The sequence below is a fragment of the Spirosoma liriopis genome (genome assembly GCF_023196085.1).
Lineage (GTDB): Bacteria > Bacteroidota > Bacteroidia > Cytophagales > Spirosomataceae > Spirosoma > Spirosoma oryzicola.
The window spans coordinates 519,044-576,714 of record NZ_JALPRF010000003.1 but is presented as its reverse complement, the minus strand read 5'-3'; the positions used below and the strand labels follow the sequence as shown (position 1 = coordinate 576,714).

49 protein-coding genes and 1 pseudogene (1 of these 50 cut by a window edge) are annotated in these 57,671 nt (G+C 50.6%); 24 read left to right on the top strand and 26 right to left on the bottom strand.

The window, feature by feature from the left end:
* The 9 genes from M0L20_RS19265 to M0L20_RS19225 form a co-directional block, all read left to right on the top strand.
* Positions 1-299, top strand: the 3' portion of a protein-coding gene (locus M0L20_RS19265) for a Fur family transcriptional regulator (RefSeq protein WP_232558228.1). The gene continues 211 nt to the left of window position 1, outside the view; 299 of the gene's 510 nt are visible here — the last part of the coding sequence; its start codon lies beyond the left edge, outside the window; the stop codon is at positions 297-299.
* Between the two features lie 136 nt (positions 300-435).
* The gene (locus M0L20_RS19260) at positions 436-1,725 is read left to right on the top strand and encodes an adenylosuccinate synthase (RefSeq protein ID WP_232558227.1); all 1,290 of its coding nucleotides are present in this window, start codon (positions 436-438) and stop codon (positions 1,723-1,725) included.
* A 103-nt stretch (positions 1,726-1,828) separates the two neighbouring features.
* A complete protein-coding gene (locus M0L20_RS19255; RefSeq protein WP_248478615.1) occupies positions 1,829-3,073 on the top strand; it encodes a sulfite oxidase in 1,245 nt (414 codons plus the stop codon).
* Positions 3,074-3,091: 18 nt separating this feature from the next.
* Complete coding sequence (locus M0L20_RS19250; RefSeq protein ID WP_232558225.1) at positions 3,092-3,520, top strand: hypothetical protein; 429 nt, start codon at positions 3,092-3,094, stop codon at positions 3,518-3,520.
* An 8-nt stretch (positions 3,521-3,528) separates the two neighbouring features.
* A complete protein-coding gene (locus tag M0L20_RS19245) occupies positions 3,529-4,275 on the top strand; it encodes a hypothetical protein (RefSeq protein WP_248478614.1) in 747 nt (248 codons plus the stop codon).
* A gap of 210 nt (positions 4,276-4,485) precedes the next feature.
* Positions 4,486-5,529 carry a hypothetical protein gene (locus M0L20_RS19240; protein WP_248478613.1) on the top strand — a complete coding sequence of 348 codons (1,044 nt, stop codon included), beginning with the start codon at positions 4,486-4,488 and terminating at the stop codon, positions 5,527-5,529.
* Between the two features lie 50 nt (positions 5,530-5,579).
* A complete protein-coding gene (locus M0L20_RS19235) occupies positions 5,580-6,962 on the top strand; it encodes an AAA family ATPase (RefSeq protein WP_248478612.1) in 1,383 nt (460 codons plus the stop codon).
* Positions 6,963-7,152: 190 nt separating this feature from the next.
* Positions 7,153-8,706, top strand: a complete 1,554-nt coding sequence (gene treF / locus M0L20_RS19230) for an alpha,alpha-trehalase TreF (RefSeq protein ID WP_248478611.1) — start codon at positions 7,153-7,155, stop codon at positions 8,704-8,706.
* Between the two features lie 148 nt (positions 8,707-8,854).
* A complete protein-coding gene (locus tag M0L20_RS19225) occupies positions 8,855-9,772 on the top strand; it encodes a PhzF family phenazine biosynthesis protein (protein ID WP_248478610.1) in 918 nt (305 codons plus the stop codon).
* Positions 9,773-9,798: 26 nt separating this feature from the next.
* Here M0L20_RS19225 and chrA read toward each other — a convergent pair whose 3' ends face one another.
* Both chrA and M0L20_RS19215 read right to left on the bottom strand, forming a co-directional pair.
* A complete protein-coding gene (chrA, locus tag M0L20_RS19220) occupies positions 9,799-11,001 on the bottom strand; it encodes a chromate efflux transporter (RefSeq protein ID WP_248479153.1) in 1,203 nt (400 codons plus the stop codon).
* Between the two features lie 155 nt (positions 11,002-11,156).
* Positions 11,157-12,116: an isopenicillin N synthase family dioxygenase gene (locus tag M0L20_RS19215; RefSeq protein WP_232558219.1), complete on the bottom strand. Its 960-nt coding sequence runs from the start codon at positions 12,114-12,116 to the stop codon at positions 11,157-11,159.
* A 204-nt stretch (positions 12,117-12,320) separates the two neighbouring features.
* Between M0L20_RS19215 and M0L20_RS19210 the strand changes: the two genes are divergently transcribed.
* A complete protein-coding gene (locus M0L20_RS19210; RefSeq protein ID WP_248478609.1) occupies positions 12,321-13,889 on the top strand; it encodes a PAS domain-containing sensor histidine kinase in 1,569 nt (522 codons plus the stop codon).
* 48 nt (positions 13,890-13,937) lie between these two features.
* Here M0L20_RS19210 and M0L20_RS19205 read toward each other — a convergent pair whose 3' ends face one another.
* From M0L20_RS19205 to M0L20_RS19190, 4 genes are all read right to left on the bottom strand, one after another.
* Positions 13,938-14,627: a superoxide dismutase gene (locus tag M0L20_RS19205; RefSeq protein ID WP_232558217.1), complete on the bottom strand. Its 690-nt coding sequence runs from the start codon at positions 14,625-14,627 to the stop codon at positions 13,938-13,940.
* Positions 14,628-14,864: 237 nt separating this feature from the next.
* Positions 14,865-15,476 carry a recombination mediator RecR gene (recR, locus tag M0L20_RS19200; RefSeq protein WP_232558216.1) on the bottom strand — a complete coding sequence of 204 codons (612 nt, stop codon included), beginning with the start codon at positions 15,474-15,476 and terminating at the stop codon, positions 14,865-14,867.
* A 61-nt stretch (positions 15,477-15,537) separates the two neighbouring features.
* Complete coding sequence (locus tag M0L20_RS19195) at positions 15,538-15,816, bottom strand: ATP-dependent Clp protease adaptor ClpS (protein ID WP_232558215.1); 279 nt, start codon at positions 15,814-15,816, stop codon at positions 15,538-15,540.
* A 296-nt stretch (positions 15,817-16,112) separates the two neighbouring features.
* Positions 16,113-16,511 (bottom strand): hypothetical protein, encoded by a 399-nt coding sequence (locus M0L20_RS19190; RefSeq protein WP_248478607.1) that lies wholly within the window; start codon positions 16,509-16,511, stop codon positions 16,113-16,115.
* A 517-nt stretch (positions 16,512-17,028) separates the two neighbouring features.
* Here M0L20_RS19190 and M0L20_RS19185 point away from each other — a divergent pair.
* A complete protein-coding gene (locus M0L20_RS19185) occupies positions 17,029-17,418 on the top strand; it encodes a VOC family protein (RefSeq protein WP_248478605.1) in 390 nt (129 codons plus the stop codon).
* A gap of 59 nt (positions 17,419-17,477) precedes the next feature.
* Here M0L20_RS19185 and M0L20_RS19180 read toward each other — a convergent pair whose 3' ends face one another.
* From M0L20_RS19180 to M0L20_RS19170, 3 genes are all read right to left on the bottom strand, one after another.
* The gene (locus M0L20_RS19180; protein ID WP_435531840.1) at positions 17,478-18,689 is read right to left on the bottom strand and encodes an FG-GAP-like repeat-containing protein; all 1,212 of its coding nucleotides are present in this window, start codon (positions 18,687-18,689) and stop codon (positions 17,478-17,480) included.
* 106 nt (positions 18,690-18,795) lie between these two features.
* Positions 18,796-21,666: a PVC-type heme-binding CxxCH protein gene (locus M0L20_RS19175; RefSeq protein WP_248478601.1), complete on the bottom strand. Its 2,871-nt coding sequence runs from the start codon at positions 21,664-21,666 to the stop codon at positions 18,796-18,798.
* Between the two features lie 68 nt (positions 21,667-21,734).
* Positions 21,735-22,421: a 3-keto-disaccharide hydrolase gene (locus M0L20_RS19170; protein WP_248478599.1), complete on the bottom strand. Its 687-nt coding sequence runs from the start codon at positions 22,419-22,421 to the stop codon at positions 21,735-21,737.
* Between the two features lie 625 nt (positions 22,422-23,046).
* On the opposite strand from M0L20_RS19170, the gene M0L20_RS19165 reads away from it, so the two are divergent.
* Entirely contained in the window at positions 23,047-24,801 is a 1,755-nt protein-coding gene (locus tag M0L20_RS19165) for a T9SS type A sorting domain-containing protein (RefSeq protein WP_248478597.1), read from the top strand.
* Positions 24,802-24,965: 164 nt separating this feature from the next.
* On the opposite strand, the gene M0L20_RS19160 is transcribed toward M0L20_RS19165, so the two are convergent.
* The 5 genes from M0L20_RS19160 to M0L20_RS19140 form a co-directional block, all read right to left on the bottom strand.
* Positions 24,966-26,669: a hypothetical protein gene (locus M0L20_RS19160; RefSeq protein WP_248478596.1), complete on the bottom strand. Its 1,704-nt coding sequence runs from the start codon at positions 26,667-26,669 to the stop codon at positions 24,966-24,968.
* A 13-nt stretch (positions 26,670-26,682) separates the two neighbouring features.
* On the bottom strand, positions 26,683-28,029 hold the full coding sequence (locus M0L20_RS19155; RefSeq protein WP_248478595.1) for a DoxX family protein: 1,347 nt from the start codon (positions 28,027-28,029) through the stop codon (positions 26,683-26,685).
* 41 nt (positions 28,030-28,070) lie between these two features.
* Complete coding sequence (locus tag M0L20_RS19150) at positions 28,071-29,414, bottom strand: RagB/SusD family nutrient uptake outer membrane protein (RefSeq protein WP_248478594.1); 1,344 nt, start codon at positions 29,412-29,414, stop codon at positions 28,071-28,073.
* Between the two features lie 70 nt (positions 29,415-29,484).
* Positions 29,485-32,484 (bottom strand): SusC/RagA family TonB-linked outer membrane protein, encoded by a 3,000-nt coding sequence (locus M0L20_RS19145; RefSeq protein ID WP_248478593.1) that lies wholly within the window; start codon positions 32,482-32,484, stop codon positions 29,485-29,487.
* 600 nt (positions 32,485-33,084) lie between these two features.
* The gene (locus tag M0L20_RS19140) at positions 33,085-33,417 is read right to left on the bottom strand and encodes a hypothetical protein (RefSeq protein WP_248478592.1); all 333 of its coding nucleotides are present in this window, start codon (positions 33,415-33,417) and stop codon (positions 33,085-33,087) included.
* A gap of 573 nt (positions 33,418-33,990) precedes the next feature.
* Between M0L20_RS19140 and M0L20_RS19135 the strand changes: the two genes are divergently transcribed.
* The 3 genes from M0L20_RS19135 (at position 33,991) to M0L20_RS19125 (ending at position 35,507) form a co-directional block, all read left to right on the top strand.
* Complete coding sequence (locus M0L20_RS19135) at positions 33,991-34,248, top strand: hypothetical protein (RefSeq protein WP_232558203.1); 258 nt, start codon at positions 33,991-33,993, stop codon at positions 34,246-34,248.
* Between the two features lie 345 nt (positions 34,249-34,593).
* A complete protein-coding gene (locus M0L20_RS19130) occupies positions 34,594-34,995 on the top strand; it encodes a response regulator (protein ID WP_232558202.1) in 402 nt (133 codons plus the stop codon).
* A gap of 92 nt (positions 34,996-35,087) precedes the next feature.
* Positions 35,088-35,507 (top strand): response regulator, encoded by a 420-nt coding sequence (locus M0L20_RS19125; RefSeq protein ID WP_232558201.1) that lies wholly within the window; start codon positions 35,088-35,090, stop codon positions 35,505-35,507.
* A 33-nt stretch (positions 35,508-35,540) separates the two neighbouring features.
* On the opposite strand, the gene M0L20_RS19120 is transcribed toward M0L20_RS19125, so the two are convergent.
* From M0L20_RS19120 to M0L20_RS19110, 3 genes are all read right to left on the bottom strand, one after another.
* Positions 35,541-35,894 (bottom strand): LytR/AlgR family response regulator transcription factor, encoded by a 354-nt coding sequence (locus M0L20_RS19120; protein WP_232558200.1) that lies wholly within the window; start codon positions 35,892-35,894, stop codon positions 35,541-35,543.
* A gap of 211 nt (positions 35,895-36,105) precedes the next feature.
* Positions 36,106-36,348, bottom strand: coding sequence for a hypothetical protein (locus M0L20_RS19115; RefSeq protein WP_232558199.1), 243 nt, complete (start codon positions 36,346-36,348; stop codon positions 36,106-36,108).
* Positions 36,349-36,403: 55 nt separating this feature from the next.
* Entirely contained in the window at positions 36,404-36,592 is a 189-nt protein-coding gene (locus M0L20_RS19110) for a hypothetical protein (RefSeq protein WP_232558198.1), read from the bottom strand.
* A gap of 114 nt (positions 36,593-36,706) precedes the next feature.
* Here M0L20_RS19110 and M0L20_RS19105 point away from each other — a divergent pair, with 114 nt between their 5' ends.
* From M0L20_RS19105 to M0L20_RS19090, 4 genes are all read left to right on the top strand, one after another.
* A complete protein-coding gene (locus M0L20_RS19105; protein WP_248478591.1) occupies positions 36,707-38,170 on the top strand; it encodes a sodium:solute symporter in 1,464 nt (487 codons plus the stop codon).
* Positions 38,171-38,196: 26 nt separating this feature from the next.
* On the top strand, positions 38,197-40,077 hold the full coding sequence (locus M0L20_RS19100) for a TlpA disulfide reductase family protein (RefSeq protein ID WP_248478590.1): 1,881 nt from the start codon (positions 38,197-38,199) through the stop codon (positions 40,075-40,077).
* A 204-nt stretch (positions 40,078-40,281) separates the two neighbouring features.
* Entirely contained in the window at positions 40,282-41,007 is a 726-nt protein-coding gene (locus tag M0L20_RS19095) for a GIY-YIG nuclease family protein (RefSeq protein WP_248478588.1), read from the top strand.
* A gap of 24 nt (positions 41,008-41,031) precedes the next feature.
* Positions 41,032-41,532: a GNAT family N-acetyltransferase gene (locus M0L20_RS19090; RefSeq protein ID WP_248478587.1), complete on the top strand. Its 501-nt coding sequence runs from the start codon at positions 41,032-41,034 to the stop codon at positions 41,530-41,532.
* A 33-nt stretch (positions 41,533-41,565) separates the two neighbouring features.
* Here the strand turns inward: M0L20_RS19090 and M0L20_RS19085 are convergent, their stop codons facing one another.
* Both M0L20_RS19085 and M0L20_RS19080 read right to left on the bottom strand, forming a co-directional pair.
* A complete protein-coding gene (locus M0L20_RS19085) occupies positions 41,566-42,459 on the bottom strand; it encodes an SDR family oxidoreductase (RefSeq protein WP_248478586.1) in 894 nt (297 codons plus the stop codon).
* A 41-nt stretch (positions 42,460-42,500) separates the two neighbouring features.
* Entirely contained in the window at positions 42,501-43,340 is an 840-nt protein-coding gene (locus M0L20_RS19080) for a crotonase/enoyl-CoA hydratase family protein (protein WP_248478584.1), read from the bottom strand.
* A 368-nt stretch (positions 43,341-43,708) separates the two neighbouring features.
* Here M0L20_RS19080 and M0L20_RS19075 point away from each other — a divergent pair, with 368 nt between their 5' ends.
* Complete coding sequence (locus tag M0L20_RS19075) at positions 43,709-43,903, top strand: hypothetical protein (RefSeq protein ID WP_232558193.1); 195 nt, start codon at positions 43,709-43,711, stop codon at positions 43,901-43,903.
* Positions 43,904-44,075: 172 nt separating this feature from the next.
* Positions 44,076-44,648 (top strand): DUF4468 domain-containing protein, encoded by a 573-nt coding sequence (locus M0L20_RS19070; protein WP_248478582.1) that lies wholly within the window; start codon positions 44,076-44,078, stop codon positions 44,646-44,648.
* 86 nt (positions 44,649-44,734) lie between these two features.
* Here M0L20_RS19070 and M0L20_RS19065 read toward each other — a convergent pair whose 3' ends face one another.
* Positions 44,735-45,334: an NAD(P)H-dependent oxidoreductase gene (locus M0L20_RS19065; RefSeq protein ID WP_248478581.1), complete on the bottom strand. Its 600-nt coding sequence runs from the start codon at positions 45,332-45,334 to the stop codon at positions 44,735-44,737.
* 129 nt (positions 45,335-45,463) lie between these two features.
* On the opposite strand from M0L20_RS19065, the gene M0L20_RS19060 reads away from it, so the two are divergent.
* On the top strand, positions 45,464-45,778 hold the full coding sequence (locus tag M0L20_RS19060) for a hypothetical protein (protein ID WP_232558190.1): 315 nt from the start codon (positions 45,464-45,466) through the stop codon (positions 45,776-45,778).
* Here M0L20_RS19060 and M0L20_RS19055 read toward each other — a convergent pair.
* A complete protein-coding gene (locus tag M0L20_RS19055) occupies positions 45,775-46,893 on the bottom strand; it encodes a trans-sulfuration enzyme family protein (RefSeq protein WP_248479151.1) in 1,119 nt (372 codons plus the stop codon). The genes M0L20_RS19060 and M0L20_RS19055 overlap by 4 nt on opposite strands.
* A gap of 946 nt (positions 46,894-47,839) precedes the next feature.
* On the opposite strand from M0L20_RS19055, the gene M0L20_RS19050 reads away from it, so the two are divergent.
* Positions 47,840-50,284, top strand: a complete 2,445-nt coding sequence (locus tag M0L20_RS19050) for a TonB-dependent receptor (RefSeq protein ID WP_248478579.1) — start codon at positions 47,840-47,842, stop codon at positions 50,282-50,284.
* A 9-nt stretch (positions 50,285-50,293) separates the two neighbouring features.
* Here M0L20_RS19050 and M0L20_RS19045 read toward each other — a convergent pair whose 3' ends face one another.
* Positions 50,294-50,536, bottom strand: coding sequence for a hypothetical protein (locus tag M0L20_RS19045; RefSeq protein WP_248478577.1), 243 nt, complete (start codon positions 50,534-50,536; stop codon positions 50,294-50,296).
* Between the two features lie 175 nt (positions 50,537-50,711).
* Positions 50,712-51,752 carry a DNA polymerase IV gene (gene dinB, locus M0L20_RS19040; protein ID WP_248478575.1) on the bottom strand — a complete coding sequence of 347 codons (1,041 nt, stop codon included), beginning with the start codon at positions 51,750-51,752 and terminating at the stop codon, positions 50,712-50,714.
* A gap of 364 nt (positions 51,753-52,116) precedes the next feature.
* Between dinB and M0L20_RS19035 the strand changes: the two are divergent.
* Positions 52,117-52,695 (top strand): annotated as a pseudogene (locus M0L20_RS19035) (pirin family protein); the annotation flags it as partial.
* A gap of 122 nt (positions 52,696-52,817) precedes the next feature.
* Here the strand turns inward: M0L20_RS19035 and M0L20_RS19030 are convergent.
* The 3 genes from M0L20_RS19030 to holA all read right to left on the bottom strand — a co-directional run bounded on the left by M0L20_RS19030 (position 52,818) and on the right by holA (position 57,095).
* Positions 52,818-53,387 carry a hypothetical protein gene (locus M0L20_RS19030; RefSeq protein ID WP_248478573.1) on the bottom strand — a complete coding sequence of 190 codons (570 nt, stop codon included), beginning with the start codon at positions 53,385-53,387 and terminating at the stop codon, positions 52,818-52,820.
* Between the two features lie 46 nt (positions 53,388-53,433).
* Positions 53,434-55,836: a TonB-dependent receptor gene (locus M0L20_RS19025; protein WP_248478572.1), complete on the bottom strand. Its 2,403-nt coding sequence runs from the start codon at positions 55,834-55,836 to the stop codon at positions 53,434-53,436.
* Between the two features lie 224 nt (positions 55,837-56,060).
* Positions 56,061-57,095 carry a DNA polymerase III subunit delta gene (gene holA, locus M0L20_RS19020; protein ID WP_248479149.1) on the bottom strand — a complete coding sequence of 345 codons (1,035 nt, stop codon included), beginning with the start codon at positions 57,093-57,095 and terminating at the stop codon, positions 56,061-56,063.
* Between the last annotated feature and the right edge of the window lie 576 nt (positions 57,096-57,671).

Sequence of the window (57,671 nt, the reverse complement as noted above, 5' to 3'; positions counted from 1 at the left end):
ATGTACTGGTCGACTGCGATCTGGTTACCAAACATCAGTTTGGCCGTAACCTGGCCCAGTACGAGAAATCGTACGGTTACCGTCAGCACGACCACCTCATCTGTACGGATTGCCACAAGGTGATGGAGTTCTGTGACCCACGGGTTCAGAATATCCAGAACATGGTTGGCGACATGCTGAAATTCAACGTCATGCACCATTCGCTGATTTTCTACGGTGCCTGCGCCCGCGATTTCTGCGAAAACCGGCAGCATACGGCGAAAGATGCGCAGGGTATTCAGATACCGGTCGAGGAGTAAATCCAGGCCCCCTGCTTTTACTTACGTTCGTCCATGAACGTATTCTTCAGCGTTTGGTTGGTCAGTGGGTACGAGCCGACGGAAGAAAAACTCAGAGAAATTAGTCTAATCACAGCCGTTTCAGCGGCCAATCAGAATGGTAGATGTTTTATTAGGCCTCCAGTGGGGCGACGAAGGAAAAGGTAAAATTGTGGATGTGCTAGCACCACAGTATCAGGTTGTGGCCCGCTTTCAAGGCGGTCCCAATGCCGGTCACACGCTCGAATTCAACGGGTTCAAGCATGTTTTGCACCAGATTCCGTCTGGAATCTTCCGGGACGATATCCTGAATATCATCGGCAATGGTGTGGTGCTCGACCCGATTGTTTTCAAGAAAGAAATCGACGGGCTGGCTAAGTACAATCTGGCACTCACAAAGAACCTACAGATTTCGAAGAAAGCGTCGATCATTATCCCGACCCACCGGCTGCTGGACGCGGCCTACGAGCAGGCTAAAGGTGAGTCTAAAATTGGTTCGACGCTCCGGGGTATCGGTCCTACCTATCAGGATAAAGTAGCTCGTCAGGGACTTCGCGTTGGGGATATTCTGTCGCCAAATTTTGCGGACAAGTACGGAAAGCTGGTTGCTATTCATAAGGTCATTCTGGAACAGAACAACTTTGATTATGCGTCGGTGTTGCCGCAGGCGGAAACCGAATTCTTCGCAGCGGTCGAATTCATGAAGCAGTTTCAACTGACCGACAGCGAATACGAAGTCAATCAGGCCTTGCACGATGGCCGTAACGTGTTGGCCGAAGGTGCTCAAGGTTCGCTGCTCGATATTGATTTTGGCTCTTATCCGTTCGTGACCTCATCCAACACCATGACGGCTGGTGCCTGCACAGGTCTGGGCGTGGCACCCCGCCAGATCGGTGAAGTCTTTGGTATCTTTAAAGCATACTGCACACGGGTTGGCAGCGGCCCCTTCCCAACGGAGCTTTCCAACGAAACCGGTGAGCTAATCCGCCAGGAAGGGCGCGAATTCGGCGCGACGACTGGTCGTCCGCGTCGGTGCGGCTGGCTCGACCTGCCTGCTCTCAAATACGCGATCATGATCAATGGCGTTACGCAGCTGGTTATGATGAAAGTAGACGTGCTGAATATCTTCGACGAAATTCAGGTTTGCACGCATTACCAGCTTCCTGACGGCACCACGACGGAACAGCTTCCGTACGATCTCTGCGACACGGACGTGACTCCGATCTACAAATCGTTCAAGGGCTGGAAAACGGATCTGGCGAACATCCACGCGTTCGATGACATGCCCGCTGAACTGGCGGATTACGTCAATTACCTGGAAGAAACACTTGGTTTACCGATTAGTTTCATTTCGACCAGTCCCGACCGGGAGGCTATCATCTACCGTCAGGCGGTAGGTATTGCCTAAGCCCACTAATCGGCTCTGGTCTTCTAAAAGCCAGTCCTGCAACTACGCCAGGGCTGGCTTTTTTTGCGTATTTTTGAGAACTCAATCTGGCCCGTTTTTACCAATGGCATCACTAAACCCATCCGATAACCTTTTTGACCGCCGGGGTTTTCTCCAGAAAAGCGCCCTGGCAACGCTCACTACCCTGCTCGGTACCGACATCGTTTTTGCCGACAAACTGCCTCAGCATTATTTGCCAATGGCGTTTGAGGTTGATCCAATGGCGACGAAAAATAAAGGTCTGGTTGTGTTGAGCGACAAACCCTGGAACGTCGAAACGCCCGCGCACCTGCTGGATGATGCCATTACACCTGCCGATAAGCTGTTTATTCGCAATAATGGTCTGATGCCCGAAAAAGTAGACCCCGCTAGCTGGACGTTGACGATCAACGGCGAGTCGGTGAAGCAGGCAAAGACCTACAAACTCGACGACTTAAAGAAACACTTTAAGCACTACACGTACCAGCTGGTGCTCGAATGCGCTGGCAACGGACGCTCTGGTTATTTTCCTAAAACATCGGGCAACCAGTGGACGGATGGGGGCGTTGGCTGTGCCGAATGGACCGGGGTTCGGCTGAAAGATATTTTGGCCGATGTGGGCTTGAAAGACGATGCGGTCTACATTGGTTATTACGGCAAGGATGTACACATCAGTCTGGACCCGAAAAAAGAAGCCATATCGCGCGGAGTGCCGATGCGCAAAGCCCTCGAAGACGAAACGCTGGTTGCCTGGGCCATGAACGGGCAGGATATTCCGCTTGTCAACGGCGCTCCGCTGCGGCTGGTCGTCGGCGGCTGGCCCGCTTCGACCTCGGGCAAATGGCTGCACACGATTGCGGTCCGCAACAAAGTCCACGATGGGACAAAAATGACGGGCAAAAGCTACAAAGTGCCCATCAATCCCGTCGAACCCGGCGTCGATCCACCCGAAAGTCAGTTCAAAATTATTGAGTCCATGCCGGTGAAATCGCTCGTTACGTTTCCCCAAACGGGTGCTATGCTTACCAAAGGTCAGACGCTCAACTTACGCGGCCACGCCTGGGCAGGTGATCGTTCGGTTCGCGAGGTAGCAGTGTCGCATGATTTTGGGGCCACCTGGCAGAAAGCCGACCTAAAACCACCGAAGAATCGTCTGGCCTGGCAGCACTGGACCGCAACGATTAAATTTCCCCAACCGGGCTATTACGAACTATGGGCGCGGGCAACCGACGATGCGGGTGTATCACAACCCATGGTTATGCCCCAGTGGAATCCGGAGGGGTATTGCAACAACGCCTGCCACCGCATTGCCGTGAAAGTCGGTGCATAACGAAACAACATGAAACAAATGAAAAAATGGCCAGCATTGGCTTTTGCGTTGGCTGCGCTGATCACCGTAGCCGCGCAAACCAGATCGGGACTCATTGCCAAGAATGGTGCGCCAGAAACAGTCTATAGTACCTATGCACCAGCGGACTCGGTGAAAACCGATCCTGAAACCGGCCTAGCCGTTGACGAGCATCTTACGCTGGTGAAAGGTCAGTGTACAGCCTGCCATTCGAGTAAGCTCATTCTGCAAAGTCATTTTTCACGCGATAAATGGATCGAGCGAATCCGATGGATGCAGCGTACGCAGAAGTTATGGGATCTGGGCGAATCGGAACCGGCTATTCTGGCTTATCTGGTGAAACATTACGGACCAATTGACCAACCCTTCGATGGCCGACGCGAACCACTCAAGGCGACAAAGTGGCATAAATTAGAAACCGGACGTTAACAAGCCGCATGTCAGCAAAGAATTTATATAAGACGCTTTACCAAAACGACCAGCTATTCCGGTTGGCGGGAGAATCGTGGAGTTACAGCACGCAACCGCTTGTCGAAACAGCGAGTGCGCCCGACGTGACTCATTTAGTTAGTGAACCGACTGACGAGATAATCCCGGTGGTCACCGCCGATTTACTGGACGAACTGGATGCATTGGCCGCGTCACCACTTACGCACTCGGACGAAAAACGGCTGGTTGAACCTATTGTCGATATACCCGTCGTACAAGCGCCAGCCCCGGAACCCATTGCGTTAACCGCGACACCCGAACCGTTACCACAGCCGGTCCCACGCCCGACAACGCCATCGGTTGTTCCGCCGACACAGCAGCCCCGGCTACCCCAGCTTAACCACAAAGTGTTGCTGCTCGCCGATGAAGAACTGGACCCCAGTAACCTGCTTTTCCTCGAAAAAATCCTGAAAGCGGTTAATCTCAACATCGACGGTGTCGATCTGCTCAATCTGCACGGTGCGGGTGACCTTGACTTTGCCGAACTGGTTCAGGACAAAAAGATTCACCATTTTATTACGTTTGGCGTACCCTTCAGCCGTATCCACCTGGATATTGCGATGGACCGGTATCAGCCCATCCGTTTTTTCGGCATTACCTTTTTAATGGCCGATTCACTGCCGACCATCGAAGCCGACCAAAATTTAAAGAAACGGCTCTGGGGAGCGCTCCAACGCGTCTTTTTGCAACGGTAATTCGCTAACCGCCCATAAAGTCAGGGACAAAGCACTCCCTGACTATTTTTTTTGCTTTCCCGGTCATTCATCGCTGTGCCCTTTAAGCAGAATTGTGTTATTAGGGCACTTTTTGCGTATTTACAACCGTTTTCGTACCAGCAACCTGTCCCGATAACCCGCCATCGGGTTTGACTAATGACGTTTATTGAACGCCTTTGCTCTTTATTTGTGCGCACACCGGTCCCAGCCGTTTCCACTCCGGTTACCGTGGCACCCGCTATTTCGGATGTCTTTGTACCAACTAACAATCAACAGGCTTACCACGTTGCACCGACCGTACATGCTCTGGAAGATTCGCTGCCGTCCTGGCTTGCAGACGAAGAAGCCCTGCGCGACGAAGGTGTGTTATTTGGCTTAGCGGACGCCCAGACCGACGAGAAAATAGCTGAAATACGGGCGCATGTTGACAAGCAGGCTGCGCCAATCGAAAAAATGGTGGAGCAGTACACCCAAAAAGTAGAGGAACTGAATCAGGTAATCCATGAACGGGAAAGCCGGATTGCTAGCCTAAAAAGCCAGATCGAAGCCTTACAGGAACAGCTGCCGATTACCCATGATCTGCTCCGAACCAGCGTGAGCCTGTTGCTGGCAATCGGGATGAGCATCGGCAATTTTTACTTGGTGGATGAAACCCTGCGGCCTGCCTTTCCGAATCGCTGGATTGCCGTGGGCGTATTTCTGGCGGGTATGTTCAATTTATTCGGACGCACATCGTTTTTCTACGAGGAAGGCACTCGACTAAGTGGTCGGCGGCTTATCGAAGAGGTCGCCTTACCGATGGCAGCAGCTTTGTTTGTACTTGCTCAGGCTGTGCAAACGCAGTCGATCTGGCAGGCGGGTTCGTTGTTTGTCTTTATCTTTTTTCTGTTTCTGCTGACGGGAAAGTTACTCCTCAGTACGTTAACGCGGCTTCAGAACGGATTTCAGGCGATTCGACAGAATCGTCAGTTGCTTATTGACAAACAGCAGAACCTACCCGTTTGGGCAACCGACCGTGAGCGACTGGTTCGGGAAGTAGAAGCCATCCGCAACCAGCAGTGGCCGCTTGTTACGACCTTGAAACAGCTGGAAACGGATTTAGCCCGTTTGAACGCCAAACGCGATCAGCTTGTTAGCTTGTTTTTGAGTGAATACCAGATTGCTCGCAGCATCCGGGATCGGCTCCCGGAGCATCGACTCTCGGAGCAACAGCGAGAAGCACTATTTAACTGAGTGGAGGGTTCATAGCAGTACTACCAATCGTCCGCTGTAAACGATTTAGCATGGAACCAACAGAGAATCCCGATTTTCAGCACGGCTACAACAGCGGTATTGAAGGTGTCAACCGGGAAACATACGAAGGCTATTTATCAAGTCAGGTAAACAAGGACTGGCTTCAGGAACGCATTCAGGAGAAGCGCACCGAAATTACGGGAACCGACCAGCAGTTGACCCAAGCGACGGAAGCCCACCGCACGGCTTACGCAGAGCTGCAAACTCACGCCCTCCAGGTAGAGCGCCTGGACAAGCAGGTCAAACACCACGAAGCCGACCGGCAGGCATTGGAAACCGACCGCGACAACCTTCGCGAGCGTCGCACCAAAGCCGCCCCTGATTATTCCTTGCTGGCGGGGCTGTTGTTTCTGGTTGCCGGTATTTCGTTTCTAGCCGGTGATTTGATTATCTCCCACGAGATTGTAGCCTATGCCCTGAACATTCGCAACACGAATGAAGCCTGGGCGTTTGCCGTTGGCTTAGCGATGGTATCGATCTTGCTGAAACCGGCTTATGATCGGCTTATCGAGCAGCCTTACCAGGAAAATCCGGAGCAGAACCGGACCAAATACGAACGGTTTAAAATTGCGCTGGCTGTTTTTTCGGTACTGACGCTGGCCGTACTGGGCTGGTTCCGGTATGAAGCGTACCGCACCGATCAGTTGAAAGCGGCTATCAACAAATCGGTCCGCCAGCTTCAACTAAACACCGACCCGACGGCGGCTACACAAACACTCAGCCCATCGACGATCAACAAAATTGAAAAACAGTTGAGCGAGTCCAGCGAGTTAAATCTCGCGCTGGTCAACAGTCCCTGGGCCTTGTTGTCATTCGTACTGAGCGGTATCCTGTTCGCGCTGGCCGGAGCGGTCTGTCTGGGGATAGCGCTTCCCGTCCTGTCGGCCTTCTGGTTTCGATGGTTACAGGCGGATATCAAGCTTTGGAAATTACGTCGTCGTATCAAACGAATCGACGGAGTATTGGCTCCCCTTGAAGCACAACTGGCCGAACAACGCATTCAGCAGAATGTGCTACAGCACAATCTCGACCTGCTTCCCAATCTCAACGAGTTGAAAGAAAGACGGCAGTCGGCCACCGAAGACCTCAACGAGTTATACGCCGAACTGAAACTGGCACAGACCGACAGCCGGATCAGTAACTTCAACGATGGGTACGGTCAGGGAGAAGCCACGCGTACTGTGTTGAGTGACGACGAACAGCGGCAGTTGCGCAAGGAAATGCTGACGCTTCAAAACGGCAATCGCGCCCGGTCCGGCGAAACTCGCCCACCGGGCAACACGTCGGCTACGCCCGTTAACGGCACGAACGGGAAACCGCAGGGCTTACGACCCTATCAGAGTGTGCGCAAGTTTTTGTCCGATGATATGTAGTAGGCAGGAATTTCTTATCCGACTTATCTAAAAAAACGCGGAATGCGCGGTTGCTTCATAGACAGCCGCGCATTCCGCGTTTAGGGTTTATGCAGGAGGCTACGTGGCGCTGGTACTGCCGGTTGGAATCGCAAAAATCATAACCAACCTTATTGCACTGGGTTTATAGTATAAACGTAACCTGATTATTATGCCCGAAAAGCCGCAACTTCCCCCTCAGATTTATAGTGTAGTTCCTGCCATACTTCCCCCCGATCAACTCTTTGGCCCTCTGTTTCATGACGTACAGATGCAGCCCGTATTTGATGATTCCATCACCTTTGCCGACTGCTATCCCAGACGGGCACCGGAAGAAATCTTGAGCCGTTATGAGATTGAGAAGCACCAGAGCGAGTTTCGACTGACCGATTTTGTCCACACGTATTTTCACCTGCCCAAAAACATAGAAACCGGTCACGTTAGCGATCAGAGCTTACCGACGGCAGTGCACCTCAACCGTATCTGGCCGATCTTTAAGCGTCAGTCAGAACCATCGTGTTCGATGCTGCCGGTCCCCAAACCTTATATCGTTCCCGGCGGGCGTTTCCGGGGTCTTTACTACTGGGACAGTTATTTTACCATGCTCGGCCTGCGCGTATCGGGTGAGAACGAACTGATCCGGGACATGGTTGATAACTTCGCTCATCTGATCGATGCCTACGGCCATATCCCCAACGCCAACCGCAGCTATTACTTATCCCGGTCGCAGCCGCCCTTTTTTGCCCGAATGGTGCGCTTACTGGCCGATATTGACGGTGCAGACGTTCTGGTTCGCTACCTGCCCCACATGCAGAAAGAATATAATTACTGGATGGATGGTTATTTTCGGCTTAGTGATCACGAAGCAGCGTTCCGGCGCGTGGTGCTGCTACCCGATGGCAGTGTCCTGAATCGCTACTGGGATGATCTGGCGGCTCCTCGTCCCGAATCGTACCGGGAGGACGTTGAACTCGCGCACGAAGCGGCTCCCTATGGTATATCGCCCAGTGCCTTGTACCGGCACATTCGGGCCGCCTGCGAATCGGGCTGGGATTTTAGCTGCCGATGGTTTGGTGATTCACAACGGCTGGCTACCATTCACACTACGGACATCATTCCCGTGGATCTTAACGCGTTGATGTACGATCTGGAACTGACCTTGTCGGATGCTTACCGGCAAAGTTCATTTCAGGAACCCGCGGAACACTACAAACAAAAAGCAGCAACGCGTCGACAGGCGATAATGACTTATCTGTGGGATGAGCAGCGACAATTTTTCGTGGATTACAACATCGTTTTGCACAAGCCTACGCCAGTCTGGTCGCTGGCAGCTATGTTTCCCCTGTACGTTGGACTGGCAACCGACGAGCAAGCAGCTTCTGTTCATGCCCACATCGAAAAAAGCTTTTTGAAAGAAGGCGGTGTCGTATCCGCAGTAGAAGAAAGCGGCCAGCAGTGGGATGCTCCGAATGGATGGGCTCCTTTGCAATGGATTACGCACCAAGGGTTGTTGGCGTTTGGCTTTACGCAGACCGCCGATGAATTAAAAAAACGCTGGCTGGCTCTTAACGATAAAGTATTCCGGGATACCGGTAAAATGATGGAGAAATACAACGTCATAGACACTAGCTTGACGGCGGGTGGGGGCGAATACCCGAATCAGGACGGCTTTGGCTGGACAAATGGCGTTTATCTGGCGTTGCAAGCCAATAAAAGACCCGACTGAGAAAGGAGAAAATCCTGGTTTTATGTTTCAGAAAATAGTCAATCAGGCCATTTCGAAGAAAGAAATGGCCTGATTGACGTTCGGTTCACTCGGCGAATCCCTCTGCATTCGTTGGGATTACACGTAGGCATTTTTATTTTTGCCAGCTATGCCCGGTATCCCCTTTTACATTGTCGATGTTTTTGCCAACCAGAAATACGAAGGAAACCAGTTGGCGGTCTTCCTGGACCTGGACAACCAGCTTTCGGAGCAGCAAATGCAACGGATGGCCAGAGAGATCAACTTTGCGGAAACCACCTTCATCAAAGACAACAAAGACAATCAGCGGTTTGTCGTCCGAATATTCACGCCGGAACACGAAGTGCCGTTTGCGGGGCATCCTTCCCTGGGAACGAGCTATATCATAGCCCGGTTTTTGACCCCGTCCGCTCCTGCTTCGCTGATCCTGGAACTAGCCCATAGCGACATCACCATATCCATTCTGGACCCCGCCAATCTGGAAGACAGCATTTTTTACATGCAGCAGGCCCAACCTGAATTCGGAAATACCTTTACGCACGAAGTCATTTCAGAAGGGTTGGGCATAGCCCTCTCCCATCTGGACACTTCGTTGCCGGTTCAGGAAATTAGTACCGGCTTACCTTACATTCTGATCCCGCTACAAAGTCTAGCCGCCATCGACAGCCTTTCCCTGGATTATCAATCGTTCAAAGCCTTTCTACTCGCAAACGGCAAATACCGAACAAATAGCCCGACCGGCCACTCAACGTCTTTGTTTTTCTTTACCAGCGAAACCTCCAACGCCGATTCAGACTACAACACCCGTATGTTTTTGATTGAAAACGACAAACTCTCCGAAGACGCAGCGACGGGTAGCGCGAATGGGTGTCTGCTGGCGTATCTGCTCACCTACCGAACAACGACCATCAACGCAATTGTCGAGCAGGGTTTTCAAATGGGGCGTCATTCCTATCTGTACCTCGACGGCCAACTGACAAACGATTGGTTTACCATCAAGGTGGGCGGACGAACTAAATTAATTGCTGAAGGAATCTGGCACGGCTAATAAGGTACTTTGTCGAACGGTATACGTTACAATACCACACCAGCCAGTAAGCCGCAGATAACAATGACAACGGGAGGAATTCGGGTGAAGAATAATATGCCCATGGTGATCAGCACAACAGCTACCGACGGCCAATAAGGAGCCATCGGCTCGAAAAGCGCAATAGCCGCAGCCGCCGTTAGGCCACTACTAGCCGCGTTGACCCCATCCAGGGAAGCCCTCACCACTCGGTAGCGTTTCAGTTGTTCCCAGAAACGGTACACAAAATAAATCAGGAAGGTACCCGGCAGAAAAATACCCGCCGTCGATACAAAGCTCCCCCAGAACTGACCCGACCATCCGGAATGCCGCATGGATAAGGCCCCAATGTAGGAAGCAAAGCAAAACGTGGGACCCGGCAAAGCCTGCACCAGCCCCAAGCCCGACAGAAACTCTTCGCGGGTGAGGTAATGTTTAAAGGCCACGAACTCATTGTAGAGCATCGGCGTCAGGACCTGCCCTCCCCCAAACACCAGGCTACCGTTGCGGTAGAAGTTCTCAAACAGACGTACGGGCAACGACTGCGTAATGGCTCCCAAACCCGCTGCGCCAATAAACACGCCTGCCCACAAAAAAAAGTTAGCCCACTGAATTTTCAGGGGCTTCTTCTCCATTCGTTCGTGCTTCTGGTAGGTGAGTGCGGTTATCAGGCCCCCCGCCACGATAACGATAGGCGTCATTACCGGCGACCGAAATACGTAAGCCACCAGCGCGGCTGTTATCGCCAACGCCAGACTGATCTGATCTTTAATTACCTTCTGCCCGATGCGGTAACCGGCGACAATCAGAAAACCAACGGCCATCGGCTGGATAAACCGGGCAAACCGCAGCGACAGATTATGCTGTTCGAGATAATACATACCCATACCAACGGCAGTCATGATGCTCACGGCGGGCAATACCCAAATCAACAGCGTGATGTAAGCTAAGTTAGGACCGCCTATCTTGAAACCGACGGCGGTTATGGTCTGCGTAGAGGTTGGACCGGGCAGAATCTGGCACAGCGCGTTAAGCTCCATCAATTCCGACTCGGTCAGGTATCGTCGTTTCTTCACAAACCGCTCGTACAACATAGCCAAATGCACCTGCGGCCCACCGAAGGTAGTTAGGGCAAGAATCAGCACATCTTTCATGAAAATAAGATAGCGGATTCGCCGTACGGGCTTGACGGGTGTCAGATAGGGCGGCATAGTAAACACAAAAGCAAACGACATAGGAAATTTAACTCGTTTCGGGCTGAAAAATCGTGTTATTCAGCCCGAAACGAGTTAAATTCTGGTATAAACGACTGACGACTGATTTGATCGGCAGGTTGGCAAGGCAGTAGGTAAGAAAGGCCGCGTTATCACGCTTTTTTGAGTCCCAGTTCCATCAACCGCTCGTTCAGGAAATCACCAGCTGTCATGTCCACGTATAGCTTTGGATGCTCAGCATCAATGCAACTTTCGAGACTCGTCAGATCCATATCACTGCGGGGATGCATGAAGAAAGGAATCGAGTAGCGCGACTGATTCATTTTTTCGCGGGGTGGGTTTACCACCTGATGAATCGTTGACTTCAGCTTATGGTTCGTCAGCCGGTCGAGCATATCGCCAACGTTAACCACAACCTGATCCGGTAGCGCCGTAATACCAATCCATTTACCGTCCCGACGAAGAACTTCCAGGCCGTCCGCCGACGCACCCATCAACAACGTGATGAGGTTGATATCGCCGTGGGCAGCAGCCCGTACGGCACCTTCGGGCGTTTTGTCCGGGTCGAGCGGGAAGTAGTGAAGCGCCCGCAGAATACTATCCCCATTTTTGACTTTGTCGTCGAAGTAGGTTTCGGGTAGCTCCAGGTATAAAGCAATGGCCCGTAACAACTGTTTGCCCGCGTTTTCAAGCGTTTGATACGTTTTTACGGTAACCTCTCCAAATTCCGGGTATTCGTCGGGAAACACATTAGCAGGCATATCTCCTACTGGCGCAGGCTGGCCGATGTGGTAAAACTCCTTTAGATCAGCAACTTTAAATCCCTTTGCCGTCTCCTTTCCTTTTCCGATATAGCCCCGCTGACCGTGCAGCTCAGGGTGCTCGTATTTTTTCTTGATGTCGTCCGGAGCCGAGAAAAACGCCTTGGCCGTATCGTAAAGCCGCTGCGTCAGTTCATCGGTTAAGCCATGATTACGGATGGCAACAAAGCCAATCTGATTAAACGCCCGACCTAAATCCGCAACAAAGCGCGCCTTACGTTCCGGATCTCCCGACGTGAAATCGGCCAAATCCAGGGACGGGATTTCATCGTATAACTCTTGTGATGACATACACTAAACTGTTTTTACAAAAGTACAAAAGATTACTCAATCTGTCCACGAGGCTTTAGAAGCCTCACGACATCAGGAAACCAAGAATAAGTCAAGTGCTGTAGAATAAATTTTGTTAACAACTCTACGCACTCGACTGTTAATTTGTGCTTAAGTCTTTTTAACTGCTCGGCCCCGGCGGCCGGCGGCATGCCTTCCACTGCTATGAAAGTAAACATCGCCGATCCACTACAAACGCCTGCTACTCTTTGGCAAAAAGCGTTGGATCAGTCGGCCAGTGGCATTTTAGTAGCCCAGGCCATCCGTAACAAGGATGGCGATATTGAAACATTTACCATTCAACTGGCCAATCGACAGGCCGAAAAAACGCTCAGACACAAGCGGGAGAGCATGCTGGGGCATACAGTTGCGGAGCTCCTGCCGCAGACGCTGGCTCCTCTCTGGAGTAAAGTTGCCGACGTAGTTGAAAGCGGAGAAAGTCAGCACAGCGATTTTTATTACCAAACGTCGTATACCAGGCAAGAACTGTGGTTTGACCTTTGCATCGAACCGCTGGGCGATGGGCAGTGCGCCGTACTTTCGTTTACCGACATTACCGCGTTAAAAAACGCTTCACAGACGCTGCTGGGTGAATCGATTTTGTTTAAAACTCTGTCGTCCAGCGTACCGGGCATGAGCGTGGTCGTTGTTAACTATTTTCAAAAAGTCCTTTTTGCCAATGGTAATCTGCCGGGACTGTTCAAAAGCAGCAACGCCGATGAACTGATCGGCCAGCGTATTACCGACACCATCTTACCCAACTATCAGGACGATTGGAAACGATACATCAGCACGGCATTGATGGGGGAGCAGCACTCGTTCAGCGATCATTGGGGTGGCTGGCGGTGTGAATGCTACGTGGGGCCGGTACGCAATGAACGAGGCAACATTGTCATGGGTATCTGCGTCTACCGGGATATATCGGAACAGTTCCGCCAGCAGCAGACGCTGCAACGAATGAACCATGATCTGAAGCAATCGAACCACAGCCTGGAACAATTTGCTTACGTTGCCAGCCACGATTTGCAGGAACCGCTCCGAAAAATAAAATCGTTCGGCGATATACTAGGTGAACGGTATACGAAGCAGCTCGATGAAACCGGCGTTGATATAGTCCACCGGATGCAGTCAGCCGCCGACCGGATGAACGATCTTATCAAGAGCCTGCTCTCTTACGCGCGTATTACAACGCCCAGTGGTCTGGCCAAGTTTCAGAAACAAGAGTTGATTAATGTCAGCGAACTGCTGAGCGGCATTCAGAATGACCTGGAAATTGCCATTCAAGAACGAGGAGCGGTAATTAAATCGGACCTAAATCTACCGATAGTGCCGGGCGATGAAACGCAGCTACGACAGCTATTCCAAAATCTACTGACGAACGCCATAAAGTTTGTGCGGCCTACCCAACGCCCTGAGGTAAGTATCACCGGCCGGCTTGTTCGCGGTGGCGATGTGCCTGAATTTCCCGGTGTCGATCACCTTCAGGAGTATGCCCTGTTCAGTATTGAGGACAACGGTATTGGGATTGACCCCGAAAACTTCGAAATGATTTTTGGCTTATTTACCCGACTGCACGGGCGACAGCAGTTCACTGGGTCGGGGATTGGTCTGGCGACCTGCAAGCGGGTAGCGGAAAATCATGGCGGTACGATTACGCTGGAAAGCAAAGTCAATTACGGCACTACCTTTCATGTCTACCTGCCGCTGCATACAACGGCTCAGAAGATACAATGATGTTCATGGTTCACGAAAGAAACCCGTAAACCATGAACGTACTGCGTACTAGCTGGCAAAATTCTTTCCGATTTTATTCCAGTCAAATACATTCCAGACTGCCGTGACGTACTCAGGCCGCCGGTTCTGGTACTTGAGGTAGTAGGCATGCTCCCATACATCGAGTCCCATGATGGGCGTACCTTTCTTCTCGGCTATACCCATTAGTGGGTTATCCTGATTGGGGGTTGACGTGATTTCAATGTCGTTTCCGTTTTTGATAAGCCACACCCAACCGGAACCAAAACGTCCCGCAGCAGCCTTTGCCCACTCCGTTTTGAAGTTATCGAACGAGTTGAATTTTTTGTTGATCGCATCGGCTAGCGCGCCTTTCGGTGCACCACCTCCGTTCGGACCGAGGATATTCCAGAAGAACGTGTGATTCCAGTGTCCACCAGCGTTGTTACGCACGGCAGCGGGTGTACTGCTGGCTATGCTTTTCACCAGAGCCTCGATATCCATCTTCGCCATATCGGTTCCGGCTACGGCTTTGTTTAGATTGTCCACATACGCTTTGTGGTGCTTATCGTGGTGGATCTCCATCGTGGTTTTGTCGATGTGCGGTTCCAACGCGCCCGCGTCAAACGGCAGAGGAGCCAGCTTGAACGGACCTTCGGCCTGAGCAAAGCCAAAAGAAGGGAAAGCAACTAAACCGGCCGAAGCACCAAAGGCCAATTTCAAAAACTCGGAGCGATTCATGCGAATGTTGGTTTATAAAAGTATAACTAACGTTTATCGTACAACTCATCCTTCGGAAGGATGTTCAGTGAATGGGTTGCGAACGCAAAGAAAGGCATATTTCCGCGAAAATCGGGGTTATATGACGGCGCGGGGCCAGATAGCCTAGAATTGCCGCTTCAACGTTATTGGGCTGCTCATCGCTAGGTTAGTGACGTACGATTAACAAAAAAGGCACTGCAAGCAGTGCCTTTTTTGTTAATCGTAAGCGATACGGCTTAAAATACTTCGTCCTAACGTAACCTCATCGGCGTACTCAAGATCACCGCCGATAGGCACCCCTCGGGCAATGGTCGAGATCTTAAGGTTGAACGGCCGGAGCTTTTTCTGTAGGTAAAACGCCGTTGTATCACCTTCCATGGTTGGGCTGATAGCCAGAATGATTTCCCGAACCTGTTCGCCTTCCGTACCCCGCAATCGTGCGATAAGCGAATCGATCTGTAAATCACTCGGGCCGATCCCTTCGACGGGTGAAATAATCCCTCCCAGCACGTGATAAAGCCCTTTGTACTGAGCCGTGTTCTCGATGGCCAGCACGTCGCGCGTATCTTCAACAACGCAGATCAGCGATTGATCCCGTTTGTTGCTGGCGCAAATCGTGCACAACTCGTGGTCCGACAGATTATGACACTTGCGGCAGTATTTGACCTGCGTGCGCATCGTTGTCAGACTCTGCGCCAACGTTTCGGTTTGTTCTTCGTCCCGTTTGAGTAAGTGGAGCACTAACCGGAGGGCGGTTTTTTTACCGATACCCGGCAGTTTCGCTACCTCATTTACTGCGTCTTCTATAAGTTTGGATGGATACTCCAAGAGGTTAGTGTTGAGTTAAAAGCCAATAAGGGCGATTACCTTATTGACTGATCATTCTTGACTAGTTTACAACTTCGGCCGAAATGCCTCGGCGGCAGATTTCGTTGCGCATCGGCACAAGCTCTTCCCACGAACCATTTTTAACGGCACATTTCCCTTTGTAGTGAATTAACAGGGTGCACTGCTCAGCCTGTTCGGGCGTGTGATGACAAACGTCGATCAGCGTATCAATCACGTGATCAAACGTGTTTACGTCGTCATTGAAGACTACGAGGCTATGAACGTCTGTTTCAACGACTTCTTCAAGAACGTCCACTTCGGTTTCTTCAAAAGGTTGCATGGGCGAGTAAAAGGTGTTTATTAAGCAAATTTACGGCATAACAGCCGCTTTTAAAAGCTGTTGTCTTGCTTTAAGAGAACCGCTTTTTTGCCAAAAAAGTTGCTTTATACTGCTGAATACAACCGCTAACCTGATGATTTCTTTATCGGTTTCGTGATGGTCATTTCCGGCTTCGCGTTATATTTCCAGAGGCAGCTGTCGGAGCGATTCCCGTATCTTTCTAACCGATATAGCGGGCGTTATTTTTGATTGCTTTACGGAAAGAGTAATTCAGCTCACCGGTAAAAAGCGCGGGGTTAATTAGCGCTGATCCATTGGTATTCAGACCCTGAGTTCATCCCGAGGACTTGTTTAACTTCGATACACCATAGCAGAACGGTTTCGGTGTGTTCCACTAATCTGAGTAGCTCCAGCGGGACATTCGCGGCTTTATCATCCGCACTAACTTCCTTTGTCAGGCGTATCAACCCATCGTCAATCTTCGTTCTTAGCTTGATTAGATCGGCTACGGCCGTCTTCCCCTTCTCTTCGCGTGAATTTTCAGAGCCGTAGGGATTACTTTGCCCGTCAATAGCCGTATCAAGCAGGTTGTACCATTGCTGAAGTTGCTTCATTGCTTCAACCCAGTCTGCGATGATAGATGCATACTGCTGTTCAGTAAAGGTATCCGAGTATTTATTACTACGATCAGGCATAAATCACGCGTTAGTGGGCAGATAGAAAGCGCCAGTTTTAACCGATTAGAAGGTGTTTTTTCGAGAACACGATCAGATAATCACGAATTAATTCAATAATTAATTGAATTAATTACTAATAAATAGTTGTACCTTCTGCCACTTCGATTAAAACGTAAGTTAGGTAAATTATCGCTATTTTCGACGAATCTACGATACGCTTTTTCGATTGAAGCAGCCAATTGTGTTTTACAACAAAATCATGCATTGGCAACCGAATTTCGTTGCGAACGAGATAATTACCGCAGGGTGCGAATCTACACTACCTGTAGTGGCTTTCAAACGATGATTGAGTAAAAGGTATACGTCCACAAGCCATAACGAATGGTTTACCAAACGTCATTACCGGCCCCTTTGGCTTATATCCAGCTGGTTTTTTGATCCGTCGTATTCGTGATCGGCAATCCGCTTATCGGGCATTGATAGTTATCAACCAAGCACTAGGCAGACAAGCCGTCTGGGCTCTATTTTTGCCACTATGCATATCGAACACCTGGCTATCTGGGTTCGCGATCTTGAGCAGATGCGGACATTTTATCAGACTTACTTTAGCGCAATCGCTAACCAGAAATACACCAATCACCAGAAGGGCTTTTCGTCCTATTTTCTACGTTTCGACGGTGGGTCGCGCCTGGAACTCATGCACATGCCTACCATTCCGGACAGCCCGCATGATTCCCTACAACAGTTTATCGGTCTTACTCATTTTGCGGTGTCGGTTGGCAGCCGGGACGCTGTTGATGCGCTGACGGAACGGCTCCGGGCGGATGGCTACCTCATCGTGGGCGAACCACGACAAACGGGCGATGGCTATTACGAAAGCGTTGTGCTAGACCCTGAACAGAACCGGATCGAAATCACCGCTTAAGTTTGTTTTATTGCGGCCCTTGCTCCGAAAGGTGTAAACAAACCGTTGAAACCGCCCGACTAACGCGATTTGCTGATTTTATTCTCTAGCAGGAACACACCATTTTTATTGGCAATAACGATATCCGGCTTTTTGTCGCCGTTCATATCCCGCACCACGATGTTAAGACCCGCCCCGGAATCGGTATCGATGATGTGCTCTTTGTAATACGGCTCCCTGCCGGGCGTAAATTCAAACCACATCAGGATGGGGGCGTCACTATCGCCGGGATCGTGGCCGTTATGCGCCAAGTATCGCTTTCCGGTGATGTAATCGGCACGGCCATCGCCGTTCAGATCGGCCATAATGGACGCGTGCGTTTGCGCCGTCGTATTGCTCATCAAATGGGTTTTAAAGTCGATTTTACCCTGTTCGTCGGTAATTTGTTCGTGCCACCAGACACCCAGGGCATGAGCCGAAGCGCTTACCACATCGTTTTTTCCGTCGCCGTTTACATCCAGCACCTGCATGTGCGAGCAAGGTTCGCCCAGATTGGCCGGATGAAAGACCCAGTTACCTGATGCTTTGTCGGCGGTTCCTTCGTACCAGCCTTCGCGAACCACGACATCGTTGAAACCGTCTTTATTCACATCGCCATAACCAATGCCGTGCGAAAAGATTTCGGTGCCGGGCACATTCTCCTTGCTCAGGGCAAAGCGTTTCCATTCGGTCTCACCGGGTTTGGACGGCGACTTTAGCCAGACAATCTGTTTCTTCTTCGTATCCCCGCACAAAATATCGGGTCGGCCATCGCCATCGATGTCGATAAAACCCGGCGACTCGTTGGCGATGCCCACCGAATCCGCCAGGATATGTTTTTTCCATTCGCCCGGCTGGTTGTTTTTGGGGTTCTCAAACCAGAAGCCCGGCTTTCCGGGAAAATCTACCACTACGACATCGTCCCAACCATCCTGATTGACGTCCATACCCAGGTTCAGGAACGAGTTGCTGTACTCCTTGCGCGGATCGAACGCACGGGACGGAGCGAGCTCATGGCGCGTCCAGTTGGGCGCTTCGAACCAGTAATAACCGGCCACGATGTCTGGTTTTCCATCGTTGTTCAGATCAGCGACGGCTACCCCTTCGGAAATAAAATCGCGCGTAAGCTCCGTTTTCCTGAAGTCGCCGGATGGCGTGACCGATTTCGTTGCCCGATTGGTACTGCTGGTGTTTGTGGCCTGTTGCTGGCGTACGTTAAACAACGTTTTATCCTGGCTATAGGCGTTTGTCATCCAGCAGAGAAGCAAGACTCCGCCCAACACCCACCGGCTGTTCTGATCTGTTTTCACGTTCATGACATCCCGATTCGTTTGTTAAAAAACCTAGTTCCGCCCATCGCTACTCTTCCAATGCTTTCACGATCAGCACCTGAATCTCGTGATTTTTGGGTGAGTGCTCCCGTTTCCCGACTCGGTCCTGCAATTCTTTCAGCAACTTTTTAGACTCCTCCGTACCGATAGCGCCAATCCGCTGCACAGTGTACGGCAAATGCTTCGGCATTGTTGATTTCTGAGCCAGTTCCAACGCTCGTTTCATATCCACAGCGGCCAGCGGTTCAGCGGCATACCACAGCATCAGCGGCAAATTATGATCGTCTTTATCGGACGCTTTCTGAACAAGCGCGTCCAGTACATCCCAACGCTGATTCGGTTCCAGTCGCAGCATGGCCGATGTCAGGTACAACCGGACCAGCGACGAATTGTCCTGTCTGGCTATCGCGGCAAACTGCTTCAGCGCTTCGGGGGAAACGGTTTTGTCTTCGGCCAGCAATTGTATCGCCCAGCTTCGGATGTATTCGTTGTCGTTCGCCAGTAAATCGATCAGCTCTTTTTCGGTAAGTCCGCCGGTCACGTGCAACGCCCAGAGCGCCCGAAGTTTGCGGGTCGGATCGGGATTTTTTGCCAGAATCTCTTTCAGGGCTTTATGCACTTTTTTGTTTGGGCCACGTTCCTGCAAAATCGTCCGGGCCTGGCGTACGTACCAGTCGTTGCCGTTGAGCTGATAGTTGACCAGTTCCTTATCCGATGCCTTCGTCAGATCGACCTGTACCCATTTGTCGTTGTCGTGGGTAATCTTAAAAATTCGCCCCATCGTTTTGTTGTGCACATCGGGGTTTGGGCTATGGCACTGATTTTTGTCGTACCAGTCGATGGCCCACACCGAGCCGCTGGGGTCGTATTTCATGTTCAGCCACTGCGACCACGAATCGTTCATGGTCAGAAAATCCGGCTTGTGGGTAACGATATAGCCCGATCCCGCCCGAACCGGATGGTCCTGATTGAGCTTGGCCCCGTTAATATTGTTCATAAATATATCGTTGCGGTATTCCTGCGGCCAGCTATTGCCGAGGTAGATCATTGCCCCCGCGTGAGCGTGCCCCCCTCCCGCCGAAGCCGACCGGAAGTTTCCCGCGTGTGGTCCTCGTTCGCCCACCCAATGCACATGATCGGCGTGGGTTTTGATATCGTCGTACGTATACGGATTAAAATGCTTGCCCGCCTGTCGTTGGTAGCGCCCACCCTGAATCATGTGGTACATGTGCGGAATGACACAAGCGGTGATAAAGGCATGACCGTACTCGTTAAAATCAAGCCCCCACGGATTGCTGGTTCCTTCGGCAAACAACTCAAACTGGTGCGTAGTTGGGTGGTAGCGCCAGACGCCCGCGTTCAGCTTCGTCCGTTCCGAATCTGGTGCACCCGGCTTCCCGACGTTCGAGTGCGTAAATACCCCGTGCGTACCGTAGAGCCAGCCATCGGGGCCCCAGCGCAGGCTGTTCAGCGTTTCGTGCGTGTCTTCCAGTCCCCAGCCATCGAGCAGTTTCTGAGGTGGTCCGGCGGGTTTATCGTTCTTGAAATCTGCCGGGATAAACAGCAGGTAGGGAGCGGCTCCCACCCATACGCCCCCCATGCCCACCTCCATACCACTAACCAGGTTTAGCCCGTCGATAAAGATTTTTTTCTTGTCCAACGTTCCATCACCGTCTGTATCTTCAAAAATCAGAATACGGTCCCGGCCCTGCCCTTCCGGTGCACGAACGGGGTACGTATGGCTTTCGACCACCCACAATCGACCGCGTGCGTCAACGGTGAAACAAATGGGTTTGACCAGTTCCGGTTCGGCGGCCGCCAGGGTAATCGTGAACCCTTTCGACAGGGTCATGACTTTGGCCGCTTCGGTACCAGAAAGACCAGCGTGCAAGACAGGATCGAGGGGCGGCAGGATAATGATATCTTTCTGTTTCAGCTCATTCGGAAAGGTAGGGCGAGTGGGATAAAACTGAAAATCATCAAAGTTGATGTGCGCCCACTTGTCGTGCGGAATGTACGGAATCTGCGAAATACCGGTTTCATTATCGACGATCCGAATGTAAATGTCTTTGTTCAGGTACGGTTGCAGATCGACAACAACCGGCTGAAGCGTGGCCCGGCCTTGTCCGGTGCTGTGAAAAAGTACAGTATTCGTTCCGGCCTGCACCAGTTCGACGCGCGTATCCTGCAATGCCCCACCCGACACCATGAAGGCGGCAAAGGGCTGTGTTACGGTAAATGGGACAGAGGTCAATGTACCGGTCCGTTTGGCGTTGGCTGTCCCACCACTGCTTAAGAAGTAATTGCCCGCATAGCCGATATGCATGTCTTTTTCGTGAACCGGCGATGGGTCGTCCTGGGCAAAAACGGGGTTAGCAAACGCATCGCCCGTGGCGGTCCAGTCCTGTAGGGTACCTGTTTCGAAATTCAGGTTCAGCGGCTGACCGTTTTTCATCGGCACCTGTCCGGCAATTGTCGCATCAGCGATAGCGCCCTCCACCACCTCAAAGCTTCCAACCATGCCAGCAGCCCGGTGTCCCGGAACCGTACAAAAGTAGGTGTCACTTTTGTCGGCGGTGAAAGTAATGCTGGTGCTCTTACCTTTATCCTGAAGGGTTTTACTTTTCAAGCCCAGTTTTTCCAGCGCAATATCGTGCGTCATAACCTCACCGTTGGTGATTGTAATGCGGACGCGGTCGCCCTTGTTCGCTTTCAACGTCGGATTGCGGGAGCCATTTTTGGCGAAGAAACCCAGCATCGTTGCTTCCAGCGCATACTCGCGGTTAATCGCCGTGGTATCCTGAACCGGTTTTGGTTTAGGAGCCTGCGCTCTACAGACCGTTTTAGGCAATAGCACAAAGCCCGAAAGCAGCGTAACGATTAGGTAAAGTATAGGCATAGGATTAAAGGAATAAGTTATCGGAATCGTTTCGACGCGACTGCTCTTTAGCTAGATTATGAAAAGTCTCAAAGCTCAGCGATAGTCAGGTCCCGGAATTCGACCTGGGCAGCTCCTCCGCTGTGAATCTGCACGGCGATTACGCCTTTCTGCGGAATGTTGCTGTCCTGCTCGATGTAGTCGCAGGTTTTAACGCCGTTGATGTATAGCTCATGGTGGTTGCCCTTGCAGCGAATGATGTAGCTGTTCCAGCCCTCTTCGTTCAACATGCGTTTGAGGGTACGCAGATCACCACTGACCAGTTTTTCGCGCCGGTGTTCGTCGTACAGATCACCCCAGAACCCATTGCCGATGTCAGCCTGATAGCCGATAATTTTATCGCCTTCGATAATCGAGCGATACTGAATGCCGCTGTTGATCATACCCGTTGCCGGATTGCCCGACAACCGAAACAGGCAACGAAATTCAAAGTCGCCGTACTCTTTCAGGGTGTGCAGATACGTATTCTCCGGAATCTTATTGATGCCATCCCCGCTTCGGATAACACTGTCTTTGACAAACCACAGCGCAGCATGAGCCGGATTGACAGTTTTCCAACCGGTCAGGGTTTTTCCGTCAAACAGTGACGCTGTCTTTCCGGGCGATTGACCAAAAATCGCCGATCCATTCAGGAAGATAGCCAGTACGACTGGCAAAATCAGCAATTGGCTCGATTGAATCAGCCCACGTAAACAATGATGTTGGTTTACTGTCATCCCCGCAGCGTTTTTGGCCATTGTCCAATTTATCTACAGGCATAAAGCATCCAAAAGCCTCTCTACTACTCATTTAGCGCGCGCCGGGGTTCCTCTCCATTCGTTATGAGCTGTGAACGTTACCCGCTAACTTTTTCTTCTGAAAGCAGTCGCTATCCATTACCTAGTTGATACGTTCTCTTCGATAACCACCAGTGTGATGATATCCTGGCAAAAAAGCACTAACCAGTGCTTTGCGTGTGGCCTATCAAAAATATAATGCCAGACTATAGCCTTATAGTAACCTAAATGCCTATTTATTATTGGCAATGAAATAATATTAACTACTATACTAAATAATAGATCTATTTTTAACTTTTTGTCTATTATTGAAAACTAATTAGTCTACTTTTGCGAAAATGGATTAATTATTGCACTGAACTAGTTATACGTTTCATATCACTCAACACGCTATGTTTTCAACACTACACAAGCAATCTTTCACCGAAAAATTCTTTGATCAGCTTCTATCAAGCTTACATGCTGATTGTACACAATTAGTTACAATTAAATAAGCCGTATATGGCGATTACTAGCTACTCTTTATCTACTATTGCACAAATCGTTAAAACCAGTCCACTTTTACATGAAAAACAATTACGGATTAGTAGCCAGCCAGCCATGGCTGGTTTACGTATGGCTATTGTGTTTCGCCTTGCCAGCCAGTGTCTTTTCCCAGTCCACCCTAACCCTGCTGCCGCCTTCCTACAACTGTACAACCGGCGCAATTACATTTAACAAAAGTGGCGGAGACGGTTCACCCATTGTTTATTCTGCATCGGGTGTCACCCGTTCATCATCGAGCGATAGCGTGGGTGTCGTTGAGCAGAACCTGCGGAATGACCCTAAACCCATTCTAATCCAGGCTACGCAGCGCGGCTATACAGCGAGCTACACGTTCGACTTAAAGGCTTTTTGTAGCACCCCGCCCACCGGCGATCCGCTTAAACTAATCGCGCCTACCTTTAGCTGCTTCACGGTTGGGGCTGTCGCCAAGTTCAATACTACCGGTGGCGACGGCTCACCGATCACGTATTCCTTATCGGATCTGGCACTTACGTCTCCTACCAGCAACACGGTTAACATACAATGCATCGATCCCGAAAAACCGATAACGATTCAGGCGATGCAGAGCGGCTACACCACCAACTATTCGTTCGTTCTGAAAGACGTGTGCCGATTCACCTACATTGGTAAACCAATGACCATCAATACCATCCCGGACCTGACCTTGTCGCCGGGCCAAACCCTGAACGCGTACGATATCAGTAAGTACTTTCAGGATCCTAATTTTGCGTACATCAACCGCTACGAACGCTCGGTTATCTATTCGTTCTCCGCCCAGGGCTTACCAGAGGGAATGACCTATTCGACGGAAGGTACATCGCAGGGGGGAGTAACTTGGGGCCTGGTCGCCAAGTTTCGGGGCAAGGCTCCGGCCAAAGCGGGTGTGTATCCGGTAACCATTACGGCCAGCAACGGCTACTGCGGTCCGGTAAGCGCAACCTTTAACCTGATCGTTTCCGACCAGACAAATACGACAGGGCTAGCCATTCTGCCTCCTTTTTATAATTGTCAGTCTGGACTGATCCAATTCTACACCAACGGTGGCGACGGCTCACCGATCACCTACACCGTACCCGGCGTAACACGCACCGATGTTACCAGCACGGTCGGTATTGTTGAACAGGAATTGCGGAATGACCCAAAGCCAATTATTATACAAGCAACGCAAAGTGGTTATACCGTTCGGTATACGTTTGATTTTGCGGCCTTCTGCAACAACGTACAACCCCCAACGGGAAATACATTAGCCCTCGCCAAACCAACGTACGACTGCGCTACGGGAGCGATTACATTCAACACCACCGGTGGCGACGGCTCGACCATCGAATTTAAAGCTATTGGCATTACGGACTGGTCAACGAACCCGAATCAGTTTGTCGATCGAGAGAGCCGCACAGTGAGCGATGTACAGCCTTTCACGCTGATGGCGCGTCAGAACGGACAGACCGTTACCTACATCTGGGATTTGAAAGCGGCTTGCGGTCGGGCACGTGTCGGTGTAAGTGCAGCTGAATTTGCCGAAGCGTTTTCGCTACAAGTGCTGGGCAATCCGGCGCACGAGCAGGTAGGCGTTCAGATTCGGGGTGCTCAGGGTCAGCCGGTCCAACTACGATTGATGGATTTGCAGGGTCGCCTGCTGGAAAGCCGGACCATCGAACAGCCAGGTACCGTAGAGGAGCAACATTTCCTGCTGACCAACGTAAAACCAGGTTTGTTGCTTCTTCAAGCGGGCACCGCCCAGCAGACGCAAACCGTGAAGGTTATTAAGGAGTAAGCAACCATTACGCCAACAAAAAAAGGGACGGGCTTTCGATAAAGCCCGTCCCTTTTTTATTGGCAATAAATCTTGTCTTTCGCCCGAAGTACACGATCGGCTAAGGGCACGGCATCCTATCGGCAACGACCAAAATGACTACACATAAGATGCCGTTCATTTGATTAATACGAACCCGCGTTCAGGGTACTTTCCGACAAAGCGTAGGGTCTATTGATGCGGTCCAGCACAACCCGAATGGAATCCTTGTTTTCGTCTATCCCCGTCAGCACCACATGTGATCCGTCTGTCGTTTGGTAATGAAGAATCATACGCTTGCGTTTGCCGTCTTCCTGCCGCGCTTCGGATTGTATACCTTTCGTTCGCCGGGTAGTGCGAGCAATAGCCTCAATTTTAGCGTCTTCGGGACCAATACGGGCCTGAGCCGTGGTTGGTATCCAGTTATCGGTGGGATTGCCTTTAGACCGTGCCTTCTCTTTATTTCGCTTGGGCGATGGGCTGCCTTCTCCTTCGCTACCCTCCCCCCGGCGGCCGTCGAATGGTCGGTATTTGTCCTGTAAGTACAACACGTGATTGACTGGATCAGCAACGTAATAGAATACCCGCTGTCCCCCCGCAACGCCCGTTAGCTCGAAGGTTCGGTTAATGTCGCGCATGGGTGAGCCACCCCCGTTCGATAGATCAAGCGGGACTGCACGGTTCACCTTAAACGTCAGCGTCGACCAGTTTTCGAACGTAGCTTGCTGCCAACGAATCGAATCCAGCGGTGTGTACGGAATTACTTTGTTATTAACCCGAAACTCACTCACCTGATAATTTCCCCGCAATTCCCGAACGCCTTTCTGAGCGGGCTGTTTGTACGGATCGTAGCGAAAATTAAGGTACTGGATCCAGAATAACAGCACCAGAAAAATACCAATCGTCGCGCTTTTCAGACCGATACGTGCCACCTGCTGCCAGCCCCTGAACGTTGGGTAGAAATGAACCGGAACTGTAAGTCGCTCACGAATCAGCAGGTTGTACAAATCCCGAACGTAATACACTAGTAAAAATCCCGCCAATAGCACAAAATACGAGCTGTAGCCGTGTACACCTCCGTCATAAGCCAGGTTGACGTAAACGATATCGGCCAGCGCCCCAAACAGCAGAACGGCACCCCAGAACGTGGTAGCCCGAAAAAATAGCAGAGCCCCCGCCAGCACTTCGACAACGCCCGCAAACACTTCATACCAGGGAACAATACCGATGGACAACCAGTAAATCTTCTGCGCCGTCAGATCGCCGAAATTTGTGTTCAGCAGACCCAGCGACGGATACGGCAGTTGGGTGGGCATGAGTTTGGTAAAGCCAAAGCCAATAATGCCAATGCCCGCCCGGTAGCGCACCACTACCCGCAGCCAGTAGTAAAGCAGGTTATAATTCCTGGGCTCGGTTTTTCGCCACCGCACGACAGCCGTCCAAACCAGCCCAAGTCCACCTGCAACGAGTAGAATGAAGACCCATTCGCCGTAACCCATCCAGGCAGGCCACCACTTCGCCCGACCGAGAATATTAGGCTGAAAACGCGCGACATCGTATAAATCACGATAATGCAGGTGCAACCAGTCGAGCGAGAAGACATTTTTATACCAGGAAGCACCCGTTGGCAGCGAGATCGCGATAAAAAAAAGGAAGGCGATGCGGAAGCTGATCTTCTGACCAGTTGTCCAGTTCTGGTGCCGGTTCGACTTTTCGGTTGGCAGGGGTTTTGATGGAGCCGGTGCATTGGCCGTATCAAATGCGCTGTTAACCGGATTGGCTTCGGCTAATTCTTCGGGGGAAACCAGCCCTAAGTCCAGCCGTTCGGGGTTGATATTCGGGAATGCCATTGTTCAGCGTAGGTTAGAGTTTGAGCGTTCCCCGGCGACCTGCTTTGGCCGCTTCATTGAGGAGGTATTTTTTGTCTAGTCGATTCAGCACCGCATACACCGAATCCCGGTTCTCATTCCGTCCGGATAAGATAATCCCGGTTGCCCCCAACCGCTCGTAATGAAGCGTCAGCGTTTCGTTCGGATAGTTCGGGTTCCGGTTTTTCAGGGTTAGCAAGTGCTGTACGGAATCTACCTGATAGCTGTAATAATGTCGGCTAGCCGATCCTGCCAGCTCGTACGTCCGATCCGCATCAGCCGTGTAAATTTGTTCGGTATTATCGGTAACCAGCTTGACAGGCCGGTTCGACCGGATGCTGATGGTATTCCAGGTTTCAAACACAACGTCCTGCCAACGAACCGGATCGGTATTCGCGTACGGAATGGCTTTACCCGCCACGCTGAACTCCGCGACATCATACAGACCCGCAGCCCCGGCTAAACCCGGCGACTGGGGAAACTGGTAAGGTCCCGTTTTGTAGGCCGCGTACGTTTTGTAGCCGTAGACCACAACCGCAAAGAAGATAAACGCACTTTTGAGCGCTAACCGACCGTACCGCTGCCACTGCTCGCTAAAGACAGGTCGAAACCGGTTGGGCAGAGTCGGCTGCTCCAGTGAGACAAGCCGTAACAACCGAATGGCATCGAACGCAAACAGGAAAAGGGCGAACGTTGTCAGCAGAAAACTATACACGTATTCACCCCCTTCGTACGCCAGATTGGACACGAAAATATTGCCCAGAAACGGAATGACAACCAACGTACCGATGGCCGTCGTTTTCCGGTTAAGCAACAACAGACCGCCTAGGATTTCGACTAGCCCCAGAAAGGATTCATATGAAGGAACAATGCCGAGACTCAACGAAAACAACTTCCAGGCGGTAAAATCACCGTAAGGTGTATTCAGGTTGCTGATGGATGGCAGCGGAGCCTGTAGCGGAAACAATTTGATGAACCCGTAGGCAATGACACCGATAGACAGCCGATACCGCAGCACAACCCGCAACCAGTACTGCAAGGCGGTGTAGTCCGTCCGCGTTGCATCGCGCATGGTCCAAATCACGGTTCCAACCGCCGAGATAAGGGCGACAACGGCCCAGTCCGCAAACGTATCGGTCGGCCCGAAAAAGTGGGGGGCGTAATGCGATAATCGAAATAAGTCGCGGTAGTAAGAAGCACCCCAATCAATGGTCAACAGATCGTAATAAAACCGTCCGCTGAGGGGTACCGCCTGAATCAGGAAGTAAATAAAGGCAAAGCGGAACGCAAGGACTTCCCCCTTGGTCCAGGCGGGTTGTGAAGTGGATTCTGCTTTAGTCATTGTCTTATTTAGTTAAAAACGTCGGATCGGTATCGGGTTGATCAATAGCCCGGATTCTGCGTGAGTGCCTTGTCCGCCAGGATTTCGCTGTTCGGGATAGGCAGTACGTACTTGCTGGCATCGCTGATACCCAGCACCGTAGCTACCCGTCCCGTACGAACCAGATTGAACCAGCGGTCGGCTTCGAAGGGAAACTCCACCTGCCGCTCGGCTTCAATAGCCAGCAGCAGCGCGTCCTTGGTAGCGACTTGCGAGAGGGGTACGCCGGCCCGGTCGCGAACCGCGTTCAGATCGGCCAGCGCCGTTGTTGTTTTACCCAGTTGGGCGCGGGCTTCGGCGCGAATCAGGTAAAGCTCAGCGATGCGAATGACATAGGCCGGATCAGTACCGAGTGGCGTACGATAATACAGTTTGCCGTACCACAGATTACCTGGAGGAGCGGTTTGCGCGATCAACTCTTTTCGGTTGCCACCAACAGCGGGGTCATTCAGCAACGAAACCAACGTACCATTGGGAGCCCATTCGCGTCGGCCACTGAGTGCAGGAGGCAGCCACCAGTTGTAGTGCCCGTTTTTAAACGAGTTCGTGTAAGCGATTTCAAAAACGGACTCCGAAGTAGCCACCGCATTGTTGGTGTAAAAGGCGCTGTAGGGTTTAGCCAGTTTGTAATTCGTAGCATCGTCGATGAGCTTGCTGGCGTAGGTTTCCGCTTGTTCCCACTCCTGCCGGTACAGATGATACCGCGCCCGCAGCGCCCAGACTGTTTTGCGGGTAATTTTGTTCCGGTTGGTTGTATTGCTCAACAGGGGTTCCGCCGTTGTCAAATCCTTCAGCACCTGCGCGTAGGTATCCTCGACGCTGCTCCGGGTAATGCCGGTATTGTCAGCGGGCGTACGCGTTGGCTTGGTAATCAGTTGAACCCCGCCCCATCCGCGAACGAGGTCGAAATACGATAACGCCCGAATGGCGTAGGCTTCTCCCTGAATCTGGTTTTTCCGATCAGCGGTAAGCTGTGGATCGGTCAGGTTCGGAACGGCTTCAAGCAGGTAATTGGCTTGCAGGATGGTTCGGTAGATAGCCGACCAGGCCGAGCCGACATACCCATTATCGGCGGTCAGTTTGCGGGCGGTAATCTCCTGCGGAGCCGACTGCGATCCGGTCCACTGGATGTCTCCCCCCGACAGATACGCGATAGCCGGAAAGTTGGAGCCGTAATACCCATCACTTCCCAGGCGGTTATACAGGCCATTGACGGCTGCTTCGGCGGTACTGGCATTCGTGATGGCCTGCGATTGATCGACCTGTAACTCCGGCTGCACGTCTAAAAAACGCTGGCAACTGGTAAACAGCACGATCAACGCAATGAGCTTGCTACTATGTTTCATAAAAATTATTGCTTTCTACGCAGACTGTCGGATTGAAAAAAGAGGAATTATCGGTAGACCACTCACGCGGTTACAAGGTAAGATTAAGGCCAAACTGAGCCGTCCGGGGCTGTGGTGGCGTACCCAGATCGTACCCTTGCGTCGTTGGATCGCCGGTGACGTTTACTTCGGGGTCTGGTCCCTGGTAACGGCTCAGCAACCACAGGTTGGAACCGCTGTAATAAATCCGGGCCGATGAGATACCGATTTTACGAAGAATCTCTTTGGGGATCGTGTAGCCAAATACCAGCGAGTTCAGTCGGATAAAGGACCCGTCTTCGACAAAGCGGCTGATCGGGCTGAGGTTGTAATTGTTACCCAGCGTCGTTACGCGCGGTACATCCGTGATATCTCCTTCTTTTTGCCAGCGGTTGAGCTGATTTTTGTTGATGGCCCGCCGGTCGTCGCGCGTTCCACCCGATTCGTGGAAAAAGCGGTTGTTGTTAAAGACTTTATTCCCGGAGCTGAAATTAAAAAAGACGGACAAGTCGAAGCCTTTGTAAGAAAAGGTGTTGTTCAGGCCACCAAAGAATTTGGGCAATGCACTCCCGTAAAACTGGCGGTCGGCTACGGTAATTTTACCGTCCTTGTTCACGTCATCGTAAACAGCATCGCCCGTTTTCGGATCAACGTACAACTGTTTGTAGACATAGAATGAGTGGAACGATTGGCCTTCCGCCATGCGCTCGGTGGCATAACTGGCATCAACCGGAATGGACAGTTTCTCGATCCGGTTCACGTTACCAGCAATGTTGAAACTCGTGTTCCACTGAAACCCGTTCCTGTTGATGTTCAACGAATTAATAGCAAATTCGAGGCCCCGGTTGCTGATTTCGCCGTCGTTGCGGTAGATGCTGGCGAAACCTGAGCTTTGGGCCAGCGGCACCTGTAGCAACAGATCGTACGTGTACTTTGAATACGCGTTCAGTTCTAGCCCGATCCGGTTGTTCAGCAACCCAACGTTCAGGCCAATGTTTGCCTGCCGGGTCGTTTCCCACTTCAGCTCCGGATTAGCCAGTTGCACGGGTACCGTACCCGGATTGTCCTGGTAATTGTTTCCCCCGCCCCACAGTCCGCGCGATGCGTAGTTGCCGATGCCGTTCTGATTACCCGTCCAGCCAATGCTGGCGCGTACTTTCAGATCGCTCAAAAAATTCACATCCCGCAGGAAGTTCTCCTGTTTGAGCTGCCAGGCCACCCCCGCCGACGGGAAATAGCCCCAGCGATGGCCAACCGCGAATTTCGACGAAGCATCGGCCCGCAGGCTGGCTTCCAGGAAGTATTTCTTGGCAAAATTGTAATCGACCCGGCCGAAGAAAGACACCAGATTGTACTCATTTCGGTTCGATGACGACGTCGTTACCGAAGCCGACGCGATTTGTTTAAAGGCATCCGACGGAAAATTCGTACCCTGGCCCAGCGTTTGCGTTGACACATTCCCCTGGAACGTATTCCCAACCAACGCGCCGAAACTATGCTGACTACCAAACGTTTGTCGGTACGAAAGTGTCTGTTCGTTGATCCAGATTGTGTTCTTACTAACGCTCGACGTGGCTAGTCCTTTGCTGGCACTACCCCGGTTGGTCAGGGTGTTCCAATATTCGTATTCGTTGTAATCGTTGTAATCGATGCTCCAGCTACTGCGCAGTTTCAGCCCGCTTAAAATGTCGTACTCGCCGTAGATGTTACCAATGTACCGGCTGCTGGTCGAGTGCATATCGGTATTGTTGATCAGCACATCCAGGTTATCAAAGCCCGCCCACTTTGCGTAGGTGCCGTCAGTGTTGAACTTGGGTAAGTAGGTAGGCGTATGCAAAGCGGCCTGTAAAATTCCACCCTGAGGGCCATCACCAACCCGGGCGTTGGTCCGGTTGGATTGCGACAGGATGTTGCTCGTTCCAATGCGAATTTTATCGGTAATATCCTGATCCAGATTTAGTTTGAAACTGGCGCGGGCGAAGTCGTTGGTCCGCAGCGTAGCCTGTTGACTGGTATACCCGCCACCGATGTAAAACCGGGTTTGCTTCGTACCACCCGACACAGCGAGGTCGTAATTCTGAAGCGCACCGGTCCGGAAAATATCGCCTAAACGGTCGTAGGTAGGTTGTTCTTCCGGCAGACCGCGCCCTCCTTCGGAAACCGGGCGAAACGGACGAGTAGATGCCGGCTTACCGTCGTTAATCCAGGCTTCGTTGATGATGGTTGCGTGCTCGGGACCCGTTACTAAGTCCCAAAGTTTAGGGGCCCAGGCCTGCCCAACGGATGTATTCAGGGACACCTTGGTTTTGCTGTTGTAGCTTCCCCGTTTGGTCGTGATCAGGACAACACCATTGGCCGCTCTGGCTCCATAGATGGCCGTCGCTTCCGCATCTTTCAGAATCGAAATGGATTCAATATCAGCGGGATTAATATCGGCCAGCGGATTGTTGGACTGGCCCTGGGTCGTAATTTTTTGCAGCGACTGGTTGTTGACAAATACACCGTCAACCACGTAAAGCGGGTCGTTGCTTGCATTGATCGAGGTTGTTCCCCGGATGCGGAAGAAAATACCATCACCGGGCACACCCGTGTTGGCCGCTACCTGCACACCAGCCGCCCGCCCCTGCAACTGCTGGTCGAAACTGGCGACCGGACGATTCTTGATTTCATCGGCATTGACCTGCGTGACCGAACCGACCAGATTCCTACGATCCTGGGTACCATAGCCCACAACCACTACTTCATTCAGTTGAGACGTTGATTCGCGGAGCGTTATGGTCAGCGGAGCACTACCGCTAACGGCCAGTGTTGCCGTTTGATAGCCGATGGCGGAGACAACAAGTTGATCACCCGAACGGGCATCCAGGTTAAAACGGCCATCCGCATCGGTCGTCGCCCCTTTTGTTTGGCTTTTAACAACCACGTTCGCGCCGGGTAAAGGTTCACCGTTGTCGGTCCTAACGGTGCCGGTTATGCGTGATCCGGTTGATTGTGCCAGCAACCATCCGCAAGAGAATAGCCAGACTACTCCTGCAAATAAAAGTTTTTGCATTACTTTGTATTGGTTATGAGAAAAAAAGTGAGGCCGGTCCGACGCTTCGGTTGCCAGAGCCTTATTGTTAGCCAGTCGAAACGGTTGCCGCCGTTTCGACTTTTTTTTGCGCTCTATAATTCAGTTGCCGCTGAATTACGAACCACAGGTTACCGGTGCTACGGCACCAATAAATTATCTATCTACACATGTGGGATTGATTATATTGGTTTATAAGAAGCGATACATCTCGATTTTGAACGCAATTGGTTGACGCATTTATAATTATATCTATAGAATTTATAGATTATAACCCATTACTTACATTTACTCATCGGTGAACATCATTGATTAGATAGCGTGACGACAGGTGTATTAAACCACTCAACCTATTCAGATAAGGTTGCTACAGACAAACCTGGATAGTGCTACAGTTAATAGACGGGCAAAGTTGGGTAGCCGATTTTATTTTTGCAAGTGCTTTGTAAAAAAATGATTATCAATCAATTAGCTAATAGTCTATCGGGATATAGGTTTATTAGAAGAGAGCGGATGCTAATCCGTTAAGAATCATTTGGTCTGCCACTGGCAAGCTAAGGTGGAGTGTAGTGATAAACTCGCTTAAATACGATTAATAAAATTGGCAAGGTTGGCTTGGGTCTGATGCAAGCCTGCTAGTGCGGCTCCGTGTTCCTGCTGACGTCGTAACGTCTGGGCCACAGCGATAATCTGACTCCCCAATCGACCCTGCTCTTCAATGCTCATCCGGTTGTATTGCTGTTGCCGATTCGTTTCCCACGAAAACAGTTCTGTCTTGGCATCATAAACGCCAATCGGAATGCCGATTTGCCCTACTGAGATATGTTGTAACAGGCCAATCGCTTCATTCTGAGATGTACAGTAGAGCTGTTGGTATTGACCATCTTTAGCGTAAATAAGCGAAAAGCGGCTCATCAGGTAATTTACAAGCTAATTGTTAAGGAGTTACGGTAAAAAATATAAATTCTCTAAAGTCTGGTAGACATATCAATTCATCGGAGCTGTTGACCGCAGTTTGTTATGAGCCATATCGACCAGCACGGTAATTGATTAAAAAAACGGGCCGCCCTCTAGGCAGCCCATTTAAACAAATACCTAACCTAAGAAATTAATGATGCAAGATACTACAAAAAACTTATAGTTAACGATTTTTATATAAAACAAACAAAATAATTACTTTACTATAATATGTATTAACAAATAGAATGATCATTGATTCAGTATAAACCAAATTTAGCTTGCCCCTTTATTCAGAAAAGAAAGCCGGGAAGTCTATGAAACTACGGATTCCTGGAGGAATGAGTACGATGCATTTCAAGCTCGTGCCCAATGCCCCCGAACGTTGTTGCCCCTATCGCTGCCTTATTGACTTTCGACAGCCAGCCGTTTAGCGGCAGTAAAGCGGACGCTTTTTGTTAGCTCCTTCCCATAATTTTTAACCTAATCTACAATTTGCGGTTTATAGGGAGAAATCTGTAATCTACTCCAATGGCAAGACTTAAAAAAAACCTTCAGCCAATCAGTCATGAACCGGTTGGCCAAGCCGGTCAAGCTCATGATGTGTTTGCTCTTGAGAATGTTACTCAGCTACGGGAAGCTGTAGACCAGGCAGTTTATGGGGATTCTGAAGAAACCGAACCGAATGACCCACAGCGTGTTCATACTGTTGAAGGACTAACGACGTTAGGGCAAATGGGACTCTTGACGGAGATGGACCTGGACGAAGCGAAGAAAGGCTATTTGTAGGTACCACCGACTGGTCAAGTGTTTTCAGACCGCTCTATGTTGCCAAGGTACTGCAAGCAAATGAATTTTCAGCCCGTACGCGTACTCCTTGCAAGCTCATATCTTCCCGGCTAGGCGCATTATAAAGTTTGAAATTTGTTGTGCTGCCCAGCAACCACAGCCACTGTCGAGGACAGTCTGTGGTTGCTGGGTAACATGACCTGATCTAGCTTAACAGATTTTAATAGGCTAGGTACGGGTAGAATGTGCTTTTTATCCTGTTTCTTGGGAGCTGTTTACTAATTTTAAACGTAGTTTCATCGTATACCGCCGAAAGCCCTAATCGTACCCGCCATTTCGCTGCCTATGCTAACAACTTGCCCCCGCGTCTGGATTGTTGATGATGATACCGATGATCAGTACCTGTTCGAAATTGCGTTTAAGCGGCTTGTTCCCCCCGTAGAGATTAAGCTTCTCGACGATGGAGAAGAGTTGATTCCCGCGCTTATGCAAACGTCGGACCTGCCCAATCTGATCATTCTGGATCTGAACATGCCCCGGCTCAATGGCTTCGAAACGCTCAAGCAACTGCGTCAAACCCCACCCTACCAACACGTACCCGTCATTGTACTGACCACCTCTTCGCATCGGGAAGATCAGGAAAAAGCCGCCCGACTAGGTGCCAATGGTTTTCTGACAAAGCCACCCTCCATGGACTTGTTATTGGTCTTGTTTGGTCAACTGGTACAGGACTGGGAGTTGAGTTGATTCGTTTACCAGGGTCCGCTTAAAAAGTTTTCGATCATGGTAGTTGCCTACAAGCTACCTTCGTTCGATGTTTATCACTCAACGAAATGGCAATGCGAACCGATCAGCGTGCTAACGTCATGCTAATCGATGACGACGAGGACGATTACTATCTACTCAATCAGGCATTCGGGAATTACTCGAAGCAAGTTACTCTTTCGCACCAGCAGACGGTTACCGAGCTATTGGAATCGCTGTTGCACTTAGACTCGTTACCAGACCTTATTCTGCTGGATTTCAATATTCCCCCGAGTAACGCCCTGGATGTACTAGCGGTTCTGAAACAGGATTCTCGCACCAACATGATTCCGGTTATTGTCTGGTCAGGTTCCCTGGAGAAGGGGCAAATCACCCAATGCTATCAGGCAGGAGCTAACTCCGTATTACTCAAATCCCCTAGCCTATCTGGCCTGGTACACATCGTTCGTCAATTGTGCGAATACTGGTTTGAAGCAAGTCAGCTCCCTTCTTAAGTTAAATCAGTTAACGACAGGGTAGCCAGTTTTTTAGCTTTCCACGGGGAAGCTTTGTGCGCTGAACGAGGCCATACCAAGCGTATGACGAACCTGGTTGATGCGTCGGTGAGCGATCTCAATGTGCTGTCCTGTACTCATCACTATCCATGCCTGCTTGGCTTTGGTCTGTTCAAAGCGAACAATGTGTTTAGGATTGATGAGTACCGATTTATGGACGCGAACAAATGCAGGTAGCTTCGCTTCAAAACCTTTCAGGGTCTGAGAAGCCAGATAAGAGTGGCTATCAATAAAGTGTAATCGGGCGTAATTACCGTCGCCTTCAATCCACACGATCGAACTATTAACTATGGGTTTATCTAATCCAGCTACTTTTAGCGTAGTCATGCACAAACGTTGATGATAAAATGTACAGTTTGGGCATGGGCCAGTAAGTCAGTTGAGAAGTGATGTGTTATACTTACTTATACGTTCAGCGAAGGAAACTGGATTTGTCAGCCGAATAATAATTGCGACAAAAGAGCGACCGCTTCACCGTCCATAAAACAGCAGGCCCCCTACGCTTGGGGGCCTGCTGTTTTATGGTAGATATCACTGTTTATCGTTCGACCGCCGTAATAAGCAGATCGTGTCCTTTCGTATTCAGTTCCCAGTCATTGTGCTGCGGATTCCATTTAAACATTAACTCTCGCTCACACGGATTCCCGTAATCGTTGGTCACGGGAAATTTTACAGCGTGGAGATTGTTCTCCTGTGGTTGTTCAGGCAGACTACTAAAAGCGTTCACTAACTCATCAAGGCTGACTTGCAGATTTTGCAGGGGCTGTGTGTTCATCTTCATAGCAATACTGTTTAAAGGTATGTTCACCTTATAAACCCCGTAAAGCTCCGGTAGTTTAAAGACTGGTTATCAATATCCGTTGGGCAAGCCGGTAAGCTACCGTTTCGTTCAGTACAATCGTACAGCGATCCGTCACGCGTAGGTAAGAATAGCCTACGCAGTGAGCCTGACGAACCAGAACTTTATATTTATCCGTAAATTGCGCCAATACAAACTCGGTAATGTGCTTATCGGCTACTTTCAACGTTCAATCGGGTGCTTGTTAGCGATGATGGATAAATTGCACAACAACAAGCCATTTTACCAGCCTTATCGTACCTTAGACAACCTCAGTTTATAAAAAAGTGCTTTTCGCTGCATGAATACCACCGTTGCTTTAGTGATTTTGATTGCCTATTTCGGCATGTTGATCGCGGTATCCTTCTATACTGCCAGGGGAGCTGATACCAACACCTTTTTTACCGCCAACCGACAGTCGCCCTGGTGGCTGGTTGCGTTCGGCATGATTGGCACTTCGCTGTCAGGTGTTACGTTTATATCGGTGCCGGGAGCCGTGGGTAAAATCGGCTTTTCGTATTTTCAGGTTGTACTCGGATACATCATCGGCTACTTCGTCATCGGCTCGGTACTCATGCCGCTCTACTACCGATTAAATCTGATCTCTATTTACGGCTACCTCGAAAAGCGCTTTGGCTTCTGGTCGTACAAGACTGGAGCAGGCTTTTTTCTGCTATCCCGAACGGTGGGTTCTGCCGTCCGGCTTTACGTTGCCGCCGGGGTGTTGCAAATCGCGTTGTTCAGTCCGCTGGGCGTTCCGTTTGAGGTCTCCGTGCTGATCACCATTGGTCTGATCTGGATATACACGTTCAAAGGTGGCGTTAAAACGATTATTGTCACGGACACGCTTCAAACGTTATTCTTAATCACCGCCGTTATCCTGACGATTTTTCTGATTTCTAAAGAACTGAACTTATCCTTCGGTGGCCTGATAAAAACGGTCAGTGACAGCCCGATGTCGCAGGTTTTTTACTGGGAAGGCAATGATTCCAAAAACTTCTTCAAACAATTTATTTCGGGTGCCTTTATCGCCATCGTGATGACGGGTCTGGATCAGGATTTGATGCAGAAAAACCTGACGTGCAAAAACATCGGGGAAGCCCAGAAGAACATGTTCTGGTTTACCGTTACGCTCGTGATCGTTAATTTTCTATTCCTTAGTTTAGGAGTTTTGCTGTATCAGTATGCGCAGAAAGAAGGCATCGCGATTCCAGCCCGTACCGACGATTTATACCCGTTGCTGGCCCTGAACCATCTTGGTTTAGTGGTTGCAATTACGTTCCTGCTTGGAATCACGGCGGCTACCTACGCCAGTGCCGACTCCGCCCTGACGGCCCTCACAACCTCGTTCTGCGTTGATTTTATGAACGTTGAGAAACGGTCGGAGTCCGACCGTTCCCGGATTAAGCACATTGTCCACATCGGCTTTTCGCTGCTTTTTTACGTTGTCATTATTGTTTTCCGCCAACTAAACAGCAAAGAAGTAATCACCGCTGTATTCGATATTGCGGGTTATACGTACGGGCCACTGCTTGGCTTGTATGCGTTCGGTATTTTCAGCAAACGCCCGGTTATTGATCGTTTTGTACCGTTCATTTGCCTGGCTTCACCCGTATTCACGTACATTGTCAATGAAAATTCAGCGGCCTGGTTTGGCGGCTATCAGTTTGGGTTCGAGCGTTTACTGCTCAATGGGTTATTTACCTTCGTCGGTTTACTGGCGGTATCCAAACCGGTCAAAAAAGAAGAGCCAGTGGTCGTATAACTTGCAACGCCTTTCCTTTTTACGTTATGAAATGTATTAGTAGTTTTTTTCTTTTACTCGTAGCCACGCAGGCATCGGTGCTGGCTCAGTTTCGTTTCTCGCCCGAAAAGCCGCAGGTTGGTCAAACCGTTTCGTTTACCTATACGCCACAGGCCACCCCGCTGGCGACGGACAGCACACTCGAAGGACGGTTTGTATATTACGGCGCACCAACAGCCATGCACCTGAGTCGTCCGACAACCGCTGCGCTTATGCGGCAGGGCAACGTGTTCGTCGGGCAGGTACTGATTCCGTTGAAAGGAGTAACGGGCGCGATGCTGGCCTTTCGCAATAGCAAACAACCTCAACGCATCGACCTGAACAAGGGCCAGTTGTACGTGATTCCGGTTTACGACGCCACGGGTCAGACCGTTCCGCACGCTATCGCGGGACAATCGTCGGTTTTTACCCGTAGTCATTTTCTGTACGAACTGGGTAGTCGTCCTGATCAGAACCGGGTGGTTTCGTTGTACGCGCAGGAGTTTCAGGCCAACCCTACCCTTTATCCGATGTACTGGTCGGATTATCTGGCCTCCCAAATCAAGCAGAAAAAACCCGGTTACGGCCCGAAAGTAAAGCTGGGTATCGAAACGTATCTGGCATCCCGACCGGCTCTTACGGCGGCAGAGCTAACAGCGGGCGCTCAGCTATACGAAAACATGGGCGACTTCCCCAAGGCCAACGCCCTGCGCGAACGCATGAAATCGCTCGACCCCGCCGGATCACTTGTACAACGAGATCGGGCCACCGCAGTTCGAAATGAAACGGACTGGACTCGCAAAAAACTGGCATACCAGGCTTATCAGAAGGAATTTCCGAACGCATCCTACCTGCCTCCGCTGACCGTTATGATGACGGACGGTTACTTCAAAAACAACGATATCCGCGGTTTGGTCGCTTTTGTCGAGCAGCAACCCGTAGCGCATACCGATGTACTGATGCTGAACACAATGGCTTTTCAACTAGCAGACGAACGGCGATCCCTGCCGGAAGCCGAGCAGTTGATCAAGCGTGCTATGATGATCCAGAAAACACAGCCGAAATCCGGCAACGGTGATGATCGGCAACGGCAGTTGATGAATACCTACGCCCGCGTACTGGAGCAGCAGGGTAAATACGCCGAAGCGTACACAGCCTATCAGGACGTTATCAATCCGAATGCCATAGAAGACAGCGACCCACGGCTCAACGAACGGTATTTCCTGTGCGCGCTTCAGGCTAACCATGCCGCTGATGCTCAGGCGGTAACCGAATCCGCTATCCGGGTTGGGAAAGCTACCCCCCGGCTGAAAACCGTTTTTCGGGACTGGTACGCTAAACAATCCGGCAACACAGTCGCCAAAGCCGATACGTACCTGACTGAACTGGAAGCCGACCTGCGGGCCGACCAGACGGACGAACTCCGGGACATCCTCATCAATGAGCCCGCCCCCGCTTTCTCGATGACCGATTTGCAGGGACGGACCATTTCGTCGGCTTCGCTGCGCGGCAAGGTGATCGTACTGGATTTCTGGGCAACCTGGTGTGGTCCTTGCATCGCATCGTTCCCGGCTATGAAACAGGCGCAATCGAAGTTTGAGAATGACTCCAAGGTGCAGTTTTTGTTTGTCAATACCCGTGAAGGCGGTCCTTTACAGCGGGTACACAACTTTATGAACCGGCAACCGTATGGTTCTTACGGCTTTACGGTACCGATTGACGCTAGTCAGCGCGTGTCGCGGGCGTACAAAGTGCAGGGTATTCCAACCAAGGTCGTTATTGATCCGAAAGGTCGTGTACGCTACCGCCAGATTGGCTACTCCGGCGACCCGGAAACCACCGTGAATGAATTGACGCTGGTCGTAGAGATGTTAAAAGACGAAAAGTAATCAACAGACCTACTATACCTCAAACTCTTTTAGCTTACGATGGCGATCGGTAAAACGATTAGACTCTTTCTCATCGAAGGAGATCCTAATGGAAGAATGAGTTGCGAATTATCAAACTGGACGGGAAAAGCATTCAGGATACCCAGAACAAAAGTCAAAGACTGTATCGACAGAAAGGAGTTAAAAGGAACTGGCCTATATCTTTTGTTCGGCAGAAATGAACAGGGTAACGAACTGGTGTATATTGGTGAAGCGGAGGTCGTGCTGGACCGTTTGAATCAGCATTTAGCAAAGAAAGATTTTTGGTACGAAACAATTGTATTTACCAGTAAGGACGAAAACCTTAACAAAGCCCACATTAAATTTCTCGAAAACAGGATTTACGAATTGGCGAAATCAGCGAGAAGATACACCGTTCTCAATGAGGTTACACCAACACGGTCGGCCATATCCGAGCCCGATCAGGCCGAAATGCAAGAGTTTATTGAGAATGTTCGGCTTCTCCTGAATACGTTAGGTCATAAAGTTCTAGAAGAAAAGCGCGAATCCCACGCACCTTATGAGCAGACTAAATCATCCTTTGTGTTAAAAGGGCCAAGGGGTGTCGATGCTCAGGGAGAGCCAACAGCCGAGGGTTTCGTTGTTTTCCAGGGTTCTAAAGCCTCTCTTACGGCAGTTCCTTCTTTTCCGGATACGTTAAACCAACTACGCACCCGGTTAGTAGCCGAAAATAAACTTCAGCAAACCGAAGAAGCGTATGTCTTTACGGAAGACTTTATTTTCAGCAGTCCGTCAACAGCGGCATCCGTCATTCTGGGCAGAAGCGCAAACGGTCAGGTGGAATGGAAAACGGCCACCGGAATTGCGTTGAAACAGTACGAATCCATTTCCCTCCCACTTTCTACAGAAAACACCAATTCTCCCGAATAAATTGGGTTTACAGAGTACTCTATTATGACCATCCGACTTGCCACCCCTGCCGATCTTCCGGCTTTGTTAACGCTTTTAAAAAAGGTAATTCCACTCATGCGCGAAGCGGGCAATTTGCAGTGGGACGACCATTACCCCAACGCAACCGTTTTTCATGAAGACATCAGCAAGGAGCAATTGTGGGTTGCTGACGTGAACGACCAACTGGCTGGCGTAGCCGCCCTGACCGAAGATCAGGAGCCCGAATACGCACAGGTCGGTTTCGACCTCAGCCAGCGCGCCATTGTCACGCATCGTCTCGCTGTTGATCCCGCTTTTCGCGGTCAGGGAGTGGCAGCCGCTTTACTGGCTCAAGCCGAACAGATTGCAAAGGAGCGCTCCGTTAGTTTTCTGCGGATTGATACAAACTCCGAAAATCAGGTAACCCAAAAGTTATTTCCCAAATTAGGCTACCGGTACGCTGGTGAAATCACCTTAAGCTTTCGGCCAGGATTACGATTCCTGGCCTACGAGAAAGCCCTATAGTCGGAAAAGTGCTTCAGGCAATGGACAGAAAAATTAGCCCTGACCTTCTTGCTTACTGGCGCGATTAGCCTGCTTAATGCTTTGTTCGATCATGTCCCACTGCTCGTTGGTCACTTGCTCCAGGTGGTTAAACTCACCGGCAGCAAGCACTTCCCCCCCATCAATGGTAATGGTTTCGCCAGTGACGTAGCCCGAATAATCCGACAGTAAATAAGCCGCCAGATTGGCTAATTCGCCGTGTTCGCCAACCCGTTTTAGTGGGATACGGCTCGTCGGGTCCATGATACTGGCTAAGGGTTCGGGAAACAACCGGTCCCATGCCCCTTTGGTCGGGAATGGCCCCGGTGCAATGGCGTTAAGCCGAATACCGTACTTCCCCCATTCAGCAGCCAGCGATTTGGTCATAATCAAGGCGCCCCCTTTCGCTACCGCCGAGGGAACGACGTAGCCCGAACCAGTTGTCGCGTAGGTAGTCGCGATGTTCAGCACGGTACCCGGTATTTTGTTATCGATCCAATATTTGCCCACTGCCAGGGTGAAATAATACGTACCCCGAAGCACGATATCAACAATCGTATCAAATGCTTTGTAGGACAAGCGTTCGGTAGGGCTGATAAAGTTACCGGCTGAGTTGTTCAGAAGCCCGTCGATTCGACCAAATTTCTCGGTAGTCCGTTCGATAACGTGTTCAATCTCTGCCGGTTTGCGCACATCGCAGGCTACAGCCAGGACTTGCCCGTTCGTTTCGTTCATCAGTTCCTGCGCGGTCTCGTCGAGAACAGCTTGCCGACGGCTACAGATGGTAACCGAGGCTCCTAACTGTAATAAATACCGGCTTATGGACTTGCCGAGTCCGGTTCCGCCACCCGTCACAATAATGGTTTTTCCCTGCATGGCTCCATCACGGAGCATTCCTGTTGTGTTCATATCAGCTAAGTGAAAGAGCATTTCAGTGAACGAGTCACTCGTTAGTAGCCCCGGTTTGTTTTCTTGTTAAACTCCGCCTTGCGTTTTTCCATCGTAGCCTGGATGGCTTCGCTGAAATCATCGGATTGCAGCTGTGATGAATTCCAGACGGCAACGTATTGCAGCCCGTCTTCGATGGATTTGTTCAGGCTATAATTAAGTACACGCTTGGCTCCCTGCACGGCCGTCGCCGGATTATCGGCAATCTGCCGGGCTAGCTGATTAGCCGCCTGAAAAAGCGCGTCGGGCGTATCATACACGTGATTGACCAAACCAATACGCTCGGCAAAAGCGGCATCATAGTCAGCCCCCGTAAACGCCATTTCTCGCGTAAACCCCTGCCCGATGATAGGAGGCAGAAACTGTAACCCACCAATATCGGGTGTGATCGCCAGTTTGGTTTCGCGCAGACTAAACCTGGCTTCGCGGGAACAAAGTCGAATATCAGCAGCCGCAATCATGTTAACCCCTCCCCCGATGCACCAACCGTGTACAGCCGCAATAACAGGTTTGGGCGATTCGTGCATCTTCTGAAAACCGGACTGCATGTGGCGGATCTGCGCCATTAGCTCGTTACGCTGGTGAGCCACTACCGCACCCGTTGTCATGGCTGCCAGTCTTGGTATCATGTGGGGCAGATTTAAACCATAGCTGTAATGGTCACCACTACCCCGAACAATAACGCAACGAATGTCGGATATGCCGTTGATGGCGTCCATTGCTTTGGGAAACTCCTCCCAAAACTCGGGACCCATCGCATTGCCTTTTCCGGGACCTAACAAAGTAACCATCATGATACCGTCAGCAGCGGTAAGAGACAAAGACTGATACGTCGTTTCCATAGCGATAGTATGCTTGCATACAATTGTCGTAAAGGTAGCATAATTACGGAAAATCGAACACGCTACAAGGAAGCTCGTTCGCTTTTAGAAACTACCTTTTACAGCTGATCATGGAGCGCATTCACGGTGTATGCCCGTCGCTTATCGGGTGGAGTGGTGACTCTCTTTCCGCAAATTCTATAGATTCAATAACCGCACTTAATGACTTACCTACCTTTTGGTAGTCATAAGTAAAACAGCTTCTTGTCGTAAGCGAATACAATTTTTGATGATTTTATAACTACTGTGTAGCCCGAATAAGCCTGTACCATCATCTCTGGAATACCGCCGTTGTTTCAGATTAGGGCTTTACAAACACACCTACTACTATGTTTATACTCTTTTTTACGTGCTATTTCCTTCCAATGCTATTCATACTGATGTGTGGGCTATTGACCGACGCCCAGGAAGACACCATGCAGATTGCGGTACCTATAGCGTTTATGCCTGGTGTGAATCTGCTAGCCACCATTGGCTGCCTAAGCGTTACGATTCGTACAACCGTCGATTGGTTTAACCGATAGCCTTTCCGCTTTGATCCATTCAGGGATACAAACCCGCAACTTGATGTCGGCTTGCAAGTCCGTATCATTCAACCCTATAATCAACTTTTTCAGCCGATTGCGTACTGACTATTGGCCTGCGCCCAATTTAGCCCTTTCTTTATGGCTAAATATAAACCTAAGAAACGTTCAGATGAAGAAATGGTTATTTGTAGCGTTCTGCCTGTTGGCAGGGCATGGCTATTCCCAAAAGCGAACATACTCATTGGCCGATATGCCCTTTGAGCTTGATTCCGCATCGGGAGGCATTGTATACCGAGGTATGGTTGAGGTTCCGGGCGTTATGGCTGATCAATTGTATCTGCGGGCCAGGTCATCGCTACAAAATCTATTTCCAAAAGATAATCAGGTTATTAAATCCGCAGACCAGGCCAAAGGACTGGTTACGGGAAAAGGAAGGTTGTTCATTCCTATAACCAACAGCCAAACAGAAGTTCCCAATTCACGAGCGCAGGCTTATTACGAAGTACCGGTTGAGATACAAGTAAAAAATGGCTTGTTTAAATACCGGATCGCCAGCATCAGCATTGTAAACCGTGGCCTAAAAACCAGCCTTGATCGGGAAGTAAGCAAATCGGCAGCCGATATGCGGCAACACGTACTTTCTGAATACGAATACCAGCGATCGCTGCGCAGTGTTCAACCGTTTGTTGAGTTGATCAATGCCTTAAAGCAACGGATGATCGCCCGTTCTGATACCCAATAACACTGAAAAGCCTCACCGACAAACAACGCGCTGTTGTTCATGGGTGAGGCTCTCCTAAAACCAGGCTGGCCATGCTAGCCCAGCCCTTACCGTTCCGTTAACTGTTCGCTACCGATCCAGCGTTGGGCGACCTGAAGGGTATAGTCAACAAACGCTTTCGCGGTCCGTTCGTACACGTCATGCCCGACGAAGTTGCCGTTCTCATCCAGGTTCTTATCGGTTTCGTGCGATTCGTACAACTTTGGTGAAACGATTGAGTAGCTGTTGGTAAAGCTAATAATCTTGTTCACCACCGTTGTCATGTCCAGCGCAGGTTGCCGGCCACCCCGGCCATTAGAAACGCCGACCATAGCAAAAACCTTGTTATCGAACAGGTGCTTGTAGGCCGGTCCGCCTAATTGATGAATCGTATTGGTGGCTTGTGGCGGAGCCGTCCAGTTGTATTCGGGCATGGCAAAGATCACCAGGTCCGCCGATTCCCAGGCGTCGATCAGTTCTTGCTGAAAAGGCGTGAGCGTCTCCGGCTTAACGGATCCTTGTCCAACATAGGGAATATCGTACTGCTCAAACGTAACGATTGACACCTCGTGCTGTTCATCTGCCGTCAGCAGTTGCCGAACGTAATTGATGAAACGCAGTGAGTTACTGTTTTTACGCGAGGAGGTAGAAATCAAAGCGATTTTCATTGGGGTAGGTTGCTTCGTATGGTTGAGAAACCACCGTGATTAGGGTTTAGTTTCAGCACAGGTTTTGCAACGCATAAGTCCCAAAAAGGGTCTTTGTGTAAATTCACCCGGTTTAACCGAACTGACACGATGAAATCCCTGCTGCTCATGCTGCTGGCTACCGGCTTTGCCTACGCCCAGCTCCCCGCCACAACCATCCGGCGCGACTCCCTGCCCGATACTCAGCGGGCAATGCCGACGCTACTACCGGCCAACTCGTTTTACCGACAGCCTACTGACCCCGATAATGTGGTCCGGGCCACCCTGGACAATATGCCAGTCAAAATTCCTGACTCGTCTACCTATTATACCCTGCAACGGTATCGACCCAGCTACCCGCCAGACAAACAAACGCCAATGCCTGGGGAAAGGCATTGGCGCCAGCACGTACCGAAAAAGCCTTAGCGTAACGCTTGAGCCAGGTCGGCAATTAGATCTTCAGCGTGTTCCAGGCCAATGGAGATTCGCAACAGATTCTGTGGTGTTGCGGAATTGGGGCCCTCAACACTGGCGCGGTGCTCGATCAGGCTCTCCACCCCGCCCAAGCTCGTGGCCCTTGTGAACAGTTTTAGCTTACCGATGAATCGCAGGGCTTCGGCGGCTTCTCCCTTGACCTGGACGGACAGCATAGCCCCCGGCGCGTTCATTTGCTGATGAATCAAGGCACGGTCGGGGTGGTTGGCCAAGCCGGGGTAGTGTACTTGCTCGACCGCAGGATGCCCATCCAGAAAATCAGCTATAGCTTGTGCCGTAGCCGTTTGCGCCCGAATCCGGACGCCAAGCGTTTTAATGCCCCGACTAATCAGCCAGCAGTCAAACGGCGACGGTACCGCCCCCGACAAACCCTGCAACATACGAACACGCTGGGCAAATGCATTGTCATGCTTAAAAATCAGCGCTCCTCCCAACACATCGCTATGACCACTGAGGTATTTGGTGGTCGAGTGCATAACCACATCGCAATTGAAGTCGAAAGGGCGTTGCAGAGCGGGCGTCGCCCAGGTATTATCACAAACGCAGATAGCTCCGGCTTCGTGAGCCAGCCGACTTACGGTCAGCAGGTCGGTAATCGACAACATAGGGTTCGAAGGCGTTTCGCACCAGACGACACGGGTATTTTCGTGAATCGACTGCTGCACCGCATCAAGATCACTCATATCGACGCGTGTATACGTTAGCCCCCACGGATGAAATACCTGTTCGAGGAGGGCGGGCGTACCGTAATAGGAATCAGCAGATAGTAAGACGTGATCACCCGGCCGCAACGCCTGAAACAGCGTCATGGTAGCGGCCTGTCCCGATCCGAAGGCCATAGCAACCGCCCCCCCTTCAAGCGCGGCCAGTGCTTTCTCCAATGCTTCACGGGTAGGATTGTTAGGACGTGTGTACATGAAGTCAGCCGGTAATTCATTGGCTTCATCGCGGGCAAACGTGGTAGACAGGTAAATGGGTGGTATGACGGCTCCGGTCGTTGGATCAGGTTGGTGCGTAGCACGGAGAGCAAGGGTGTCGAAATGGATCATACGTGTGTAGGGTTAGCTAATCGGCCTAAAATGGCTCCAGAAGCGGCATGCACAGGGTTAACCATTAAATGACGGCAATCATTCCTCGGCTAGCTCATCAACGCGTCCAAAACCAGACCACAGCCCGTTGCAGTACTTCATCCAATGGACACACTACCGCTTTAAAGCAGAAAAACCCGGCCTGCGCAATACGTGCAGACCGGGTCTTGATAGTAGTAATGGCGGGCTTCAGTTGTGGAGAAGCGGAAGCCATAATTGACTACATATACGACAGAAACGCTTTGCTGGATTTTCTACACGAACTATATAACCTGATAACCAGCATCTATGACCGCTTTGCTTTCAAGCGTGTCACCAGATCAAGGAGTCACTTTCATTCGATAGAATAATTTAACAAACCCCATATCATAAGCACGGCCAGGGTTCCGTAAGCCATTGCGGCTAAACCCGTCTTGACCCGGCATAGTGTTCCCAAAGGTGTCTGGATGCATTCCTTCAAAAACAGGCCGGACATCGATAACAGCCCGAATACCGACAACATCATTACAATAGACTTCATACAGAACGCAACCAATAATTTATTTTTCGCTAAAACAACCTAAGCAAATATACTTAAGTATTTGCGACATATCAGCTAATATAAATTATTTAATTTCTTAGCATCGCTTCTTTTAGCAGTCCCAGCCTTTTTACATTTTCCTAGAAAAAAGACTGGACTATTTGTAATGATTCGATGACTGGATCGTCTTCATTCCTGAAAGTAGGTTTTACGGGCGACAGCATTCAAAATTATTTTCAGCAACGATGCAACACACCGCTACTAGCTGACCTCTTTGGTTCAACGAGCGAATAAGCGTGCTACCGGGGCACGTTAAACGCTTCTAACAAACACTGACGCTTCAGGTACCTGCACCTGTCCAAACAACTTCCTTCAACCATATCGATGAAACACCTTCTCACGCTGCTCTTGCTGGGTGCCTGGCTGACTAGTGCCCTGGCGCAAGTATCTAACCCAGGTAAGCTGACCGGATCGCTTACCGACTCCAGCACCACAAAACCTGTTCCTTTCGCTACCGTAGCGTTAATGGATGGTACCAAACTCGTTACGGGCACCACCACAGACGGCGCTGGCGCGTTTGTTTTACCAAATTTACCGTTAGGCCGATACACCCTTATGCTGTCGTTTGTTGGCTACCGTTCAAAACCGCTGGCTGTAACGCTTACCGACGCCCAGCCAATCCTGCACGTTGGCTCGATCCGAATGATTGCCGAAGGGAAAACATTAAGCGAAGTAACCGTAGCAGGTCAGAAGGCGCTGGTGGAGGACAAAGGCGACCGGCTGGTGTATAACGCCGAGAAAGACATTTCGAACGCTGGCGGTACAGCTGCGGATGTGCTGCGTAAAGTGCCCACGTTAAGCGTCGACCTCGATGGTAATGTGCAGATGCGTGGCAACGGTAATATCAAAGTGCTGATCAACGGGAAGCCTTCGGCCATGATGGCTCGCAACCTCGCCGATGCTCTGCGCCAGATGCCCGCTAATACCATCAAATCCATTGAAGTTATAACCAGCCCAGGGGCTAAATACGATGCCGAAGGGTCCGCAGGCATTATCAATATCATCACCAAAAAAGCACTTCAAGGCTTCAACGGGTCGGCTAATGCCACGGCAGGCAATCTAAACCGGGGAATCGGTACCAGTCTGAACCTAAGAAAGAAAAAATTTGGCTTTTCGCTCTCGGCAAATGGTTACCAGTTTCGCAATCAGCGGCAAATCGAGTCAACTCGCACCGGCTTTACAACAGCCAGTGACGGCACTCGCCAGCCCGTTTCTATTTTGACCCAACAAAATAGCGCTGACAATACAGGCACCGGTGGCTACGGGGAAATGAGCGCCGAGTATGACCCCGATTCAACCAATCACATCAACTTTTCGGCCAACGTCTGGGGTGGGTACTATCCAAACAATAGCACCGTGTTCAACCGGCTGACCAACCCGTCGGGTGAGGAATTGCAAGCGTTTCGCAACGATATTCGATTCAGCAACCCGTACGGCAATGGCCAGCTCGATCTGGGCTATACCAAAACGTTTAAAAAGACGGGACAGGAATTTTCGATTCTGACGCAGTTCAGCCGCATGCCCGATAACTACTTTTACGACACCGACCGGTATAATACCGCCGAGCAGCTTATTTACCGTCAACACAGTACCAACTACAGTCGCAACAAAGAATACACATTCCAGACGGATTACACGCATCCATTCACCATAAACGGACGCCGGGATACCACGACAATTAAACTGGAAGCAGGTCTCAAGGGTATTCTGCGTGATATTGGCAGCGAATACCGGGTGACCCAGTCGCTGGATGGCTTGGGCGAACTGGTACTGGACTCGACTCAATCAAATGAGTTCAACTACGTCCAAAAGGTTTATTCCGGGTATACGTCATTACGGCTCGACACAAAACGCAAATGGAGTCTTAACGCCGGAGCGCGGTTTGAACATACCGCTATTCAGGGTGATTTTGTTACGACAAAAACAAAGCTGGCCAGTCAGTACAACAATCTGATTCCCAGCATCACCTTATCCAAAGGCATCAAGGGTCAGACGATTAAAGTTAGCTATACGCAACGGATACAACGCCCGATGGTGTGGTATCTGAACCCCTGGCTGAACCAGAGCGACCCTAAAAATATCCAGACCGGTAACCCTTATTTAAATCCCGAGCTGAGCCACGCCACGGAACTGTCCTACAACGTCAGCACAAAAAAAGGACTGTCCCTGAATACCGCCTTATACTGGCGATTCACAAACAATGCCATCGAATACCTGGCAACGGTCGATGCTTCGGGGACCTCCCTCACGACCCCTCAGAATATTGCCCAGCGTAAGGCGTATGGCCTCAACACGAACATAACGAGCCAGCCGACAAAAAACTGGAGCCTCAACGGAGGTGTCGATCTGCGTTACGTGGATCTGCGCAGCCCGGCTTTGAATCAGGGGAATAGTGGTATTGTATGGAGTACCAATCTGAATACCAGCTACAAACTGCCCAATAATTACACGATTCAGGCAAACGGTAATTTCAACTCGGGCTGGATCAGCTTACAGGGGCAATACACAGGCTTCTACTGGCACAGTATCTCGGCCAAACGGGAGTTTATGAACAAACAGGCTAGCCTGACCCTGGGACTCAACAATCCATTTTACCAGCGCGTGTACCAGACAAACCGGCAATCAGCGCCAACGTTTGAGTCGCAAACCAATTACGCATTCTTTCGCCGTTCCGTACGGTTGACGTTCGAGTGGCGGTTTGGCCAAATGAACACGGGTGGCGGTAAAAAAGGAAAGAAGATTAGTAACGACGACAAAGACGGTCGATAACCAGTTCGTCTAAGCGACGACCGGAGCCTCCTGACCCATCTGATGAGACGGTAATTCAGAAAGCCATCGAGCACCATTTTTATCGATGGCTTTCTTTGCCGACTCCAGACTGTGCTTAAGCCCGTAGGTCAGCCCGGTGCGCGTATTATTGATCGAGTAAGCAACACTTGTTCCTACCTGTTCATAGCTGTCTTCGTGAAAAACACACGTCGGTATAGCCTTTTCTTCAATGATAAACCCTGCGTACTGCATAGCAATTAACGTTAGTACTGTAAAGCTAAAGCTAATTTAACGTGAGTTACCTTACAGGAATAATAAGTTAACAAAATCTTATTAATTGGAACTATATAAAAACTTATAGACAAAATAGCTACTTATTAATCGGTTTATACCACCCAGAGAGTAACTGCATTCTGTCGTGCTTTGCTCACAGATCCAGCGATAATTGCCCATTTCTGGCTGTCGACCAGTCCTGTAGGCTTGACAGCGCTACACCTAGCAACCGTACACCCTTTTGCACGGGAAGCAAAGAGGTTAGCAATTCATTACTCACCTGTTTGAGCAGCGTGCGATCCGTAATCAGGCTAGGCGTGGTACGGCTGCGGGTAATTTGTTGAAAATCGGCGTACTTGACTTTCAGCGTCACCGTTCGCCCCAACACATTCGTCCGCTGGCAATAGCTCCATACACTGTCCAGTAGTGGTTCGAGGGAATTTTGCAGGTCGGGAGCATCGGTGAGATCCTGCTCGAACGTTGTCTCGGAACCCACTGATTTTCGTACCCGGTCAGGCGTTACCGGGCGGTGATCGACTGCGTTGGCAATGGAATAGTAATGATGTCCAACTTTACCAAAGTGCTGGGTCAAAAAAGCTTCGCTTTTCTGGCGCAAATCCGCGCCGGTGAAAATACCCAACTGATTCATTTTTGCTGCGGTAACCCGGCCAACCCCGTGAAACTGCCCAACAGCCAATCCTTCCACAAAGGCTGCGCCCTCAGTGGGTCTGATAACAAATAAGCCATCGGGCTTGCGGTAATCCGATGCCAGCTTAGCCAGAAATTTGTTGTACGACACACCAGCCGAAGCGGTCAGCCCCGTCTCTTGTCGGATCTGCTCTTTGATGGCCTGGGCAATTCGGGTAGCGGACGGATTATTGACTAGGTTGTTGGTTACGTCCAGATACGCTTCATCGAGTGAGAGCGGTTCAATAAGTGGGGTGTACTGGGAAAAAATACCCCGTATTTGCGCCGACACGGCTTTATACACGTCAAAGCGAGGTTTTACAAAAATAAGATCGGGGCATTTTCGAATCGCGATGGACGACGCCATTGCCGAGCGAACCCCGAATTGACGCGCTTCATAACTGGCAGCGGCTACAACGCCACGCTGCCGGGAGCCCCCTACCGCAACGGGCTTTCCCCGAAGATGTTCATTGTCCCGTTGCTCGACGGATGCGTAAAAGGCATCCATGTCAATGTGAATTATTTTGCGATTCTGGGACTGATTCAACGTGTTACTGGCCAGACTAGCTTTTTGCAGCCATCAACGGCTTTATGGTACCTACAAAGCTATCGTTCAAAAGACAAAAAAGCCGGACTTCAATACGAGCCAAGCTTTAAAAAATTCTCTTTTACACTTAGCTAACGGCTTCGTTACGCGCTATGTTTTATAACTACCCGTAAATTTTCATCGACTAGATTTAACGTAAATGGGCGAATTTGACGCGTAAACGGCGTAAGTAACTCAGCAGTGCGCTTTCTGACAAACGCTTGCTTGTTGTAAAAGCGATTCCGCATTTTTAAGATGATCCATTCCAATTTCGGCTATGTGAGACCTGGTTATTGACGTGCGTCCGGCTTCGCTGGGCAATGGATTTACGGTAAAGCGCATTCTGCCCTATCAGTTGCAACGGATGCTTGGCCCGTTCATTTTTATGGATCACGGTGGCCCCGTTTCTATTGATCCGAACCAGATAACGAACATGGATGTGTTGCCGCATTCGCACATTGACCTGTCAACCGTTAGTTATCTGTTTGATGGGCAGGTTACCCACCGTGACAGCCTGGGAGTTCAGCAGCTAATCCGCCCCGGCGAAGTAAACTGGATGACGGCGGGCAGCGGTATTGCGCATTCGGAGCGGTTCGAAGACCCGGCTATGCTGGCTGGCGGAACGCTGGAATTGATCCAAACTTGGGTGGCTCTACCCGAAGCCGATGAAGAAAGTACCCCTACTTTCGACAATTATCACCCCCACGAACTACCCATCTTCACGGATAAAGGAATCTGGATGCGCCTGATTGCGGGCGATGCGTTTGGCCTTCACAACGCTGTTAAAACGCACTCTCCTTTATTTTATACGCACGTTGTTTTACAAACCGGTACTCGATTTGGCTTACCGACAGGTTTTCCCGAAGACCGGTCCAGACCATCGGGTACGCCACCCCCGCAGCCTCTTTCCTGATAAACCTAATTGCCCCAACCGGACGATTCATGCGTAATGTCGTCCGGTTGGGGCAATTTTACGACACTGCTCTGTTACTGAACGACAACTGAAAAATCAGTATCGAGGTCTGAGGAGCCAGGTGTAGCCGTACCGTTCTTGGTATTTGGCTGGTGACGCAATACAACCTTTAATTTTCCCGTCCCGGCAGCGCCTGTTTTCATGTCCGTTGTTAGCCCGATTGGGTAAGGCCCCGGTGCCGGGTTGCTATCTTCATCAGTGATGGTAACAGCCAGTGACGAAGCCGCGCCAGTCGTTGCCGTGTACGTATATACGAACAAGTGCTCGTTAGCCTTTTCTTTTATCTCTTCCGTAGCATCGAGCGTCGGCGTCTTGGTTTTATCGAGCAGGGTTACTACGCCCGAGTAGGTTGTGTTTGCCTTTAGATTCAACGTTGCTTTGCTGAAATCGGCGGTGGTATTCAGGTTTTCGACGGTAGCGGTGACGACATCACTCGCGTTCGCTTTGTTCGTCAACGTCAGCGTCGCCGTTGTAATCGCTTCGTTGTCGTCCGTTGGGGCTACGTTTTCTTCGTCTTTTTTACAGGCTCCGGCCAACAGCATAACGGGCAACACCATCCACAGGGCTTTTCTCATTAATTGCATAACGTACGTCAGGTTATAGTGAAACAAAAAATTAGCAAAGACGAAGTCAACTACGCTGATCAAACGACAGAGGTAGTTTTACTTTTAGCATGATGTTGCGTCCGGGCTCATCCGCGAAATAACGGAACCGGTCGAGGTAGTCCCGGTAAGCGCGGTTCAGCAAATTGGTTCCGGTAACGATAATGGTCATGGGTCGCGTCCCCAACCGCCAGGCGAAACCAACCTCGGCGCCCAGCAACGAATAAGCGGGTGGCGGGGGAGCAAAATCGCCGGTAAAAATGATCTGCCCGTTTTCCTGCCGCTGCGTAACCGTCGGCACCCGATTTTGCCGGGCTACGTATTGGCTGCTCAGACTGACATACACGTCCGCAATGCGTCGCTGCTTATCGGTGGCAAAATCGTAGCGTAACCCGTTATCGGTGTGGTTCGCCGGAATATAAACCAGGTAATCGTCGTTCGTGTGATCGTAAGCGAACAGCAGCGATGTTTTGGACGTAAACGTCAGCTGATCGGTCAACTTATAGCGAATGGTTGCATCAACACCCCGAAAGGTTGCCCGCACCTGGCTGTACGAATACGCCGGGAAAGCCCCCCGCTGCCGGACGATGGGTACCGAGTCGGGTTTTAGATAAATGTAATTGTTGATCCAGTTGTTGTACAGCCCCAAGTCCGCATACAACCGTTTACCCGTGTATTCAACCGAAACCGTCAGATTATACGCCTGTTCCGGATTCAAATTCGGATTGCCCCGCTCATAAGCCACGGCGCTCTGGTGCAGCCCATCGGAATACAGATCGCTGACCGTGGGGGCGCGCCAGGCCGTACTCAGATTACCCGACAGGGTTAGATTATGGCTCATCTGATAGGTAGTACCCAACGAACCGGTCAGGTTACGCCAATCGCGGGTACGCGCCGTGGTCAGGTTCGTTCGCTCGTCCAGAAAAAATGCCCGTAGCCAACGGTAATCGTATCGAATGCCGCCTTCTACCGTCCAGCGGTCGCGGGCGTACCGCTCAATGGCAAACAAACCAGCCCCGTAGTTGCGGTAGTTCGGAATCAAAAACAGATACCTTCGGACGTTTCCCTGCGTAATCCCGTTAAAGCCGACCGTTCCCGACCACTGACCACCGTTTGCAGTTTTAACGGGTTGGTGCTCCCACGTCACATCAACGGTTTGCGTAACGAGTTTCAGGTACAGTTCAGGATCAGTAACGCGGCTAAACGACTGAATATCATACTCGCGCCGAACATTCTGCTGACGGGCAACAACCGCCGTTACCGTACCGAACCGCTCCGACCGGACAAACGCCCGCACTTTCAGCAAATCGTGCTGAACCTGTTGATAGGGTCGGCCCAGATCATACGAAAAACCGGGCTGGCTCAGCGGTTCGGGCCGGGCGATAGCGGCATAAAAATCCGTCAGGCTACCGACCTGCGCTCCGGTAAATAAGCCAACTTTCGTATAAAACTGACTGTAAAACACCTCGGCTCCTACGTGCTTACGCGTGTAATTGATCGTTCCCGATAGGTTATTCTCGCGGTAACTACTGTTTTCCAGGTAGTAATTCGGTGTTTTGGCGTACCCGACGCGCTTGAGCGTCCCCTGCAACCGCCAGCTCAGGCCGGTTAGTTTTTTCCCGAATGCTTGTTCAACCAATCCTGAAACCGTTCCCTGCCGACCGTTTGTACCAGCTACCGCGTTCACCACCCCACCAATACCGGGGATTGTGGGCAACGCTTTAGGCTCGACCAGAATTACCCCGCCAATGGCATCAGAACCGTACCGGATGCTGGCCGCACCCTTGATCACCGTCAGCCGGGACGCCAGAAACGGGTCGATCTGCGGAGCGTGTTCGCTGCCCCACTGCTGATCTTCCTGCCGAACCCCGTTGTTGAGCGTCAAAATTCGGTTGCTGTACAAACCGTGAATAACGGGCTTGGATATAGACGGTCCGGTTTGAATGGAGTATAAGCCGGGCAGCGTTTTCAGACTTTCCCCCAGCGATTGTCCGCGCGATGCGTCGAGGGCGTTCCCCGAAAGCTCGGTTTGCACCTGAAGCAGCTGCTGCGCTTCCGAACGACGTTCCGTAACGACCACCTCCTTCAAGGTTTCGTTTTCAGGAGCGAGCGTGATTGTTGGCTGCGTAATCAGCGGCTCTGTACCAACGACTACAGAAAGCGTAACCGATTTATAACCAACAAACTGATAGTCAATTGTATAATTTCCTGGACATAACTTCTCCAGGCGAAAACCACCCGTTGAATCAGCCACGGCACCCGTCGTCAGTTCGCGAACATACACGGTGGCTCCCATCAACGGTTCCCGGTTGTCTTTTCCTATAATTTTCCCACTCAACACCGTCGGGCAGGTTGCCGACTGCGACCATCCCGACGTAATTGTGCTGATGAGCAACCCAGCTAACAAGCCAAGCTTCCTTAAAACACGCATCAGCTCTCTGTCGTCTTACCCGTCTTAACCAAGTAAACGGTTATTAATGCAACTATGTTGCAATATTAACAAAAAGGTATGACTCTCCACCCATCGTCGGGTGCTTACTGGCTGAAATTTGTTTTTGGCGAAAAATGGCTGGCTTGTTTTCGGGTACTCCGTAGTCAGCAAAAAGCCGCTTTACTGGGTCAGTAAAGCGGCTTTGGCAATAAAAAGTCAAGTGTCTAATGCAGAATACTAAACACCAGTTCGCGAAGAATATCCCCTTCGTTCATCGTTGGCGTATCGATTCCCTTACTTTGCGCATCGGCCCGGCGAATGGCATGAATGATATCCGCGACTTTTGGCAACGTGAACGTGCGGGCCGCAGTAAGGTAATCTTTTAAAAAGAACGGATTAACGCCCAAAAGCGGAGCCAGCCCTTTGTCGGTCTGGTCTTTGGACGACTGCACCAGCAGCACTTTACTAAAATAACCAAACAACTGGGCCAGAATGACCACCAGTGGATTGTCTTTCGGGTTGCGGGCGAAGTAATCGACAATCTGATTTGCCTTGACCACATCGCGCTGAGTCAGCGCCTTTTGCAGTTCAAAAACGTTGTATTCTTTGCTGATACCCACCAGTCGTTCGACGGTCGCAGCCGAAATTTCTTCACCAACGTGCAGGTTGATCAGTATTTTGTCGATCTCACCCGCCAGTCGTTTCAAATCGTTGCCGATGTGGTCGGCCAGGAGTTGGCAGGCCTTGGGACTGATCTTAGCGCCCTGTTCGCGGCAGTACTCCCCCACCCAGTCCGGTATCTTGTTATCGTACAGCTTTTTAACGCCGAGCAACTTACCCTTCGACCCAAAAGCTTTCACCCAGGATTTACGCTCGTCGAGGCCCGATTTACCTTCTTCCTTGACGTAGCAGAGCATTAAGATGGTACTGGGCAGCGGATTTAGCGCATAATCCTCGAACAGCGTTTGCGTTGATTTGTCCCCGATTCCGGCCATCTGTTGCGCTTCCTTGACGATCACCAGTTGACGTTCGGCCATAAACGGATAGCGTCGGGCGTAGTTCAGCACCGCCCCGGCGTCGGTGTCTTTTCCGAAAAGCACAAATTGATTAAACCCACGTTCGGCAAACGGAATAGCTACTTTTTCGAGTTCTTCGGCAATACGGTCAAGGTAATAAGGCTCATCACCATGAATCAGGTAAACAGGAGCAATCCGCTTGTTTCGGATGTCTTTCAATAAAGCGTCAACGGCAGGAATCAAAACGAACTGAGTTTGTAGTCTGTAGGCTTTCATTGGCGGTTCATCGCTTCTGATGAATCAGTTGCAACAGGCTTCGCAACGATAAGCCGAAAAACTAGATACTGGATAATAAGGCAAAATTAATAGTTCCTGACCATTCATACCGCACTAAAGGCAATGGATAACGGAAGGCAGTGCCATTAAATGTAATTCCGTCTCTTTAGTTAAGAGTTGTTTTCGTCAACTCGCTCTTAATTAAATGCAACTTGGCGGCCAGACCATCCAAACGCGCTTGCCAGCTGACATAAGTTGACCTGGTTTGACAAATTTGTTCGTCAATTGTAGCCTGTCGCTGTTTCGTTTTTTGTAGCTGCTGCCTGACCCGTGCCGAGGAGTCGGAAGCCGATTTACCTAACCGTTTGCAGTAAACAAGTTGGTGTTTCAGTTCGTCTACGGCCTGCCTTATATCCTTTATGCTATGATCCATACGCTTCTGCTGATATTGATAAGCTGTTCTTGCCTGGGACGGCGAAAACCACACGATAATCTATAAAGCACGGCACAAACTTTTCTCCTGACGTTCGCTTGTCATAACGG

Excerpts from the sequence above, each read along its gene's own strand:
- M0L20_RS19215 (WP_232558219.1), bottom strand. The coding sequence starts at position 12,116 with ATGTCATCACAAGAGTTATACGATGAAATCCCGTCCCTGGATTTGGCC.
- M0L20_RS19140 (WP_248478592.1), bottom strand. The coding sequence starts at position 33,417 with ATGAGCCGCTTTTCGCTTATTTACGCTAAAGATGGTCAATACCAACAG.
- M0L20_RS19170 (WP_248478599.1), bottom strand. The coding sequence starts at position 22,421 with ATGACAGTAAACCAACATCATTGTTTACGTGGGCTGATTCAATCGAGC.
- M0L20_RS19090 (WP_248478587.1), top strand. The coding sequence starts at position 41,032 with ATGACCATCCGACTTGCCACCCCTGCCGATCTTCCGGCTTTGTTAACG.
- M0L20_RS19125 (WP_232558201.1), top strand. The coding sequence starts at position 35,088 with ATGCGAACCGATCAGCGTGCTAACGTCATGCTAATCGATGACGACGAG.
- M0L20_RS19130 (WP_232558202.1), top strand. The coding sequence starts at position 34,594 with ATGCTAACAACTTGCCCCCGCGTCTGGATTGTTGATGATGATACCGAT.
- treF (WP_248478611.1), top strand. The coding sequence starts at position 7,153 with ATGCCCGAAAAGCCGCAACTTCCCCCTCAGATTTATAGTGTAGTTCCT.
- M0L20_RS19245 (WP_248478614.1), top strand. The coding sequence starts at position 3,529 with ATGTCAGCAAAGAATTTATATAAGACGCTTTACCAAAACGACCAGCTA.
- M0L20_RS19175 (WP_248478601.1), bottom strand. The coding sequence starts at position 21,666 with ATGCCTATACTTTACCTAATCGTTACGCTGCTTTCGGGCTTTGTGCTA.
- M0L20_RS19045 (WP_248478577.1), bottom strand. The coding sequence starts at position 50,536 with ATGCAGTACGCAGGGTTTATCATTGAAGAAAAGGCTATACCGACGTGT.
- M0L20_RS19120 (WP_232558200.1), bottom strand. The coding sequence starts at position 35,894 with ATGACTACGCTAAAAGTAGCTGGATTAGATAAACCCATAGTTAATAGT.
- M0L20_RS19085 (WP_248478586.1), bottom strand. The coding sequence starts at position 42,459 with ATGAACACAACAGGAATGCTCCGTGATGGAGCCATGCAGGGAAAAACC.
- M0L20_RS19205 (WP_232558217.1), bottom strand. The coding sequence starts at position 14,627 with ATGAATCGCTCCGAGTTTTTGAAATTGGCCTTTGGTGCTTCGGCCGGT.
- M0L20_RS19255 (WP_248478615.1), top strand. The coding sequence starts at position 1,829 with ATGGCATCACTAAACCCATCCGATAACCTTTTTGACCGCCGGGGTTTT.
- M0L20_RS19145 (WP_248478593.1), bottom strand. The coding sequence starts at position 32,484 with ATGCAAAAACTTTTATTTGCAGGAGTAGTCTGGCTATTCTCTTGCGGA.
- chrA (WP_248479153.1), bottom strand. The coding sequence starts at position 11,001 with ATGCCGCCCTATCTGACACCCGTCAAGCCCGTACGGCGAATCCGCTAT.
- M0L20_RS19080 (WP_248478584.1), bottom strand. The coding sequence starts at position 43,340 with ATGGAAACGACGTATCAGTCTTTGTCTCTTACCGCTGCTGACGGTATC.
- dinB (WP_248478575.1), bottom strand. The coding sequence starts at position 51,752 with ATGGATGCCTTTTACGCATCCGTCGAGCAACGGGACAATGAACATCTT.
- M0L20_RS19250 (WP_232558225.1), top strand. The coding sequence starts at position 3,092 with ATGAAAAAATGGCCAGCATTGGCTTTTGCGTTGGCTGCGCTGATCACC.
- M0L20_RS19180 (WP_435531840.1), bottom strand. The coding sequence starts at position 18,689 with ATGACAAACGCCTATAGCCAGGATAAAACGTTGTTTAACGTACGCCAG.
- M0L20_RS19195 (WP_232558215.1), bottom strand. The coding sequence starts at position 15,816 with ATGCAACCTTTTGAAGAAACCGAAGTGGACGTTCTTGAAGAAGTCGTT.
- M0L20_RS19115 (WP_232558199.1), bottom strand. The coding sequence starts at position 36,348 with ATGAAGATGAACACACAGCCCCTGCAAAATCTGCAAGTCAGCCTTGAT.
- M0L20_RS19235 (WP_248478612.1), top strand. The coding sequence starts at position 5,580 with ATGGAACCAACAGAGAATCCCGATTTTCAGCACGGCTACAACAGCGGT.
- M0L20_RS19150 (WP_248478594.1), bottom strand. The coding sequence starts at position 29,414 with ATGAAACATAGTAGCAAGCTCATTGCGTTGATCGTGCTGTTTACCAGT.
- M0L20_RS19155 (WP_248478595.1), bottom strand. The coding sequence starts at position 28,029 with ATGACTAAAGCAGAATCCACTTCACAACCCGCCTGGACCAAGGGGGAA.
- M0L20_RS19070 (WP_248478582.1), top strand. The coding sequence starts at position 44,076 with ATGAAGAAATGGTTATTTGTAGCGTTCTGCCTGTTGGCAGGGCATGGC.
- M0L20_RS19185 (WP_248478605.1), top strand. The coding sequence starts at position 17,029 with ATGCATATCGAACACCTGGCTATCTGGGTTCGCGATCTTGAGCAGATG.
- M0L20_RS19165 (WP_248478597.1), top strand. The coding sequence starts at position 23,047 with ATGAAAAACAATTACGGATTAGTAGCCAGCCAGCCATGGCTGGTTTAC.
- M0L20_RS19100 (WP_248478590.1), top strand. The coding sequence starts at position 38,197 with ATGAAATGTATTAGTAGTTTTTTTCTTTTACTCGTAGCCACGCAGGCA.
- M0L20_RS19060 (WP_232558190.1), top strand. The coding sequence starts at position 45,464 with ATGAAATCCCTGCTGCTCATGCTGCTGGCTACCGGCTTTGCCTACGCC.
- M0L20_RS19050 (WP_248478579.1), top strand. The coding sequence starts at position 47,840 with ATGAAACACCTTCTCACGCTGCTCTTGCTGGGTGCCTGGCTGACTAGT.
- M0L20_RS19210 (WP_248478609.1), top strand. The coding sequence starts at position 12,321 with ATGAAAGTAAACATCGCCGATCCACTACAAACGCCTGCTACTCTTTGG.
- M0L20_RS19260 (WP_232558227.1), top strand. The coding sequence starts at position 436 with ATGGTAGATGTTTTATTAGGCCTCCAGTGGGGCGACGAAGGAAAAGGT.
- M0L20_RS19135 (WP_232558203.1), top strand. The coding sequence starts at position 33,991 with ATGGCAAGACTTAAAAAAAACCTTCAGCCAATCAGTCATGAACCGGTT.
- M0L20_RS19160 (WP_248478596.1), bottom strand. The coding sequence starts at position 26,669 with ATGGCATTCCCGAATATCAACCCCGAACGGCTGGACTTAGGGCTGGTT.
- M0L20_RS19075 (WP_232558193.1), top strand. The coding sequence starts at position 43,709 with ATGTTTATACTCTTTTTTACGTGCTATTTCCTTCCAATGCTATTCATA.
- M0L20_RS19225 (WP_248478610.1), top strand. The coding sequence starts at position 8,855 with ATGCCCGGTATCCCCTTTTACATTGTCGATGTTTTTGCCAACCAGAAA.
- M0L20_RS19030 (WP_248478573.1), bottom strand. The coding sequence starts at position 53,387 with ATGCAATTAATGAGAAAAGCCCTGTGGATGGTGTTGCCCGTTATGCTG.
- M0L20_RS19025 (WP_248478572.1), bottom strand. The coding sequence starts at position 55,836 with ATGCGTGTTTTAAGGAAGCTTGGCTTGTTAGCTGGGTTGCTCATCAGC.
- M0L20_RS19065 (WP_248478581.1), bottom strand. The coding sequence starts at position 45,334 with ATGAAAATCGCTTTGATTTCTACCTCCTCGCGTAAAAACAGTAACTCA.
- M0L20_RS19105 (WP_248478591.1), top strand. The coding sequence starts at position 36,707 with ATGAATACCACCGTTGCTTTAGTGATTTTGATTGCCTATTTCGGCATG.
- M0L20_RS19190 (WP_248478607.1), bottom strand. The coding sequence starts at position 16,511 with ATGCCTGATCGTAGTAATAAATACTCGGATACCTTTACTGAACAGCAG.